This window comes from Pseudomonas sp. GW822-FHT03F08 (assembly GCF_058801265.1).
On the sequence record NZ_JBXANC010000015.1, the window covers coordinates 1 to 55,705 of the forward strand.

The following is a 55,705-nucleotide window of genomic DNA, read 5'->3' on the forward strand; positions in this document are numbered from 1 at the left end:
TAGGTCATCGTCAAGATTAAATTCCGAAACCCCAATTGCGAAAGCAGTTGGGGTTTTGTTTTGCCCGCAGGAAAGTTTTTGCTCGCGTCAGCGAACAAATTTGCACAGTTATTTTCGAATCAGAACACTAGAATAGATCCCAACTTTTTCGGAGTCAGAGCCCTTATGTCAGATTCGGTTGACGCCCCCGGGCTGTCAGAATTACCGCTGGATGACTTGGTGGCCTGTCATGAGTGCGATCTGCTGATGCGCAAGCCCAAGCTTGCTCACGGCGAAAAAGCCCTCTGCCCACGCTGCGGTTATGAACTGTATGCCCACCGTCATAACGTGGTGCAGCGCAGTCTTGCCCTGGTCATTGCCGCACTGCTGCTCTACGTGCCGGCGAACTTTTTACCCATCATGCAGCTCAATGTTCTGGGGCAATCGTCGCAGGACACTGTCTGGAGCGGTGTAATCGGCCTGTTCAATACCGATATGCGCGGCGTTTCAGTCGTCGTATTCCTGTGCAGCATGGCAATTCCACTGCTGAAACTGCTGTGCCAACTGATGGTATTGCTGACGATCCGTTTCAACATCGGGCGCAGTTATGGGCTGCTGCTCTACCGTATTTATCACCACCTCAAAGACTGGGGCATGCTCGAGGTCTACCTCATGGGCGTCCTGGTCGCGATCGTCAAACTGGCGGACATGGCGGCTATCACCGTGGGCCTCGGTCTGGCGTGTTTCATCGGCTTGTTACTGGTTCAGGTCTGGCTCGAAGTGGTGATGTCACCGCACCAGATCTGGCAGGCGTTATCAGGAGAAGATGCCCATGCGGGCGATTGATGCAGGCATTCTGATCTGTACCGAATGCCACGAACTGAACAGGCAGGATACCGAAAGCGATGTTCAGACCTGCACCCGATGTGGTGCGCTGGTTCATGCGCGGCGCCCGAACAGTCTCGCGCGTACTTGGGCGTTGCTGATCACTGCGGCGATTATCTACATCCCCGCCAACGTACTGCCGATCATGACAGTCAGCTCGCTGGGCCAGGGTGATCCGAGCACGATCATGTCCGGTGTGATCCAGTTGGTGCAGCACGGCATGATTCCGATCGCTGCCGTGGTGTTCATCGCCAGTATTTTGGTGCCGACATTCAAACTGGTGGGTATCGCGCTGTTGCTGTTTTCGGTGCAGCGCCGCCAGCCCTTGTCTGCACGTCAGCGGATCTGGATGTACCGCTTCATCGAGTTCATCGGCCGCTGGTCCATGCTCGATATTTTCGTGATCGCCATTCTGGTGGCGGTCGTCAACTTCGGCCGGCTTGCCAGCGTCGAAGCCAATCTTGGCGCCATCGCCTTCGCCAGTGTGGTGATTCTGACGATGCTCGCCGCTGTCACTTTCGATCCCCGACTGATTTGGGATAACACGGAGTCGGACGCCGACCATGACTGATTTGCCTGTAGCGAAAACCCGACCGGCTTCGAACTGGTCTGCCATTTGGGTACTGCCCCTGATTGCCCTGATCATCGGCGGCTGGCTGGGATGGCGTGCCTACAACGAAACCGGCATCGAGATTCAGGTGCGCTTCGAAAGCGGTGAAGGTATCCAGGCCAACAAGACCGAAGTGGTCTACAAAGGCATGCCCGTCGGCAAGGTCAAAGCTCTCAAGCTCGATGACGAAGGCGGCACCAAAGGCGTGATCGCCACCATCGAAATGAACAAGGATGTCGATCAATACCTGAAGACCAGTACCCGCTTCTGGCTGGTCAAACCGAGTGTGACACTGGCTGGTATCACCGGTCTGGAAACCCTGGTATCGGGTAACTATGTCGCGATCAGCCCGGGTGAAGGCGAGCCGACCCGCAAGTTCAAGGCCCTGGCCGAAGAGCCGCCGCTGTCGGACTCCAAACCCGGCCTGCACCTGACGATCAAGGCGGATCGCCTGGGTTCGCTGAACCGTGGCAGCCCCGTGTTCTACAAGCAGATCAAGGTTGGCCAGATCAAGAGTTACGTGCTGTCGGAAGACCAGAGCACTGTCGAACTCAAAGTGTTCATCGAGCCGACCTACGCCAAACTGGTGCGCAAACATACGCGCTTCTGGAACGCCAGCGGCATCAGCATCGACGCCAACCTGTCCGGAGTGAAAGTGCGCAGCGAGTCCCTGGCCAGCATCGTCGCCGGCGGTATTGCCTTCGCTACGCCGGAGAACCGCAAGGACAGTCCGCCGACCGATCCGAGCCTGCCGTTCCGCCTCTACGAAGACTTCGATGCGGCCGCCGCCGGCATCCGCGTGAAGGTCAAACTCAGTGATTTCGAAGGTCTGCAGGCCGGGCGTACCCCGGTGATGTACAAGGGCATTCAGGTCGGTAACCTGAAAGCGCTGAAGATCGATCCGGATCTGTCCAGCGCCACCGCTGAATTGACCCTCGATCCTCTGGCTGAAGAATATCTGGTCACCGGCACCCAGTTCTGGGTGGTCAAGCCGTCGATTTCCCTGGCCGGCATCACCGGTCTGGAAGCGTTGGTCAAAGGTAACTACATCGCCGTGCGCCCAGGCGACAAGGGCGGCGCTCCGCAGCGTGAGTTCGAAGCCCGGCCGAAAGCGCCGCCGCTGGACCTCCGTTCACCGGGTCTGCACCTGGTGCTGTTCACCGACACGCTCGGCTCGATCGATGTCGGCAGCCCGATCCTCTACAAGCAGGTCAAGGTCGGTTCGGTGCAGAGCTATCAATTCTCCAAGACCCGGAAGCAACTGGTGATCGGTGTCCACATCGAGAAGGAATACGAAAACCTGGTCAACGCCTCGACCCGGTTCTGGAACGTCAGCGGTGTCACGTTGACCGGCGGCTTGACCGGCGGCATTCAGGTCAAGAGCGAGTCGTTGCAGACCCTGATGGCCGGCGGCATCGCCTTCGAAACGCCGCAAGCCAAGGCTCCGCTGCAGAAGCGCATTCCGCGCTTCCGTCTGTTCGCCAATCATGATGACGCGAATCAGAAGGGCGCGGTGGTCACCATCAAGGTCGACCGTGCCGACGGTTTGCGCAGCGGCACGCCGATTCGCTTCAAAGGCCTGGATGTGGGCAAGATCGAAAGCGTCGACCTGACCGATGACCTGCAATCGGTGATCCTCACCGCGCGCATCACAGAAGTGCCGGAGAAAATTGCCCGGGTCGGCAGTCAGTTCTGGGTGGTCAAACCGGAGTTGGGGCTGATCAAAACCTCGAACCTGGAAACCCTGGTGACCGGCCAATATCTCGAAGTGCAACCGGCAGCCAAGAACCTCGGCCCGCAGAAGAACTTCGTGGCGTTGGCCAATCCGCCAGAATTGGCCAAGCAGGAAGCAGGCTTGAGCCTGGTCTTGAGCGCCGCTCGTCGCGGTTCGCTCAAACCGGGTGTGCCAGTGACTTACCGCGAAATCACCGTGGGTAAAGTCACCGGTTATGAACTGGGCCAGACTGCGGATCGCGTACTGGTGCACATCCTGATCGAGCCGAAGTACGCGCCACTGGTACGTAGCGGTAGCCGCTTCTGGAACACCAGCGGTGTCGGTTTCGATATCGGCTTGTTCAAAGGCGTGACCGTACGCACTGAGTCTCTGGAGACGGCGATACAGGGCGGCATCGCCTTCGCCACGCCGGACGGTGAGCGGATGGGCAACCCGGCTCGGGCTGAACAGACCTTCGCGCTGTTCGACAAGTTCGAAGACGAATGGCTGACCTGGGCGCCGAAAATCCCCCTCGGCAAATAATCCCGAGCCCATGAAAAAGGGCCGCGATCCATTGGATCGCGGCCCTTTTTTGTGCCCGTCAGTTACGCATCAAACCGCATCCAGCTCCGGCTCGTCCGCTTCGACATTGATGGTGGCTTTCACCACATCGTGACGGCGGATGTATTTCCAGTCCGCCTCGTCGATGTAGATGCCGGCCGGGCCGCTGCCGCCTTCCAGGTCGATGGCGACACTGGCGCAGACCTGCGGCTTCACGCTCGCCAGAATCGGCACGAAGCCCAGTTGCAGGCTGGTTTCCAGCAATGCTGCCTGGTTCTTCTCGTCGATGTCCGCCGCCTCGTCGAGGTAGTACGGCAGGCGCACGCGACCGGCCAGGTCGCGGTCCATCAAGTGCAGCAACAAGTACATGTTGGTCAGCGCCTTGATGGTCATCGTGGTGCCGTTGGACGCCGCGCCATCGATGTCGGTGTGGATCACCGGCTGGCCGTTGACCTTGGTGATCTCGAACGCCAGCTCGAACAAGTCCTTGAGGCCGAGCTGGTTGTGGTTCGCCGCCACCAGACGCGCCAGGTATTCCTTGGCCTCTTCGTTCTTGTTGTCCTGTTCCGCGCTTTGGCTCAGGTCGAACACCGACAGAGTTTCGCCTTCTTCGTACTGACCGGCGCTGTGGATGATCTGGTCGATGTGCTTGAGCGCTTCCTTGTTCGGCGCGAGCACGATGCGGAAGCTCTGCAGGTTGGAGACCTGACGCTTGTTGATCTCGCGGTTGAACAGCGCCAGTTGGTGCTCGAGGCTGTCGTAGTCGCTGCGGATATTGCGCAGGGTCCGCGCGATATCGGTCACGGCTGCGCGACGCGCCTTGCCGAGGGTCAGGGCTTCGTCGGTACGGTGCGCGTAAGCGTTGATCAGCAACGACAGACGGCGCTCCATGTCGTCTTCGCTGTCGAACTTGGCCACGCCTTTGAGGCGCACTTGCGCGTACAGCGCTTCGATCTGGCCATCGGCACGCAGCAAGCCTTGCCAGCTGTCCTGATAGTCATTGAGCAGCGGCAGCAGGTTGTCCATGGAGTCGTCGACCGGATCCATGAACGGCGTGCCGAATGGCAGATCCGCCGGTAGCAACTGACGGCGACGCAAGGCATCGTCGAGGGTGCGTTGCTTGGCTTCCATGTCGGCGATCTGCCGGCCGACCAGTTGCAGCTTGGCCGACAGTTGCTGGACGCGCTCGGTGAACGCATCGCTGGAACGCTTGAGTTCGTCCTGCGCGGCTTCCATCTGCGCCAGTTGCTCCAGCTTGTCACCTTCTTCGGCGCTCAGGGTCTGGGTGCGGCGGAAGTCTTCCAAAGCTTTCTGCGCATCCAGCACCTGCTGGTACAGCGCTTCGGTCTGGGTCTTGCTCGCGGCGCGGTCGGCGGCCACGGCTTGCTGGGTTTTCAGTTGCTTGAGTTCTTTTTCCAGACGCTCTTTCTGATCACGCAGCGCGGCACGGTCGGCCAGCGCTTGCAGGGCCGGCGGCTCGATGTGCGAGATGTCGATCGACAGGCCCGGCACTTCGAAACGCTCGCCCTTGAAGCCGTCGAGGATCAGCTCGACCGATTTGACCCACTCGCCGTCCTCGTCGAGGGTGATGCCGTGTTCGCCCAGCGGCAGGCTGAACAGTGCGCTGTTGAACAGACGCATCAGGCGTTCGACGTCCTGTTGCGAGAACTCTTCACGCAGGCGGGCGTAGCTGTTGTTGTCGGCGTGATCGAGTTGCTGTTTCACCGACTTCAGGCGTTTTTCCAGATCCCGCAGACGCTCCTCGAGATCCTCGGCGCTGAATTGACGGGACTGCGCCAGCGCACCGGCCAGTTCATCGTGAGCGTCCTTGGCGGCCAGCAGTTGCTGCTCCAGTACCTTGACGTCATCGACCAGCGCAAAGCGGTTTTTCAGCACCGACAACTCACCGAGCCAGCGCTGGATACCGGAGATTTCCCGCTCCAGACGCATCAGCTCCTGGGTGCCACCGCGCTGATCGTTTTGCAGATCGTCCTGCTCGCGACGGTAATGTTCTGCCTGGATCGCCAGTTCTTCTTTGCGCGCACCGGCGTAATCCGACCAGGTGCCGAGCAACGAATCGAGCAGCGGCGACAGGCGATGCAGCTTGCCGCGCAGCACGTCGCGCTGTTTCACGCCGTTGGCCAAGGCTTCGACCAGTGGACCGGCAGCCACCAGCGAGTTGTAGTCCTGTTCCATGCGACGCACGTCGCGGAAAGCTTCTTCGCACGCGGCGATGTAATCGACGCTGCCGGAACGCAGGCTGTGTTCGAAGGCATCGAGGAACAATTGCTTGAGCTTGGCTGCGGTGATTTCGCGCATGTGCAGCAGGTTGATGAACAGCGCGCGGAAAGTCTTCAGGCTCTGCTCGCTGGTGGAGCGCAGCGGGATCAGAGTCAGATCCAGCGGGATCGACGTATGACCGCCAACCAGCAAGCGGCGCAGTTCATCCGGTTTGAGTTCGTAGGCTTTCAGGCCTTCCTTCTCAAGGTTGCTGAACAGTTCTTTCTGACGCAGGCAGGTGTCGTTTTTCTGGTAGTGCGCCAGATCGAGCTTGCCGGCGTAGGCAAAGAACTGGTGACCGAAACCACCACCCGGGCCGCGACCGACTACGCCGATCACGTGCGGGCCGTGGGGCAGGTTCACTTCGACGAGGATGTAGCTGGTGTCGGAGGCAAAGTAGAAACGCCGGGATTGTTCCAGGCTGTACTTGCCGAAACTCATGTCCGACATGCGCGCCAGGATCGGGAACTGCAAGGCGTTGATCGAGGCGGATTTACCGAGGTTGTTCGCGCCGTAGACCGACAGCGGTTCTTCCAGCGGGAACAGGCCGAGGCTGTAACCGGCGGTGTTCAAAAGGGCAAAGCGGCGGATGCCGTAGCGTTCCTGGCTCATGCGTCGGACTCCTGTTCTTCGGCAATGGCGCGGGCCAGTGCGTCTTCTTCGCTCTCTTCCTCAAATTCGGAGAGATCGAGTGGATCTTCGGTCTCAAGGAATTTGGCCTCGGCCTCTTCGTCGATCAGCACCGGTGCCGGCAGCGGCAGCACGCTGTGCACGCTGGCCGCCAGATCGCGGTCCTGCTGAACCGACAGGCAGACGTCGAGGAAACGGTGCATCGGCGGCAGGAAGCGGTACACGCCGTTTTCTTCACCGGCGAAGCCAAGCTGAGTCATGCGGCGCATGATCTTTTCTTCGAGCTCTTCAACGGTCTGTACTTCGGCCTGGATGAACAGGTCGCGGTACTTTTCCAGCAGCGACGGCAATTCTTCGCGGCCGAGGCTGCCGCCGTCGAGCACAGCGATCGGATCGCGGCCCTGATCGGCCAGATGCTCGACGAGGATGAAGGTGAACAGCGCCAGGCGCTGAGCGGTCTTGTTCACCGCCGCTGCCGCCATGTCCGGCACGAAATAGTAGAAGCCACGGGTGTCGCAGACCAGTTCGAACCCCAGTGCCTTGAACAGCGTGCGGTACTGGTCCTGGAAGTTCGACAGTTGCGCGTACAGCTCCGGATCGCGGCGGCTGACGTGGTAACCCTTGAACAGCTCGCGGAAGATCGGCGCGAGTTGCGACAGTTCGGAAAGATCAAGATGCATTGGGAATGCTCGCAGAATCCTCGGCGGCGGTGTCGCCGGCCGAGAGCAGGGCGAAGGAGCGCAGGCTGACCTGGTGCTCGTGAGTGTGGTATTCGCGGCGTTCCAGACGCTCGCGCTTGAAGCGTTTTTCCCGCGACAGGCGCGAGAACCAGTAAAGCAATTCGTCGGTCGCGCCGTCCGGTTCCTGCTCCAGCAGCCAGGTCATCAGATCCGGCATTGGCAGGGATTCTTCGCAACGGTCGACCATTTCGCGCACGGTGCGTGGCGCGCGCGGTGCTTCGCCTTTCTGGGTCTTGTGCGCCTTGGGGAAGCGCGCCGGTTTCGGCTCGAAACGGGCCAGGGCATACACGTAGGCTTCAACCTGACTGGCGCTGCCAAGGAAGGTGCTTTGCGGCCGGGTGAACAGCGGCATCGCGGCTTGCGGTACGGCGTCGATGCCTTTGCGGCGGATCGCGGCAAGGGCGAGGGCGGCGCCACGGGTTACGGCGTTGTGTCGACGCGCTTCTTCACGCAACGGCAGCAGCAGTTCGCGGGCGTGACGCAGGGTCAGCTGGGCGCTGGTCTGCATCTCGAGGATGCGCGCGTGGGTGCGCAGCAGCATGTCGTCATCGACCAGATGGCCGAGGCGCTGCTGTTCACTGAGCATCTTCAGCAGCACGGTTTCGACCTTGCGTACGCCTTGTTCGAAGGCGCCGTCGGCGTTCACCAGATCAATCATCGGCTCGACGTATTCGTCCCAGGTCGCCAGTACTTCGGCGTAACGCTGACGCAGCGGAATCTGCCGGTCGCTGGTCTTGGCCCGCTCGGCCACGGCCACCAGCGCCTGTTCGTCGTTGTCGAGTTTCTTCAGAACGTCGCGCACGCGCATGTCGAGCAGGCGCAACTGACGCGCCAGATCATTGCCATCGCGAATGTCGAACGCATCCTGGATGTAACCGGCCAGACGCTCGAGGTGACGCAAATAAGCTTCGATCTCCAGGCACAGGCCCAGTCGGTGTTCCCGACGCAGGTAGGCGAGGAAGTCGTGAATCTGCGCGTTCAGCTCGAAACGGTTCGGGCTTTTGGCCACGGGCACCAGAATGTCGAGGCGAATCCACACGTCGAGCAGACTGGTGATGTCCTGCGGCGTGCTGTCCAGTTGTTGGGCGGCCAGTTGCGTGCGCAGTTCGTTGAGGCTCAGGGTGCCTTGGTCGAAGTGCTCGCACAGTGGCTCCAGAAGTGCCCAGTGTTCAGCGAGGGCGCGCAAGACGCGCTTGGGTTCGATCATCGGAATGGCCGGCTGGTTGGCGATTAAAAGCCGCGATTGTACTGCATCACGCGGGATGCGATTCACTCTCGGGACGGGCTGTCGCTTTTCTTTGCGTCAAGGTATCGGTCAAGACTATCGATCAACAGCGGGCGATCTTGAGCGAAGGGCGGTAGAATCAGCGCACTTCAGTTATCCACAAGTGGCCGACCCTTGCTAATCGAGTCCCGCCGCCGCGCCTATTTGAACGCCATGCAGGTGGTCAACTGGCTGCCGCGCACCGAATTGCCCTTTGCCGCGCCGTCACGGCCCGAGCTGCTGGACGTTGCCGAGCCCGAGCCTGACGTCCCGGTGTTCGTGGCACCTGCGCCGCAGGCCGATGCGCTGGTGCAGCCTGCCGCGCGTCCGGTCGAACGGCCGAAGATCGAGGTCCCGCGACCTTCGCTGGCCAGCACCCGCACGGGCGCCAAGCCGGTGGAAGAAGTCGACGAAACGCCTGTGGTGGTCAAACCGGCGCCGGTCCCGCCACCGCGTTTTACTCTGCAATTGCTGCGGGCCGGTCGTTGCCTGTTGCTGGTGGAGTTACCCACAGGCGATTCTTTCCAGTCCCGCGATCCGGCGTATCTGTTGCTCAAGGACATGCTGCGCGCCGCCGGTCTGCCGGATGCGCCGCAGATCGTCGGTGATCCGGTGCGCTGGCCATTGCTGGTGCGCGGCACGATGGATCAGGGGCCCGAAGCGGCCCGGGATTTCGTCCAGGGTTTCCTGTCGGTTCAAATGGAGGCGGCGCCGTGCGCCTGCCTGTGGCTGATCGGCCTGCCGGCGGTGCGATTTGCCGGCGAAGCGGATGCCGAAGCGTTCAATCGCGAATTGCAAATCGAGGGTCTTGGCCTGGCGTGGGCCGTGCCGGGGCTTGAACTGTTGATGGAAGAGCCACAGCGCAAGGCCGCCGTGTGGCAAGCCATGCGTCGGCTGATGGCGCGCTGGAAAGAATCGAATGAGTGACGCTGTAACGTTCCGCCCGATGGTCGAAGCCGATCTGGATGCCGTACTGAAGATTGAATTTGCGGCCTACAGCCATCCATGGACTCGCGGGATCTTTCTCGACGGGCTGGGCAAATACCAGATCTGGCTGATGTTCGAAGGCGAGCAACAAGTCGGACATGGCGTGGTGCAGATCATTCTGGATGAGGCGCACCTGCTCAACATCACGGTCAAACCGGAAAATCAGGGCCGGGGCCTTGGGCTGACATTGCTCGAACACCTGATGTCTCGCGCCTATGCCGCAGATGCCCGGGAATGTTTCCTCGAAGTGCGCGACAGCAACACCTCGGCCTTTCGCTTGTATGAGCGCTATGGCTTCAACGAAATCGGCCGGCGCCGGGATTACTACCCGGCGGTGGGCGGGCGTGAAGACGCTGTGGTCATGGCCTGCACCCTGGTGGATTAAGCGTTGATCGCCATCGCGGGTCACCCCGCGATGGCGATCTTTCAGGTCATCCGCGCTTGCCATCCATCGGATCGCGTCGTGCCATTTCCGCTTCATCCAGCCCGTCCCCGCCGCCAATGTCGTCCTCATCGACAATGCTCAAGTCCCAATCCGCCTGATTGCCTGATCCTGGCTCGTCCGCATCCCGCGCGCCGTCCTCGTGGATCAGGGTTTCCGGGCTCAGATCATCGTCGGTCGGCTCGTGGTCAGATACCGAAGCACCGGTCAGGCCCGCCTCACGCACCCGCTCGCGGGGCATCAGCTGTTCACGCTCGGTTTCCGTCAGTTCGTCGCCGATCCTTGCGCTGGGCTGTTCGTCGTCGAAGTCCAGCTCATGCACCGATCCCATGCGGTCTTCGTTATCATCGATGGGCTCCGGCTGCACCGCATCGAAGGGACGTCGTGAATCAGTCATGGCAAATCCTCATACTGTGGGCCTTACTGAGGTGGACTCACCGGGCACACGAGAATTCCAACGAAATCACTTGCGATCCTTTCGTGACCCCGACGGACGGTTGTCTGTCAAAGCAGCGCATCTTTCTTGAGGCCTTACAGCATGCATGACTTACAAGACCTGATTGATAACAACGAGCGTTGGGCTGACGCGATTACCAAGGAAGACCCGGATTTCTTCGCCAAACTGGCCCGCCAGCAGACACCGGAATATCTGTGGATCGGTTGCTCCGATGCGCGGGTGCCGGCCAACGAGATCGTCGGCATGCTGCCGGGTGATCTGTTCGTTCACCGTAACGTTGCCAACGTGGTACTGCACACCGACCTCAATTGCCTGTCGGTGATCCAGTACGCGGTGGACGTGCTCAAGGTCAAACACATTCTGGTCACCGGTCACTACGGTTGCGGTGGTGTGCGGGCGTCGATGCAGGATCGCCAGTTCGGTCTGATCGATGGCTGGCTGCGGTCGATCCGCGATCTGTATTACGAAAAACGTGAAGAACTGGCCAAGTTGCCGACCGAAGAAGAGCAGGTCGATCGCCTGTGCGAGCTCAACGTGATCCAGCAAGTGGCCAACGTCGCTCACACCAGCATCATCCAGAACGCCTGGCATCGCGGGCAGAGCCTGTCGATCCACGGTTGCATCTACGGCATCAAGGATGGCCGCTGGAAGAGCCTGAACACGACCATCAGCGGTTTCGAGCAACTGCCGCCGCAATACCGTTTGCGTCCGGTAGAAGCGCAGTAACTCTCCGGTCAGCGCAAACCTTGCCGACGCCAGCTCTGCAAATAGCGCTGGCCTTCAAGATTGGGGGATTCGTCGTAGCCGACAATCCACCCGCGACAGTGTGAAGACCCGCAACCGCAGACGAACTGCCTCAGCAGTTTGTCCTCGGTGGCGGTGTAATCCATGGTCAGCCGGTCGCCGGGTTTGATGTCCCGCAGTGCCCACAGCCACAATTCGCTCATGTCGAGAAACACGTTCGGGTCGCACGAGTGTTCGAACAGTCCGAAGAAACGCGGATCGTAGATATGAATACCGGGCTGCAGTTGTCGGGTCTGCCGGCAGCGGTAAGGCAGCAGTTGACCCGAGACCCGGCACATTCGGGTGATACGCAGGAATTCCCGGCGCGCCACGACGGCGATGGACATGGCATGGCTGCCTTGAACAATTTCGAAATCAGCTCTGGAGGGGAATCCGAGGCGAACCGGGAGTCCGGCGAAGGGATAAATGCCCTCGGTGTCGCGAGGGGAGCCACTTTGCAGTGCGTAAGTGTTCATAACGTTCCTTGTCGGCCAGGTGTCGCGATTGCCGAGACTGACATCCTGTCAGTCCTTGAGCCCAAGCTTTGAATCCAAGAATCCCGTAAATGACACTAGCGGTCTACTGTCAGATCTGACAGGCGAAATAGACGCTTTCCCGAGTCAGCCAAGGCTGACACGGGAACTTCATGCGTTCGATCAGAAGTGGGGAGCCGGTGCTGCCATGGCCGGCAACGGACCGTTCAGCTGTTGCAGCTGAGTCTTGATCGTCGGGGTCGAGCAGGTGGTCGCTGCCTGCGCTGCGGTTTCGTTACGGATCGAGGTGTAGAACAGTTCGCAGGTCTTGGTTTTCTGCGTCACTTGCCAGGTCTGGGTGCAACTGTTCAGCAAGGTTTTCGGATCGGTGCCCGGTTTGCTGCCCATCCCGGCCTGCCAGCAGGCTGCGCTCAAGTCTTGCCCCATCACTTTCAAACCTGCCGCATCGGCCTTGGCCTGTGCGTCGTCGCCGGTGTAGTTGGCCGGGTCGGCGGCGTACCAGATGTAACTCGGGTGGTTGGAACCCAGCACCGGCACGTTCACGCCTGCGCTTGGGCTGATGGTGGCCAGGCCCAGTACATTCACGGTCGCGCCGTATTGCTGTTTGATCCAGTTACGCACTGGCGCGCCGAAAGCGACCATCGGCAGGGTGGCGCCTTTGGCGTTCTGACTGACTTCCTTGACCATGGTGGTCTGGTAGTCCTTGAAGTAGTCGTAGACCCCTTCCAGATCCTTGCCGGCGCTGGCGGGCGCGGCAATCGGCGCGATGTCGATGATGGTCTGATAGCCCGGCGTCTGGTCGGCGGGGATGCCGTTGTCGGTCAGCAGCGCAGCCCAGCGGTCGGTGGTGTTGGAGCGCAGGTAATCCTGGGCCTGGGTCAGCGAGTAATCCGGCGGGAAGTGCAGCAATTCGACGCTTTTACGGTTTTCCAGAGCCATGCCCAGTGGCAGGAACAGATACCAGCTGTACGCCCATTTGCCATCGGCGTTGAGCTTGCTGGCGCCGGTGTAGGCCAGGTCGCCGGCATCCAGCAGCGCGGCCAGCGGCTTGTCATAGCCTTTCGGTACGCCGCTGATCTCGGCGTAAAGCTGATGGTTGTCGGTTTTCACCAGCACCTTGGCGTTGGCATAACCATCGCGCTGCACACTTTGAGTCAGGTAATGGGCGACAGTCTGCTCAAGCGTCCAGTTGCGAAAGCAGATCACGCTGCAATTGTTGGGATAGGCGAAGAGGCGGGTGACGCGCTCGGTGCTGCCCAGTTTCAGGTCGACATCGGCGTGGGCGGCTGCGCTCAGCGTGAGCGCAGCGAGGGTAAGTCCTGCGAGTTTGAACATGCTCAGATCCTTTTCAGCGTGGGTTCCCCGTTGGTCGGGTGCGCCACATATTGGATCAGCCGGGTGATGGCGAGAAGCCGTCAGTCACAGTTTTTTGAGCTGTACCGCAGGACCTGTCCTCAGACCTTGAAATGCAGGGCGTTGGTCAAGTCGCCCATCGGCTTCTGACCCCGGCCGGTCATTGCATCGTCACGCTGCTTGATACCCGCCAGAGTCTCCAACTGAAACACCCGGGTGATCAGGCGCAGGATCGAAGCGGTGTCATAGACCGTGTGATCCACCGTGCCTTTGCGGGCAAACGGTGAAACCACCAGCGCCGGTACTCGCGAACCCGGCCCCCAGCGATCGCCCTTGGGCGGCGCGACGTGGTCCCACCAGCCGCCGTTTTCATCGACGGTCACGATCACCACCATGTTTTTCCACTGTGGACTTTCCCGCAGCACTTTCAGGGCCCGGACGATGTGGCGGTCGCCGGAGGCCACGTCGGCGTAACCTGCGTGCATGTTCAGGTTGCCCTGGGGTTTGTAGAAGCTCACGGCCGGCAACTTGCCCGCTTCGGCATCGGCGAAGAACTTGTTGGTGCTCGATTCATCGCCCAGACCGGCGTCGCGCAGGCGTTTGCTGCGCTCTTCGGGATGCTCCGGACCTTGCTGCTGGAAGTAGTTGAACGGCTGGTGGTGGTACTGGAAGTTGGGGATTTTCGGGATACCGCCGGAATCCTTGTACTGATCCAGCGTCGCTTGCCAGGCACCTGCGTACCACGCCCAGTCGACGTTCTTCTTCGACAGCTTGTCGCCAATGTGTTCGTGGGTCTGGGGCACCAGGACGTTTGGCAGATCGGCTTTGGAATACGCCGGACGCTCCGGGTCGCGAATCCACGTCGGCCAGTAGGGCGGGGCGAGGGTATTGACCCCGTAACCGTCCGGAGTCAGCGCGCTTGGGCCGAACTGCGGCGGGCCGGTCATGGCGCTGGCCGGTGATTGCTCCAGCGGCTTGAGGCGTGGATCGGCCGGGTCGTCGCTTTGCAGCGCAGCGATCTGGCTCTTGGCGACCGAACTGGCGACGTTCGGGTAGAACGGCGCGGTGGCACTGATCAGATATTGGTGATTGAGGAACGAGCCGCCGAATGCACCCTGAAAGAAGTTGTCGCACAGCACGAATTCCTGGGCCACGTCCCACAGGCGCAGGGAGTAGCGACTCTGGGCGTAGTGACCCATGGTCAGGCCTCCGGAGTCGGCCCAGGCAACGAAGCCGTCGTTCTTGCCTCCGTTGATTTGCATCTGGTTCTGATAGAACACGTGCCACAAGTCGCGAGTCACCAGGCCGAGCGGCAAGTCCTCGGCGTTCGGGCCTTTGAGGGCGAAAGGCGCGTTGGGCAGGTTTTCCTGGAACTGGACCGCGCTGGGATAGGTCACGCCATCGAGAGTCTGCGGGCCGATCTGCAACACACCACCCCAGGCTGGCGGCAGGGTCTGCAGCAGGCTGCCGTCGCGGTCACGCTGTTGATAGTCGGCAGGCTTGAGCGCCGACAACGGCTTTTCGACACCGGGGAAATCACCGAACAGGTTATTGAAACTGCGGTTCTCGGCGTAGATCACCACAACGGTCTTCACCTGATCGCGCAGGGCCTTGTCCAGCTCGGCAGGCGAGAGCGGGCGCTCCTCGGGTTTGCCCGGCTGATCACCGGCATTTCCGCACCCTGCCAGCGTGGCGCCCACACCCAGGACGGCGACACCGCCGAGAAAGCGGCGACGGCTGGTGTCGGTGGGATTGTCGGATTCTGGCGAGGAGGGATCTTTGCCGTCTGTGTCGTCGTTCATGTCGAAGTCCGTTTTGCTTAATTGTTTCAGTATGTTTCGGGCGGACGCTAGCAAGGGAATGTGACGGTTGGGTGACATTTCCAAGGCGCAGAAACAAATGAGGGAGCCAGTACGCTAGCTCCCTCATGAGAATTACGCCTGAAGATGACTCCGCGTCATGGCATCACCGGCGGCGTATACGCCAATGTCGTCCCCAGCGCCCACAGCAACAGCAGCACCAGCGGCGTGTGCACCAGCAGTTGCACGAACGAGAAGCCGATCAGGTCCCGCGCCTTCAACCCCAGCACACCCAGCAGCGGCAGCATGTAGAACGGGTTGATCAGGTTCGGCAGGGCTTCGGCGGCGTTGTAGATCTGCACCGCCCAGCCCAGGTGATAGTTGAGGTCGTTGGCCACCTGCATCACGTACGGCGCCTCGATGATCCACTTGCCGCCTCCGGACGGAATGAAGAAACCGAGAATCGCCGAGTACACGCCCATCAGCAGCGCATAGGTGTCGTGGGAAGCGATGCTGACGAAGAAGGTCGAGATGTGGTGGGCCAGGGTCTGGGCGTCGGTGCCCTTGACCGTGGTCATCAGCGCGGCAATCGAGCCGTACAGCGGGAACTGGATCAGCACGCCGGTGGTGGTCGGCACCGCTCGCGCCACCGCATCGAGGAAGCTGCGCGGGCGCCAGTGCAGCAACGCGCCAAGCATGATGAACAGGAAGTTGTAGGTGTTGAGCCCGGAAATCGCGGTGATCGCAGGTTTGGTCGAGAACTCGTGGAACAGCCATCCGGCCGCCAGCAGCACCAGCACGATGATCAGCAGCGGACTGTGCTCCAGCCATTCGCCGGGCCGGGTGCGCGGTTGCAGGGGCGGCAGGTTGAAGGCTGGGTCGATGCCGCAAGCCTTGGCATCGCGCGCCGAGTTCGGACCCGGTGCGGTGGCGTAGGCGATGATGATCGAGATCACCACCAGCGCCAGCAGCATCACTCCCGACTGCCAGAGAAAAATCGTCTGGGTGAACGGAATCACCCCGGTGATCGACAGAATCGACGGCGGCAGGCTGGCGGGGTTGGCTTGCAACTGTGCGGCAGACGACGACAAGCCCAACGCCCACACGGCGCCAAGGCCCAGATAGGCAGCGGCACCGGCGGCGCGGTAATCCATTTTCAGATCGGTGCGACGGGCGAGGGCGCGCACCAGCAGACCGCCGAATACCAGCGACAGGCCCCAGTTGAGCAATGACGCGACCATTGAGATCAGCGCGACCCAGGCCACGGCGGAGCGGCCGTTCTTCGGGATCTTTGCCAGACGGTCGATCAGCTTCACGGCCGGCGGCGAGCTGGCCACCACGTAACCGCCGATGACCACGAAAGCCATTTGCATGGTGAAAGGGATCAGGCTCCAGAAACCGTCACCGAACGCCATGGCGGCGTCGGTGGGTTTGGCACCCATGGCCAGGGTGGCCAGCGCCACGATGATCACCGCCAGTGCGGCGAACACCCAGGAGTCGGGAAACCAGCGTTCGGCAAAGCTTGAGCAGCGCAAGGCAAAGCGCGCAGAGCGGCTATCTTCGATATCAACGGCCACGGGAGTACCTCGGATTTTTATGTTTATTGTGGTCTTCGGGGCTTGGCCGGCCCGTCTGGACAGGTGCCAACAGTAAATCAACCGGCGGATTTTTGTGACCGTGTTTTGCCGAATCAGACTATGGTCTAACGGGTTGTCCATCGGCCCGTTTGCGTAGACCATGGGCGCCTTGTTTTTTGCCTGTGTCAGAGTTCTTTGCCATGACTGCCAACTCCGAAGCCCGACCGGCGCCATTCAGCCGTTCCGACTACAAGACCCTCGGCCTTGCAGCCTTGGGCGGGGCGCTGGAGATCTACGATTTCATCATTTTCGTGTTCTTCGCCCTGACCCTCAGCCAGTTGTTCTTCCCGCCGGAAATGCCTGAGTGGCTGCGTCTGCTGCAAAGCTTCGGGATTTTTGTCACCGGTTATCTGGCGCGCCCGCTGGGCGGGATCCTGATGGCGCATTTCGCCGACCGGCTGGGACGCAAGAAGGTCTTCAGTCTGAGCATCCTGATGATGGCGCTGCCGTGCCTGCTGATCGGGATCATGCCGACTTATGCACAGATCGGTTATTTCGCACCGTTGCTGTTGCTGGCGCTGCGCATCCTGCAAGGCGCGGCGGTGGGCGGTGAAGTGCCGAGCGCCTGGGTGTTCGTGGCCGAGCACGCGCCGGCCGGGCATCGCGGTTACGCCTTGGGCTTTCTGCAAGCCGGGCTGACGTTTGGTTACCTGATCGGCGCACTGACCGCGACCTTCCTGGCACAAGTCTTCACCCCCGCCGAAGTGCTTGATTACGCGTGGCGTTATCCGTTTCTGCTCGGCGGCGTGTTCGGTGTGATCGGCGTCTGGCTGCGTCGCTGGCTGAGCGAAACCCCGGTGTTCATGGCCATGGAAGCGCAACGTGAGGCTCGGGTCGAACTGCCGTTGCGCACGGTATTGCGTGAGCATCGTCTGGCGATGCTGCCGGCCATGCTCCTGACGTGTGTACTGACTTCGGCAGTGGTGGTGTTCGTCGTCATCACCCCGACCATGATGCAAAAGACTTTCGGCATGACTGCCGGCCATACCTTTGCATTGAGTGCCCTGGGCATCGTCTTCCTGAACATCGGCTGCGTGATTGCCGGCGGGCTGGTCGATCGCATCGGCGCCTGGCGCACCGTCATGCTGTACAGCCTGTTGTTGCCTCTGGGCATCGGCGTGCTCTACACCTGCCTGATTGTCGGCGGTGACTGGGTCGGTCTGGCCTACGCCATCGCAGGGCTTTGCTGTGGCGTGGTCGGCGCCGTGCCGTCGGTAATGGTCAGTCTGTTTCCGGCCCGTATCCGCGTGTCGGGTATTTCCTTTACCTACAACATTGCCTACGCCGCGTGGGCCAGTGTCACACCGTTGCTGCTGATCGGTCTGATGCCGTGGAGCCCATGGATCTGTGTGATGTTCTGTGCGGTGATGGGCGCGGTGGGCGTCGCCAGTGCGGCGTATTTCGGCTCGCGGATGCCGCGCGCAGGACATTGTCAGGTGGCTGGAACAGCCTGATTTCCCGAGGCGTAACTATTTTTGTAGGACAAGGCTCAAACGCACTTCAGAAAAGATTTCCAAGGCCGATGGTTAGGCTGTAACCCCGCTTTCCATCTAGTCCATCGGTGCTTTCCCATGTTCAACAAACGCCTCAAGCAAGAGCTGGCGGCTCTTCGTGAAGAACTCTCCAGCCTTCTGCAAGTGAAGGAGAGCCTGGAAAGCGAGATGCTGGTGCTGACCCTTGAGCCCGACGGACGGATTCAATCGGTCAACCAGAACTTCCTCAATGAAATGCTCTACAAGAGCCAGGACCTGGTCGGCCGCGCGATCGAAGACATCGTGCCGGCCCATGTGAAGTCCGACGAATTTCATCACCGTTTCAAGTCTGCACTGACCCGGGGCGAGCATTTCGCCGGTGCCGTGCGTCTGTCGCGCGGCAATGGCGAAGAGGCGTGGCTGCGTTCGATCGCTCAGCCGATCCGCTCATCAGACGGACGGATCAAGCATTTCTCGATTTTCTCCAGCGACCTGACCCGCACCATCGAAGCCTCCCGCGAGCACGAGAACCTGATTGGCGCGCTGGTGCGTTCGACGGCGGTGATCGAGTTCGACCTCAACGGTAACGTGCTGAGTGCCAACGACCGGTTTCTCCAGGGGATGGGCTACAGCCTGGCGCAGATCAAGGGCAAACATCACCGTATGTTCTGCGAACCGGATGAGTACAACAGTGCCGAGTACCAGAACTTCTGGCGCCGCTTGAACAACGGTGAGTACGTTGCCGGACGATTCAAGCGCGTCGATCAGCATGGCCGGATCGTCTGGCTGGAAGCGTCCTACAACCCGGTACTCGACGCCAACGAAAAACTCTACAAAGTGGTGAAGTTCGCCACCGTGATCACCGATCAGGTCAATCAGGAGCAAGCCGTCGCCGAGGCCGCCAACATCGCCTACAGCACGTCCTTGCAGACCGACAGCACCGCCCAGCGCGGAACCCGTGTGGTCACCGAAGCGGTCAACGTGATGCGCGACCTGTCGCGGCACATGCAGACCGCCGGCGAAGGCATCGAGGCGCTGAACGAGCAATCGCAGGTGATCGGCACCATCGTCAAGACCATCAGCGGCATTGCCGAGCAGACCAACCTGCTGGCGCTCAACGCCGCCATTGAAGCCGCCCGTGCAGGCGAACAGGGCCGTGGTTTTGCGGTGGTGGCCGACGAAGTACGGCAACTGGCCTCGCGCACCAGCCAGGCAACCGAGGAAATCGTTGGTGTGGTGCGTCAGAACCAGGACATGGCGCGCAACGCCGTGGCGCTGATGACCGATGGCAAGCTTCAGGCCGAGCAAGGGCTGGCGCTGGCGGCAGAGGCCGGTACGGTGATCGTCGAGATCCAGGATGGCGCGCAGAAAGTGGTGAACGCGGTCGGCCAGTTCGCCAACCAGTTATCCAGCTGATGCCTGCCAGGCGAAGGGATTGTCCAAGGCAATCCCTTCGCTGTTTTTATCCCGCTACAATCGGCTCTTTTTCCCGGAGCAGATCCCATGAGCGAATCCTTCCTTCGCCCGGTTCCCCTGAACAAAGCCTACCGTTTGCTCAATCACGGGCCGACCGTGCTGGTCAGCGCCGCCCATGACGGGCAGCGCAACATCATGGCTGCCGCCTGGGCCATGCCGCTGGATTTCGAACCGCCGAAAGTCGCGGTGGTGCTGGACAAGTCGACCTGGACCCGGCAATTGCTCGAAGCGTCCGGCACCTTCGTTCTCAACGTTCCTTGCGTGAATCAGGCCGACATTGTGCAGACCGTCGGTTCGACTTCGGGCCTCGAAATCAATCGTGATCAGGGCCGGGACAAGTTTCAGGCCCATGGCTTGCAGACTTTCGCTGGCGAGCAGATCGAGGCGCCGCTGCTCGAAGGCTGCGTGGCGTGGCTCGAGTGTCGGTTGCTGCCGGAGCCGCGCAATCATGAACAATACGATCTGTTCCTGGCAGAGGTGATCGCGGCGCAGGCGGATTCACGGGTGTTCAGCGATGGACGTTGGCACTTCGATGGGCATGACGGCTTGCGCACTCTGCACCACGTGGCCGGCGGGCATTTCCTGATGATTGGCAATCCGGTGGATGGCAAGACGCTCGGGGGTTGAGCGCCGCTTGATGACAAGTCATTGTCGGATGTTGCAAGGTAAGGGTCTTGTCTAATCCGTCAGGCGCGTGCCCATGGACCTTTCCTTTTCCAGTTACCTTGCTCCGTTACTGTCGCTGGCGTTGTTGTGGACGGTTGCGGTCGTCACGCCCGGGCCAAATTTTTTCAATATCGCGCAACTGGCCGTTGGCCGTTCCCGGCGCCATGGTGTGGTTGCGGCGCTCGGGGTGGCCAGCGGGACAGTGTTGTGGGGGCTGGCCGGGGGGCTGGGCATCCAGTCGCTGTTCAGTGCCGCACCGGCGCTCTATCTGAGTTTCAAGATTGCCGGCGGCTGTTACCTGATTTATCTGGGGCTCAAGCAGTTCAAGCGCAGAGCCCCTGTCATGCAAGGAGCCCCGGACGCCCCGGAGCAAACGTTGCTGGGTGCCTATTGGCGAGGCTTTCTGGGCAACATGACCAACCCCAAATCGGCGCTGTTCGTGGCGACGATCTTCGCCACCGCCATGCCGGTCCATGTACCACCGATGTTGCTGGCGCTGGCGGTACTGACCATGGCAACGCTGTCCTTCAGTTGGTATTGCAGTGTGGCGCTGTTTTTCGCCAGTCGACGGATTGCTGGCGTTTACGAGCGCTCACGCACATGGCTGGATCGGTTGGCGGGTGGCTGTTATTTGCTGTTCGGTGCGCATCTGGTGGCTAATCGTTGACTGGAAACCAGGCGGCGCCTGAAGCCTCTTTCGTTGTCATCAACTCCTCAGCGGAATGTAGATTTCAACCACGCTGCGCGGGTCCATCGGGCCGAAGAAACGTTCTCCGCAGTATTCGAACTCGATGCCTTCGGCCGGTGCCATGCCGGCAGCGGGCAGCCATTCGCTGTAGGCGGCGCGGAAGGTTTCCGGCAACGTGGTGACAGTGCCGTGGTGTTCAACGCGGGCATAGTCACGCGCCGGTATCCGCAGCTCTACCATGCCTGCGACCAGAGGCGCATCGGCACCCACCGGCAGTCCGGCGATATAGCGCCACTGGCCGTCCTCCAGCGGTTGGCATACACCGAAGGTGCCGATCGGGTCGTGCAGCCGATCGATCTCACTTTCTCGTGGTACGAAGCGTTGCCACATCTGGGCGATGGTGCCTTCATCTTCCTGCTGCCAGGACATCCCCATGATGCGCAACTCGGGGCAGGCAATGCGCTGAGGTGTCTGCATGGCGGGTAATTCACGATCCGGTTGCGCGAGGTAGCGGGTCAGTTGTCCCAGGATGTTTTCGCTACGCTGGATATCGGCCTTCAACTGCCGAGCGTGGTTTTCAAGGGACTCGCGCAGGTTGATGACGCTGTCCAGGCCCCCACTTGAGGCAAGGGAACGAATGTCTTCCAGCGCCATGCCCAATTGTTTGAGCCAGATGATCCGCCCAAGCGTGACAATCTGCTCCGGGCGGTAATAGCGATAGCCGTTGTCACGCCCGGTGACTGCCGGGCTGAACAAACCAATGCTGTCGTAATGACGCAAGGTCTTGGTGGTGAGCCCGTGGCTGCGGGCCATTTGTCCGATGGTAAGCATGAACCTCTCCTGTTGGCTGCTCGGACTCGAGGTTAAAGCTTGCCCCAAGGGCAAGCTCAATCCCCCAACGCTTCCCCTTCACGCCGAGGATCCGCCCCACCGGCCAGCGTTGCCTTCCCCTGCGCATCCTTGACCCGCACGATGGCCTGGGTGCCGCTGGTCATGTCGATTTCGCTGACGGTATGACCCTTGTCCTTGAGCGCCTGGATCAGTGCCGGGGTGAACTGGCCCTGTTCCAGTTCTGTCGGACCGTTGCGGCTGCCGAAGTTGGGCAGGCTGATGGCGCTTTGCGGGTCGAGGTTCCAGTCGAGCAGGCCGACGGTGGTTTTGGCCACGTATTCGATGATCTGCGAGCCGCCCGGAGAGCCGACGGTGGCGACGAACTCGCCGCTGCTGCGATCAAAGATCAGGGTCGGTGCCATTGACGAGCGAGGGCGTTTGCCGGGTTCCACACGGTTGGCGACTTTCTGTCCGTTCTCTTCGGGGATGAACGAGAAGTCGGTCATCTGGTTGTTGAGCAAAAAGCCCTGAACCATCAGGTGCGAGCCGAATGCCGCTTCGATGGTGGTGGTCATCGACACCGCGCCACCGAAGTCATCCACCGCCACCACTTGCGAGGTTGAGATGCGTAGCGGCGAGCGATCCGGTGCGTAGGCAACCTGCACGCCCGGTGGGGTACCGGGCTTGGCGGTACCCATGCTGCGTTCGCCGATCAGGCTCGCGCGGCTGGCCAGATAACCCGGATCGACCAGACCTTTGACCGGCACCGGTACGAAGTCGGTATCGGCTACATATTGCGCGCGGTCGGCGTAGGCCAGTCGTTCGGCTTCGGCGATCAGGTGGACGGCTTGCGGCGCAGGTTCGAGGCCGGCCGGTTTATCGGTTTGCGCCGGTTTGAGCGGTGTCAGGGACAGACGCGGGTCGCGGGTTTCCAGCGCCTGCAAGGTGCCGAGAATCTGCGCCACCGCAATCCCGCCTGATGACGGTGGCGGCATCCCGCAAACCTGCCAGCGCTTGTAGTCGGTGCACAGTGGCGCGCGCTCCTTGGCCTGATAGTGCTGAAGGTCGTTCAGTGACAGGCTGCCGGGGTTGGCGTGGCCCTGAACCTTGGCCACGATTTCTTCGGCGATCGGGCCTTTGTACAGAGCGTCCGCACCTTCGTTGGCGATGCGTTTGAGCACGGCGGCCAACGCCGGGTTTTGCAGTCGGGTGCCAACGGCTTTGACGCTGCCGTCGTTGTTCAAGAAATACCTGGCCATGTCCGGCGAACGACGCACCACCGGGTCGGACTCCAGCAGCGAATGCAGGCGAGGGGAGATCGCAAAGCCCTGTTCGGCCAGTTTGATTGCCGGTGCAAACAATGTCGCCCACGGCAAGCGGCCCTGTTGTTTGTGCGCCAGTTCCAGCGCACGCATCACACCCGGTGTGCCGACAGAGCGTCCGCCGATCTGCGCCTGCGGGAACGGCATCGGTTTTCCATCGGCCTGCAGGAACAGCTTCTCGGTCGCGCCGGACGGTGCGGTTTCGCGACCGTCGTAGGTGCGCACCTGCTTGCCATCCCACAGCACGATCATCGCGCCACCGCCGATCCCGGAGGACTGCGGTTCGACCAGGGTCAACACGGCTTGCATCGCGATGGCGGCATCGATGGCCGAGCCACCCTGACGCAACATCTCGCGACCGGCTTCGGCAGCCAGCGGATTGGCAGCGGCGGCCATGTGTTTTTCGGCATGGCTGGCTTGCAGGTCAGTGCGATAACCGGAGGCGGCTTCCGGCGCCAGCGGCAAGGTCGAGGAGGGCGGTGCATTGCAGGCGGTGAGGGTGATGGCGCTGACGATCAGCGTCAGGGCCGGCAGGCGAAAGCGTTTCAGGGGCAGGGCTGGAAACACGCGGGGCTCTCCGTCCGTGGGATAAAAGTCTGACGGACTGTATCGGCCGACCGTACAGGACGCAAACCGTCGGTATGTTTGTCCTTCATGCCTTGGCGAATTTTCTGTAGGGTCAGGGCCAAGCGTGAAGCCAGAACAATCAACAAGAGGCCACTATGCACAGCGAGTTTCCGACCCAGTCCAGCTACCGCCATCAGCGCGAACAGTTTCTTGCCGCGGCCACCGCGGCCGGTGCGACGCTCACCTCCTACGCACATCCGCGCTGCGGGCCGTTTGGCGAGCCGCTGAGCACCGATGTGGCGGTGCTGGGAGATCCGCAGGCTAAACGGCGTCTGGTGGCGCTCAGCGGCACCCACGGGGTGGAGGGCTACTACGGTTCGGAATGTCAGATCGACTGGTTGAAGCATTTCACCCCTGGTTCGCTGCCGAAGGATGTGGCGGTGGTGATGATTCACCTGATCAATCCGTGGGGCACCGCATGGTTGCGGCGGGTCAACGAAGACAACATCGACCTCAATCGTAATCATCTGGATTTCAATCAACCGCTTCCGGACAACCAGGCCTACGCCGCGCTGCATGAGATCTACGCCTGCACCGATTTGAACGGCCCCGAGCGGCAGTGCGCCGATGCCTTGCTCGATGGGCAAATCGCCGAGCACGGCTGGCCGGCGGTGATGTCGATTGTCGAGGGCGGCCAGCACAGTCATCCCGATGGGCTGTTTTTCGGAGGCTTTGCCCCGAGCTGGTCGAATCGCACGCTGCATCAGATCATCGAGAACCACCTGGCCGGTGCTGAAACCGTGATGTGTTTCGACCTGCACACCGGCGCCGGCGAGTACGGTCATCCGATGCTGCTGACGATCACTCAGGCGCCTTATCCGGCACTGGCCCGGGCGCAATCGATCTACGGCCCGTGGCTCTACACGCTGCATACCGGTGCCGAGACTTTGAGCGAAACCGGTGTCGCGGCAACCGCTACCGGTTACACCTCGCAGGCGTTGCTTAACGCGCTGCCGGACGTGCAACTGATGCCGTTCGTGATCGAGTGCGGGACTTATCCGGGGCCGGACGTGCATCGCTACTTGCGCGACGATCACTGGCTGCATCTGCATGGCGATCCGCTGGATGCGACGGGGCGTGAGATCAAACTGAATCTGCTGGAGCAGTTCTATCCGGCCGATCCGGACTGGCGGGCGATGGTCGGTTTGCGCACGCGGCAGATCTGGGCGAAGGGGCTGGCGGCGTTAGTGGGCGAGGGATAAACAAACGGCTTACCTTTTGGTAAGCCGTTTTGACTGCTTAGTGATACGCAGCCGTCTGGAGTATCGATGCCAGATGTTTACTGCTTGAACCCTGGCAAACCCTGCGTCGCTCGCCAGTCCTTCACAATTTGCGTTACCCCCCAAGGGGAGCTATCCGCACCCGGTTCTGGGTAATAGATCAGATCCGACCCGGCTGGGTGTTCGCTGATTTTCTCGAAGTGCAACAGTAGCAAGTCAGCGCGATCATCGTTTTCGGCTTCTTTATCTTCTCTAGCGAGCTCTTCCAGCAACGCGACGAACTCGACCTCGGTATATTCCGAAATGCTGCCTTTCAGTAGATTGTCTGTCATGGGTGACCTATTCGTTCCGATGGATATCGATATGGTTTCGCGGCGTATTCACTCGCAGATTATCGACGTCGTAGACGCCGCCGCCCTCGGGTACTTTTTCGAGGTGATGAAGCTCGTAAGATCTTCTGCCTCCGACGCTATCGGCTTTTCGCACGCGTGGCGCTTTACCTTTACGCATACGGCCGGCGCTCTGGTTGATGAATTGATCTGCCGCGGCTGACTCCGAAACGGCTTTCCAAAAGGCCGCTCTGAACGAGTCGAAGCTTTGGAATTCGAGTCCCCGCAGTGAGTCTGCCACGTCTGTTGGAATGGGAACTCCCACCCCTGAGTTTGCTCCGACGAGCCATATTCCGGAAACATCCTCCCCAACCCCTGTCACCGTCCCCGGCATCAATCTCGCCGGTTTCGAAAACACCACATACAACGACTTCAGCCCGGTCTCCGCCGGAAACACCAGAATGCAATCCTCGGCGGTGATGTCTTCGCCGGGCAGGATTTCTATCTGGCTGTCGGTGTTCGCGGCGATCGGGTGGACGAGGATCGTGCTCAGTGGCTCGCCATGTTCCGGATAAACCAGCGGCGGCATCGATCCCAGCGGCCCGCGTTGCGGTGTCCACAAAATCGTGATGCCGTTGAGCTTGGCCTCCATGGCGGTCTTGTCGTTGTTCCACTCGACTTTTACGGTACGCACGGAGTCGTCGCCAAAGGCGCCGGTGTGGATGCCGTAGACCTGCATCACCCCTTCGGCATCACGCCGGAACTGGAAGCGCACGCGAGTGGTGGCGCGGGGTAGGGTGCGTAATTGTTCGTCGGTATAAAGGGTGCCGTCGCCCATTCTGGCCGGCAGCATCCCGAGGATGAACACACTGGCCGGCCCGCCTGCGCCCCGTATGGCCCAGTTGAGACGTTGCTGCAGAATTCCACCGCCCGCCATGCGCCCCAAGGCCAGATCGGCGCCGATTGCCTTCGCTACGGCGTTACTGGCAGCGGGAAAACGCATGGCGCCCGCCACCATGACCTTGCCGAAACTGGAGGCGGGCTCAGGTGTTGTGCCGGCATCCGTTCGACACCAGTTGTCCGGTGTGCAGGACTTGGCAAATACCAGATCGTCGCGGGGCTTTGGGGTTGGCCATTCATCTGTTGGAACGTAGACGGGTTCCGGCTCTCGGGGCGGAAACCAGGCGGCCCATGAGGCACCGCCGTTCGGGCGTTTTCGATGCCATTCATCGTCGAAAAGGTACTTGTCCAGGTCCATGACAACTCCCTGTCTGTCTTTGGAACGAGACGGGGGAGCTTGTCGGTCAATCGGGAGAGCGATCAAACCGACTTGCCGAGATACAGGGACCTGATCGAACGAATAATCCTCTTCGTACGTCTTTCGCGCTCTGTTCCTACGGAATCAGGCCGGCCCACTGAGGTAGGCCACTTTTCTCCGGGCATAAAAAAACGGCCTACCTTTCGGTAAGCCGTTTTTAGTACTTGGTGGCTACACAGGGACTTGAACCCCGGACCCCAGCATTATGAATGCTATGCTCTAACCAACTGAGCTATGTAGCCAAGTGGCGCGCATTATTCCCCTGAAATGGAAAAGCGTCAAGCGTAAATTTAAAATATTTCTTCTTATTTTCAACCGCTTATCCTCCCGCACCGAAAAACGGGGCGGGAAGAGCTTTCATCGCAGCTGAAATCTCCCGGTATTCGCACTCAAGGCGTGGCTGCCCTGACTCAAGGTGTCCGCCGCGAGGTTCACGGCCCGGGCGCCTTCGAGCAGACGAACCGCCGCTTGATCGACCTGCTGGATATTGCCGCTGACTTCATCGGCGGTGCTCGCCTGTTCCTCGACCGCCGTGGCGATTTGCGCGAGGGTGTCGGTGACGCTCTGCACGGCGCTGGCGATTTCTCCCAGGCGTTCGCCCAGCCCGGTGACGGCTTCGGCATCCGATTGCGCCTGGCCGCACGCGGCTTCCATCAGGCTTACCGCTTCATTCACCGTCGCACGCAAGCTGTCGACGGTGCCGGCGATCTGCGCGGTGGACGATTGCGTGCGTTGCGAGAGGCTGCGCACCTCGTCGGCCACCACAGCAAAACCGCGACCCTGTTCACCGGCACGAGCGGCCTCGATGGCGGCGTTGAGCGCCAGCAGGTTGGTTTGCTCGGCGACGCCACGAATGGTATCGACCACCAATTGAATCTGTTGGCCTTGCTCGCTGACGCGGCCTAGCGCGGCAGCAGTCTCATTCAGGCGCTGGTTGAGCTGTTGAATGCTCGCCGTGGTGCGCTGGCTGTCGCGGCTGCTGTCGGCGGCGATGCGGCGGGTGTGCTGGGCGCTGCCGGAGGCTTGTTCACAACTCTGCGCGACGCCCTGGGAGGTCGCCGCCAATTGCGTGGCGGCGGCGGCGATCTGGCTGATCTGCAATTGCTGCGCTTCGACTTCGCTGAGAGCGCCACTGGAGTGATCGTTGAGGCTGCGCACTGCGTTGCTCAGTTGCGAGGTCTCGTGATCGACGCCCAGCAGGCTGTTGCGTAGTTGCACCACGGCCACGTTGAGCGCGGTGCTGATCGACGCCAGTTCATCTCGGCCCACGACCGGCACTTGCAGGCTCAGATTGCCGTCGCGCAAGGCTTCGGCGAGCACCGTAATGCCGCTGGCGCTGCGACGGATCGAGGCTTGCAGGCAGACGAACAGATAGAGCGCTGCCAGCAGCAGACAACCGAAGACCGTCGCCACAACGATGAACTGACGAATCGCCGAGCCGTGGTAGTCGTCCAGGCGCTGATCCAGCGACACCAGCGATTGCTGGCGCAGCGTGGCGAGGTTGCCGAGCAGGGCATCGAGGCTGCGCTCGAAGTCTTCAGGTTTGAGATTGATACTGCCGCCGAAGACGCCGTCATCCAGCACTTTCAACCCGGCATCCAGCTGCTTGAGGCTGTCGTGGTATTGCCCGGCCCAGCCTTGCAGGGCCGGCGGGAGACGCGCTTCGAGCAGGCCTGCAGTTTTTACAAGCTGCTCGCGGGCATCGCCGATGCGGCTGCGCAGATCACGCAGTTGCAGGCGGCTTTGCAGGGTGAACTGCCCGGACACCACAGACGCCTGGCCCACGGCTGCCAGTCGGCCGACCCGTTCGATCAGGTCCGGTGCATGTTGAGTGGAAATCTGTGTCAGCAGATAGGTTTCCAGCCATGGCGCGAGGATCAGGCGATTGTCCATCGCGATTTGTTCGCGCAACGCTTGCAGGGCACTGAGGGCGTTGGTGAAGCGATCGTAACCGTCCGGCCACCAGCCGACGCCGGCCAGACTCTTGGAGTCCAGACCACCGAGGGCGGTTTGCAGGGCCTGATAGCGAGCCAGTGTTTCACCTTCCGCGCCTTCGGCTTTCAACGCATTACCCAGATCCTGTGTGGCTTGGGCGACGGCAGGTTGCACGCCATCGAATGCGGCCATGGCGGCGAGAGTCGCGGGCGTCGGTTGGCGGTTGGTTTCCGTGGCACGCCAGCGGGCAGCGCGGTCGCGCTGAGCGGCGAGCAGGTTGTCGAGCGCATCGAGGGCGAGCAACTGACGCACACCGGCACGTTCGCCGGAAATCAGGTTGAGCTTGTCGCGATAGTCCTGGCCGATCATCAACAGGCTACCGGCCAACGGCAGAATGAACAGCAGAAACAACAACTGGAATTTACGCGCGAAGCCAAACCGCCCCAGCAATTTGATCCCCGGTGATAAGAAAGCCTGCATGCCCCATGACTCCTCTGGACACCACGCACCATTGGCGTGCATCGCGTTCGTTGCGAGCGCGATCAGTGCCCTGCTAAAAGGCTTCGAAAGTCCACTCTCGTCCGCTCTGTAGGCAGACTCTGTAGCAAAACTTCCCATTCTCGATCCCCTTTGTAAGGGGGCCGCGTTCAAGCGGAGAAGCAAGGCAAGAATCAGACCATGGCTTTGCGCTATCACTTGCGTTGCGATGAATGAATAGTTCGTTAGCTGGCTAAGGGGATGGCGCTGGCGCACCGAAAAATGGCACATTGACGCACCTGCCCGTGTGCACCCATCTGCTGTACGGAAACTCCCATGGCTATCAGCAACGTTCAGACCGCCGCTGCGTCGGCGTCCGCTCCTCCACAAAGCAGTCCTCTGGTGATGCGCATCATCGGCGCGGTGGCGCTGGCGCATTTGATCAACGACCTGATCCAGTCAGTGCTGCCATCGATCTATCCGATGCTCAAGGCCAACTACGGCTTGACCTTCACCCAGGTCGGCCTGATCACCCTGACGTTCCAATTGACCGCTTCGCTGTTGCAACCGTGGGTCGGTTACCACACTGACCGGCACCCGAAACCGTGGCTGTTGCCGGCCGGTTCCGTGTGTACGTTGATCGGTATAGTGATGATGTCGATGGTCGGCAGTTTCCCGCTGATTCTGCTGGCGGCAGCGCTGATCGGCATCGGCTCCTCGACCTTCCACCCCGAAGCGTCTCGTATCGCGCGGTTGGCGTCGGGCGGGCGCTTCGGTCTGGCGCAATCGACTTTCCAGGTCGGTGGTAACGCCGGTTCGGCATTCGGGCCGTTGCTGGCGGCGGCAATCATCATTCCTTTTGGCCAGGGCAATGTGGCGTGGTTCGGGCTGTTCGCCGTGTTTGCGCTGTTCGTGCTGTACCGCATCAGCCGTTGGTACGCCCATCACCTGAACCTGTTCAAGCTCAAGGCTGGCCAGGCGGCGACTCACGGGTTGTCGAAGGGCAGGGTGACCAGCGCGCTGGTGGTGCTTGGATTGCTGGTGTTCTCCAAGTATTTCTACATGGCCAGCCTGACCAGTTACTTCACCTTTTACCTGATCGAGAAGTTCGACCTGTCGGTGGCCAGTTCGCAGTTGCACCTGTTTCTGTTTCTTGGCGCGGTGGCGGCAGGCACGTTCTTCGGCGGGCCGATTGGCGACAAGATCGGGCGCAAGGCGGTGATCTGGTTCTCGATCCTTGGCGTTGCGCCATTCACGCTGCTCATGCCGCATGTCGACCTGTTTTGGACCACTGTTCTGAGCGTGGTGATCGGCTTCATCCTCGCTTCGGCGTTCTCGGCGATTGTGGTGTACGCGCAGGAACTGGTGCCGGGCAACGTCGGAATGATTGCCGGCGTGTTCTTCGGGTTGATGTTCGGCTTTGGCGGGATTGGTGCGGCGTTGCTCGGGCATCTCGCGGACATTCACGGCATCGAGTACGTGTACTTCCTGTGCTCGTTCCTGCCGTTGTTCGGGGTGCTGGCGATCTTTCTGCCAAGAACCAAAAAAGTCTGACGGGCTGAATTTCAGGCACAAAAAAGCCGCGTATCAAACGCGGCTTTTTCTTGGGTGCAGCTTTTACACGTTGAAGCGGAAGTGCATCACGTCGCCGTCTTTGACGATGTAATCCTTGCCTTCCAGGCGCCATTTACCGGCTTCCTTGGTGCCCGCTTCGCCCTTGTACTGGATGAAGTCGTTGTAGGCGATCACTTCGGCGCGGATGAAGCCTTTCTCGAAGTCGGTGTGGATCACGCCAGCAGCTTGTGGTGCGGTGGCACCGACGCGGACGGTCCAGGCGCGGACTTCTTCGACACCGGCGGTGAAGTAGGTCTGCAGGTGCAGCATTTCGTAGCCGGCGCGGATCACACGGTTCAGACCAGGCTCTTCCAGGCCCAGGGCCTCGAGGAACATGTCTTTCTCTTCACCGTCGTCCAGCTCGGCGATTTCCGCTTCGATCTTGTTGCAGACCGGAACGACCATGGCGCCTTCTTCTTCGGCGATGGCCTTGACCACGTCCAGGTGCGGGTTGTTCTCGAAACCGTCTTCAGCGACGTTGGCGATGTACATGACCGGCTTGGTGGTCAGCAGGTGGAAGCCTTTGATCACCGCTTTCTCATCGGCGCTCATGTTCTTCATCAGGCTGCGCGCAGGCTTGGCTTCTGTGAAGTGAGCGATCAGTTGCTCCAGCAGGGCTTTCTGAACGACTGCGTCCTTGTCACCGCCCTTGGCATTGCGCGCGACTTTCTGCAGTTGCTTCTCGCAGCTGTCGAGGTCGGCGAAGATCAGTTCCAGGTCGATGATTTCGATGTCGCGCTTCGGGTCGACGCTGTTGGAAACGTGGATCACGTTTTCGTCTTCGAAGCAGCGCACGACGTGAGCGATCGCGTCGGTTTCACGGATGTTGGCCAGGAACTTGTTACCCAGGCCTTCACCTTTCGAGGCGCCGGCTACCAGGCCTGCGATGTCGACGAATTCCATGGTGGTCGGCAGGATGCGCTTCGGGTTGACGATGGCCGCCAGGGCGTCCAGACGCGGATCCGGCATCGGCACGATGCCGCTGTTCGGCTCGATGGTGCAGAAGGGGAAGTTCTCGGCCGCGATCCCGGATTTGGTCAGGGCGTTGAACAGGGTGGACTTGCCGACGTTAGGCAGGCCGACGATGCCGCAATTGAATCCCATGGTGTTTCCCCTCGGATAAGAGTCAGGCCTTCTGGCTGTGCAGGTTTTTCATCGCACGGTTCCATTCACCGGCGAGGATATCCGGCAGCACGCCGAGGGCAAAGTCGATGCTGGCATCGAGTTTTTCCTGTTCGGCGCGTGGCGCACGACCCAGGACGAAATTTGAAACCATACTGGCGACGCCCGGGTGGCCGATGCCAAGCCGCAGGCGGTGGAACGTATTCTGATTGCCCAATTGCGCAATGATGTCGCGCAATCCGTTGTGACCGCCATGACCGCCGCCAACCTTGAGTTTGGCGACGCCCGGAGGCAGATCGAGTTCGTCGTGCGCCACCAGGATTTCTTCAGGCTTGATGCGGAAGAAACCGGCGAGTGCCGCCACGGCCTGGCCGCTGCGGTTCATGTAGGTGGTGGGAATCAGCAGGCGAACATCCTGACCCTGATGCGAAAACCGCCCGGTCAGGCCGAAATACTTGCGATCGGCCACGAGATTCACATTCTGTGCGTGGGCGATGCGCTCAACAAAAAGGGCCCCTGCGTTATGCCGGGTCTGTTCGTATTCAGCGCCTGGATTTCCCAGGCCAACGATCAGTTTGATGGCAGTCACGATAGGGGCCCTTCCTTGGAGTGGTGGATAACATCGCCGCGATCAGGGAAGGCGGCGAAAGTGGACGAAAAATGCTCATTTACCATGGATGTAAACTCCGCGTTCTCGCCCGCTTTCTCGCTACGTTCCAGTCCGCGATGTTACCTGCTCACTCCGGCTTCACAGAGTGAATTACTCTGCTGCGCCTTCGGCAGCTTCTGGAGCAACACGTGGAGCGTGGACGTTGGCAACAGCCAGGTCGTTACCGTGAGCCAGAGCAACGAACTCAACGCCTTTAGGGGCTTTGATGTTCGACAGGTGAATGATCGAACCGATTTCAGCGTCAGCCAGGTCGACTTCGATGAACTCAGGCAGATCTTTCGGCAGGCAGGAAACTTCGATCTCGGCAACAACGTGCGAGATTTCGCCGCCTTTCTTCACTGGAGCAGCTTCGTTGATGAAGTGCACAGGAACGATAGCGGTCAGTTTCTGGCCAGCTACAACGCGTACGAAGTCAGCGTGCATCACGTGGCCTTTGGCCGGGTGACGTTGCAGAGCTTTGATGATCACGTTTTGCTTGGTGCCACCAACGTTCAGCTCGATGATGTGGCTGTAAGCCGCTTCGTTTTCGAGCAGTTTGGCAACTTCTTTGGCCAGCATGCTGATGGATTCAGGGGCTTTGTCGCCACCGTAAACAACAGCTGGAACCAGGGCGGCGAGACGACGCAGGCGGCGGCTCGCACCTTTCCCCAGGTCGGAACGCGCTTCAGCATTCAGAGTAAAATCGTTCATTTTGTATCTCCAAAATAGCCATGACCGAGTGGCGTTTGCGACCAGCGCCGAACACGGTATGGGCAAAAAAGCCCCGCCCCGGCAGGAATGCCGGGGCGGGGCGCTTTTCGTCAACGAGACATTTCGAGAAGGGCAGGGCCCTTAACGGAACATCGCGCTGATCGATTCTTCATTGCTGATGCGGCGAACCGCTTCGGCAACAACCGGTGCGATATCCAGTTGACGGATACGTGCACAGGCTTGTGCTGCAGCGGACAGCGGGATGGTGTTAGTGACCACCAGCTCGTCCAGCACGGAATTTTCGATATTCTCGATGGCCCGACCCGACAGCACAGGGTGTGTGCAGTAGGCAAAGACCTTGGCTGCGCCATGCTCTTTCAGGGCCTTGGCCGCGTGGCACAGAGTGCCGGCGGTATCGACCATGTCATCGACCAGAATGCAGGTACGCCCTTCGACATCACCGATGATATGCATCACTTCAGAGTGATTGGCTTTCTCACGGCGTTTGTCGATGATCCCGAGATCCACGCCCAGGGACTTGGCAACGGCACGTGCACGCACGACGCCACCAATGTCCGGGGACACGATCATCAGGTTCTCGAAGCGCTGATCTTCGATGTCATCCACCAGAACCGGGGAGCCGTAGATGTTATCTACCGGAATATCGAAGAAACCCTGAATCTGGTCAGCATGCAGATCAACCGTGAGAACACGGTCGATGCCGACTACGGTAAGCATGTCAGCGACGACTTTCGCGCTGATAGCCACACGTGCGGAACGCGGACGGCGATCCTGACGGGCATAACCAAAATAAGGAATAACAGCAGTGATACGAGTAGCCGAGGAGCGGCGGAAGGCGTCAGCCATCACTACCAGTTCCATCAGGTTATCGTTGGTCGGAGCGCAAGTCGGCTGAATAATGAAAACGTCTTTACCGCGAACGTTTTCATTGATCTCGGCTGTAATTTCGCCGTCGGAGAATTTACCGACAGAGATGTCACCGAGAGGGATATGCAGCTGACGTACAACACGCCGAGCCAGATCGGGGTTAGCGTTCCCCGTAAAGACCATCATCTTGGACACGCGCAGTACCTGAAGGCTGAGGGTATACCTGGATGAGTATAGGAAAATGGCAGGGGCGGCTGGATTCGAACCAACGCATGGCAGGATCAAAACCTGCTGCCTTACCGCTTGGCGACGCCCCTGTATCTGTTGCTTGCAAGTGCCGGGCACTTGGTTCCTTTAGAGCAGACTTTGCAGCTTGCGATGCAACATCGAAACGTTGCTTCCTTTCGCTACAAACCCTGTAAGGGTCTCTGTCAGAAGGGCCGAGACTTTATCAGCTTCAGCTTTGCTTGGGAAGCCCCCAAACACACAACTTCCAGTTCCGGTGAGTTTTGCTTCGGTAAAATTACCTAACAAATTCAATGCGTTACGTACTTCTGGATAACGCCTTGCTACCACCGGCAAGCAGTCATTTCGACTGTTTCCCTCGGGAACGGGGCGCACTTTAATGGGCGGCGTGTTACGTGTCAACAACGGATCTGAAAAAATTTCTGCCGTACTAACAGAGACTTGCGGAACGAGCACGACATACCACGGTTCGACAGGCTCGACAGGGGTCAGTTTCTCGCCGACACCTTCGGCGAAAGCCGCGTGCCCGCGCACGAAAACCGGGACGTCGGCACCCAGGCTCAGGCCCAGTGTTGCCAGCCGATCTTCATCCCAGCCCAACTGCCATAGATGATTGAGGCCGAGCAGCGTGGTCGCCGCATTCGAGCTGCCGCCACCGATGCCACCGCCCATCGGCAGGATCTTGTCGATCCAGATATCGATGCCGAGGGCGCAACCGGATTGTTCCTGAAGTTTTTTCGCCGCCCGTACGATCAGGTTGCTGTCGTGGGGCACGCCGTCGAATTCGGTGTGCAGGCGAATCACGCCATCGTCGCGCACTGCGAAGGTGATTTCGTCGCCGTAGTCGAGGAACTGAAAAATCGTCTGCAACTCGTGATAGCCGTCTTCACGGCGACCGAGAATGTGCAGCATCAGGTTGAGTTTGGCCGGAGAAGGCAGCGTCAGGCGTGGAGCGGTCATGCTTATTGCCCCAATTTACGCGGTTGCCAGGTCTTGATGACCAGCGTCACGTCCAGGTCGGTGCCGTGCAGTTTGATCCGCTCGGGCAACCAGTAACCATTTTGTTCGGCATAACCCAGGTATTCGACCTGCCAGCCGTCCTGCTCCAGATTGGCCAGGCGACTGTCGCCATCGAGGGTCAGGCGGCTCTTGCTGGCCGGAGCCGGCAGGCCGCGAACCCACCAGGCCAGGTTCGATACCGGCAATTTCCAGCCGAGCTGTTCTTCCAGCAGGACTTCCGGGGACTGCGCGTCATAGCGGCCCTGGTTGGCGACTTCCAGCGAGACTTTGCCCGGGCGACCGGTCAACCGCGCAGCGCCGCGACCCAGCGGGCCGGACAGGCGGATGTCGTAATAATCCTGGCGCTGCAGCCAGAACAGCGTGCCGCTGCCCGAGTCTTTCGGGGCGCGGATACCGATCTTGCCGTCGATCTGCCAGCCATCGAGGCCGGTCAGTTGCTGTTTGTTAGCGGCCCATTGTGCCGGGCTGCCATGGCCCTCGACCGATTCGCGAGCGCCAAAACCCGCGCAACCGGCGAGCAGGGCGATGAAGCTGAAAACTATGACGTGGCGCAAAAACATGAGTTAAAGAGTCTCGGATCCGGTCAGGCGCTTGATGGTGCTGCGCAGAATGGTGCTGTCGGGCTGATCCTTGAGGAACTTGCCCCAGATTTGTTTCGCTTCGCGCTGATTGCCCTTGGTCCACAGGACTTCGCCCAGGTGAGCGGCGACTTCGTGATCGGGGAAGCGCTCGAGGGCCTGGCGCAGGTACTTCTCGGCGTCATCCAGGTTGCCCATGCGGAAATTCACCCAGCCGAGGCTGTCGAGTACCGCCGGGTCTTCCGGATTGATCTGATGGGCCTGCTCGATCAGCGCCTTGGCTTCGGCGTAGCGGGTGGTGCGGTCGGACAGGGTGTAGCCGAGGGCGTTGAGGGCCATGGCATTGTCCGGATCGCGCTTGATGATCAGGCGCAGGTCTTTTTCCATCTGTGCCAGGTCGTTGCGTTTTTCCGCCTGCATTGCCCGGGTGTAGAGCAGATTCAGATCATCCGGGTATTGCAGCAACGCCTGTTGCAGGGTTTTCCAGGCCTTGTCGCCCTGATTGTTGGCGGACAGGGTCTCGGCCTCGATCAGGTACAACTGGATCGCGTAATCCGGCTGCGCATCACGTTCGGCGGCCAGCTTGCTCTGGGCTTCGGCGGTCTTGCCGTTGTTCATCAGAATATCGGCCTGACGCAGTTGCGCCGGCAGATAGTCGTTTCCCGGTCCGACCTGGGCGTACTCGATCAGCGCGCCTTGCGGGTCGTTGCGTTCTTCGGCGATGCGGCCCAGGTTCAGGTGCGCGGAATCGACATGGCTTTCGCGGGCGATCAGGTCTTCCAGGTAACCCTTGGCCTCATCCCAGGCCTTGGCTTCCAGGCAGACCAGTGCCAGCGAGTAACGCAGTTCGTCGTCTTCCGGGTATTGCTGGACCAGGGTCGAGAATTCGACCTTGGCGTCATCCATCCGGTCCTGTTCCACCAGCATCCGCGCGTAAGTCAGGCGCAGGCGCTTGTCGTCCGGGTACTTCTTGATGTTTTTCTGCAGCAGCGGCAGGGCCTCGTCGCCACGGTTCAGCCCTTGCAACAGGCGGGCGCGCAGCAGGATCGGGGCGATTTCGCCGTCATCTGGCGGATTGTCTTCGAGCAGGGCCAGCGCACCTTTGGTGTCGCCATCCTGCTGCATCAGCAGGGCCTTGCCGAAAATCAGCTGATTGTTGTGCGGGTGACGCTGCAACAGACGGTCGAAACTTTTCATCAGACCGTTGCGGGTTTCCTGATCGGTGTCGGCGGCCGACAGCGCGAGGAAGTCGAAATGGGTGTCGCCCTTGCCCTGCAGGACTTTCTCCATATAGACCATCGAGTCGTCATAGCGCCCGGCGCGAGCCAGTTGCACGGCGGCGGCGCGTTGCGCTTCGAGGTCATCCGGGGCGTTTTTTGCCCAGATCAATGCGGTATCCAGCGCCGGTTGATCCGCGCCCAGGTACTCGGCAATGCGGAACGCCCGCTCGGAAACACCCGGATCCTGGGTGTTGATGGCCTGGGTCACGTAGTTGTCCAGGGCAATGTCGAAACGATTGCGCTGGCCGGCGAGTTCGGCACTCAGCAGGCTGAACACCGTTTCCTCGCTGAACGAGCTGTAAACCTTGGGCTTTTCAGGGGCTGGCGTGGTGTCTTCGACCGATGAGGTGCCATCGTGCGAAACGGGGGCCAAGGCCTGGCAGCCGCTGAGGAAGACAAAAGCAAGGAGCAACGCGGAAGATCTATTCATATAGGAAGAGGACGACTAACCTGCGGTCGGATCATCATGACACAAGCCTTCGGCCAAACATAACCGAGTCTCGATTGTGGCCATTATAGGGGCGGACAATTGGGACAATAGTCAGCGGTAGTTGTTCTGAATCTGACGAAGTAGGACAATTGCCGGCTTCACGTCACCATCAGCGACCTTGAATGGCCTTCCTTGCACTCGGTATCAACCACAAGACTGCTTCAGTAGACGTCCGCGAGCGCGTGGCCTTTACCCCTGAGCAGCTGGTGGAGGCCTTGCAGCAGCTCTGCCGACTCACCGACAGCCGCGAAGCTGCGATCCTTTCCACCTGCAATCGCAGTGAACTGTATATAGAACAGGATCAGCTTTCGGCCGATATCGTGCTGCGCTGGCTGGCCGACTATCACCATTTAAGCCTCGATGAGCTGCGCGCGAGTGCTTATGTGCACGAAGATGATGCGGCAGTTCGTCACATGATGCGGGTCGCCTCCGGGCTCGATTCGCTGGTGTTGGGCGAACCGCAGATCCTCGGCCAGATGAAATCGGCCTACGCCGTGGCCCGCGAGGCCGGCACCATCGGGCCGTTGCTGGGCCGGTTGTTTCAGGCAACGTTCAACGCTGCCAAGCAAGTGCGCACCGACACTGCCATTGGTGAAAACCCGGTGTCCGTGGCGTTTGCCGCCGTCAGCCTGGCCAAACAGATTTTCAGCGACCTGCAACGCAGTCAGGCCCTGCTGATCGGCGCCGGCGAGACCATCACCCTGGTCGCCCGCCATCTGCATGAGCTGGGGGTCAAGCGTATCGTGGTGGCCAACCGCACACTGGAGCGTGCCAGCCTGCTGGCCGAACAGTTCGGTGCGCACGCGGTGCTGCTCTCGGACATCCCGGCCGAACTGGTGCGCAGCGACATCGTCATCAGCTCCACCGCCAGTCAGTTGCCGATCCTTGGCAAGGGCGCGGTGGAAAGCGCCCTGAAGCTGCGCAAGCACAAGCCGATCTTCATGGTCGACATCGCCGTTCCCCGTGACATCGAGCCAGAAGTCGGCGAACTCGACGACGTTTACCTCTATAGCGTCGACGATCTGCACGAAGTGGTCGCCGAAAACCTCAAGAGCCGCCAGGGCGCAGCGCAAGCGGCCGAAGAGATGGTTTCGGTCGGTGCCGACGATTTCATGGTGCGCCTGCGTGAACTGGCGGCGGTCGATGTGCTCAAGGCCTATCGTCAACAGAGCGAACGCCTGCGCGACGAAGAGCTGCAAAAGGCCTTGCGCCTGCTGGCCAACGGTGGCAACGCCGAAGACGTGCTGGGCCAGTTGGCCCGTGGCCTGACCAATAAACTCCTGCACGCCCCGAGCGTACAGTTGAAAAAGCTTTCTGCCGAAGGCCGCCTCGATGCGCTGGCCATGGCCCAGGAACTCTTTGCCCTCGAGGGCTCACCGGATAGCTTTTCGGATAAAAAACCGCAATGAAAGCGTCACTGCTCAATAAGCTGGATATCCTCCAGGACCGTTTCGAGGAACTGACGGCGCTGCTTGGCGACGCCGAAGTCATTTCCGACCAGACCAAATTCCGCGCCTATTCCAAGGAATACGCCGAAGTCGAGCCGGTCGTCGAAGCCTATAAACAGCTGCTCAAAGCCCAGGCCGACCTGGAAGGCGCCCAGGCGCTGCTCAAGGACGGCGACCCGGACATGCGTGAAATGGCCGTGGAAGAAGTCCGCGAAACCAAAGAGCAACTCATCGAACTGGAAGCCACCTTGCAGCGCATGCTGCTGCCTAAGGACCCGAACGACGGGCGCAACGTGTTCCTCGAAATCCGCGCCGGCACCGGTGGTGACGAGGCGGCGATCTTCTCTGGCGACCTGTTCCGCATGTATTCGCGTTACGCCGAGCGGCGTGGCTGGCGGGTGGAAATCCTCTCGGAGAACGAGGGGGAGCACGGCGGCTATAAAGAAGTCATCGCCCGGGTTGAAGGCGACAACGTCTACGGCAAGTTGAAGTTCGAGTCCGGTGCCCACCGCGTGCAGCGTGTGCCGGCCACCGAATCCCAGGGCCGGATCCACACCTCGGCCTGCACCGTGGCCGTGTTGCCGGAGCCGGACGAGCAGGAAGCGATCGAGATCAACCCGGCGGACTTGCGCGTCGACACCTACCGATCCTCCGGGGCCGGTGGTCAGCACGTCAACAAGACCGACTCGGCGATCCGTATCACCCACTTGCCGACCGGCATCGTGGTCGAGTGCCAGGAAGAACGTTCCCAGCACAAGAACCGTGCACGGGCGATGGCCTGGCTGTCGGCCAAACTCAACGACCAGCAGACCGCAGCGGCGGCCAACGCCATCGCCAGTGAGCGTAAATTGCTGGTGGGTTCCGGTGACCGCTCCGAACGCATCCGCACCTACAACTTTGCCCAGGGCCGGGTCACTGACCATCGCGTCAACCTGACCCTGTATTCCCTCGACGAAATCCTCGCCGGTGGCGTCGAAGCGGTGATCGAGCCGTTGCTGGCCGAATACCAGGCCGACCAACTTGCAGCGATAGGTGAATAAATGACCATCATCGCCAGCCTGTTGCGCGCCGCCGAACTGCCGGACTCACCCACCGCGCGCCTGGACGCCGAACTGCTCCTTGCCGCGGCGCTGGGCAAGTCGCGCAGTTTTCTTCACACCTGGCCCGAGCGCATCGTGCCGAGCGAAGCCGTGATGGTCTTCGCCGAATATCTGCAGCGTCGTCGCAGCGGTGAACCGGTGGCCTATATTCTCGGCCAGCAGGGTTTCTGGAAGCTCGATCTGGAAGTCGCGCCACACACGTTGATCCCGCGTCCGGACACCGAACTGCTGGTGGAGGCCGCACTGGAATTGCTCCCGGCGACCCCGGCCAAAGTGCTCGACCTCGGCACCGGCAGCGGCGCAATTGCGCTCGCTCTGGCCAGCGAGCGCCCGGCGTGGAACGTCACCGCCGTGGATCGTGTGCTGGAAGCCGTGGCCCTGGCCGAACGCAACCGTCAGCGCCTGCACCTGAACAACGCCACGGTGCTGAGCAGTCACTGGTTCAGTGCCCTCGAAGGCAAGCGTTTCGAGCTGATCATCAGCAACCCGCCGTATATCCGCGCCGCCGATCCGCATCTGGTCGAAGGCGATGTGCGTTTCGAACCGGAAAGCGCGCTGGTGGCCGGCGTCGACGGGCTCGACGATATACGCCTGATCATTGCCCAGGCGCCTGCACATCTGGAGGCCGGGGGCTGGCTGATGCTCGAACACGGCTATGATCAAGCCGAAGCCGTGCGCGATCTGCTGCTGACGCAAGGTTTCGAAGAAGTCCACAGCCGCACCGATCTGGGCGGCCATCAACGGATCAGCCTGGGGCGCCTGCCGTGCTGAATGATCAGGAATTGTTGCGCTACAGTCGGCAGATCCTGCTGCAACACATCGACATCGATGGCCAGTTGAAGCTCAAGGACAGCCGTGTCCTGATCGTCGGCCTCGGCGGTCTCGGCGCACCGGTGGCCTTGTACCTGGCGGCGGCGGGTGTCGGTGAATTGCATCTGGCGGATTTCGACACGGTCGACCTGACCAACCTGCAACGCCAGATCATCCACGACACCGACAGCGTCGGCATGACCAAGGTCGACTCGGCGCTCAAGCGCCTGAGCGCGATCAATCCTGAAATTCAACTGGTGCCCCATCGCCAGGCGCTGGACGAGGACTCCCTCGCTGCTGCCGTGCTTGCGGTGGATCTGGTGCTCGACTGTTCGGACAATTTCTCCACTCGCGAAGCAGTCAACGCTGCGTGTGTGGCTGCGCGCAAACCGCTGGTCAGCGGCGCGGCGATCCGCCTCGAAGGGCAGCTCTCGGTGTTCGACCCGCGTCGTGCCGAAAGTCCGTGCTACCACTGCCTGTACGGTCACGGCAGCGAAGCCGAACTGACCTGCAGCGAGGCCGGCGTGGTCGGTCCTCTGGTTGGCCTGGTCGGCAGCCTGCAAGCGTTGGAAGCGTTGAAGTTGCTGGCAGGATTCGGCGAGCCACTGGTGGGTCGTCTGCTGTTGATCGATGCACTGGGCTCGCGCTTCCGTGAACTGCGGGTCAAGCGTGATCCGGGGTGCAGCGTCTGTGGTTCGCACCATGCGTGAGGCGCCGATCGCCGTATTCGACTCCGGCGTCGGCGGCCTGTCGGTGCTGGCGGAAATCCAGCAGTTGCTGCCCAATGAATCGCTGCTCTACCTCGGCGATTGCGGCCACATTCCTTATGGCGAGAAAACCCCGGAGTTCATTCGCGAGCGTTGCAGCGTGATGGCCGGTTTTTTCCGCGAGCAGGGCGCCAAGGCGCTGGTGATCGCTTGCAACACCGCGACCGTGGCCGGCGTCGCTGACCTGCGGCGTGACTTCCCCGACTGGCCGATTGTCGGCATGGAGCCGGCAGTCAAACCGGCTGCTGCCGCCACTCGCAGCGGAGTAGTCGGCGTACTCGCCACCACCGGCACCTTGCAGAGCGCGAAATTCGCGGCCTTGCTCGATCGTTTTGCCACCGATATTCGGGTCATTACCCAACCTTGCCCGGGACTGGTCGAGCGGATCGAAAACGGCGACCTGCACAGCGAAGCGCTGCGTCAGTTGCTTCAGCACTACGTCGAACCGCTGCTGGGCGCAGGCTGCGACACGATCATTCTCGGTTGCACCCACTATCCGTTTCTCAAGCCGATGCTCAAGACGATGCTCCCCGACGACATCAGCCTGATCGACACCGGCGCCGCTGTGGCCCGGCAACTTCAGCGTCTGCTGGCCGAGCGCGAATTGCTCGCCGAGGGCCCGAACCGCCCCGCGAAATTCTGGACCAGTGCCGATCCGCAATCCCTGAAAAACATCCTGCCATTGCTGGGACAATTGCCCGGCGATGTGCAAAGCTTCGGTTTGTAAAAAAGTTGCGTCATAACTGAAAAATCAGCTGAACTTCTGTTCAAACGCCGATTTCTATAGCGTCAAGCAAACTAAAAACCATACGACCGTTCGGAAAAGGATGTTTCAAGTGAAGCGACTATTCTGCTTGGCCGCGATTGCGGCCGCACTGATGGGGCAAAGTTTTACCGCGCAAGCCGCGGGTGTGGAATTCGGGGTTGGGGCCACCAGCGATTCAACGATGACGTATCGCCTGGGGATGAATTTCGACTGGGACAAGAGCTGGCTGCAAAGCGATGTCGGTCGCCTGACCGGTTACTGGAGTGGCGCCTACACCTACTGGGAAGGCGACAAGGGCTCCAGCAACAACAGCCTGTCGTTCTCGCCGGTGTTTGTTTACGAGTTTTCCGGCGAGTCGATCAAGCCGTACGTCGAGGCCGGCATCGGCGCTGCGGTGTTTTCCAACACCGAATACGAAGGCAACAAGATCGGCCAAGCCTTCCAGTTCGAAGACCGTTTCGGTTTCGGTTTGCGCTTCCATGGCGGGCACGAGGTGGGGATTCGCGCGACTCACTATTCCAACGCCGGCATGTCGAGCAACAACGACGGGGTAGAAAGCTACTCGTTGCATTATTCGATGCCGCTGTAACACCCATGAAAAAGGAGCGCCCGGCGCTCCTTTTTTTGTATTCAGCGATACGCCGTGGCAATCCCCTGGCGTTCGTCGATGCATTCCGGGGCGCCCATTTCGAATTCGCGGCAGATCAGCGGGCGTTTTTCGTAGATCGTGCACATCATCGTGTCGCGATCCAGTGCCGCGCACCAGCCGTCGTCCAGGCGCAACATCACTTCACCACCCCAATCATCGGTATCGATATAGCGCTCGGGCACGCCGGTGTCGGTGATCAGCATGACTTCGAGCTGACAGCAGCAGGCCGCGCAGGTCGAACAGGTGACTGCGGGCTCGTCGATTGGCTGGAGGGGAATGGTTTTCATGGGCGCCAGTGTACGGCAGTGCCCGGTATGCGTGTGAAAGCTCTGACAGACGATCAGTCTTCCAGATGCCCGGACAGTTGGTGCAACAACGGAAACAGCAGCGCCCACAACAGACCGATGCCGATCAAGGTCGGTAACTCGCCGTAGGGAAATTGCACTCCGGCCAGTCGTCCACCGGCGCAATACGACAACGCACCACCGACGGCTCCGAGCAGAGCCGCCAGCCACCAGGGCCGGGCGCTCCATTGCAGGCAATGGCGTAACGTCGTGGCGAGCAGTGCCCACAACAACATCAGCCACAGCGGAATCAGCGGCGACAAATCCTTGAACTCGAACACCCCGAGGCCGCGCAAGCCACTGTCCACGGCCGTACCCAGAATCACCACGCTGAGAATCAGTCGACCCTCCGCCGCCCAACTGCTGATCCAGCGCAGATGAATCACCAGCACCGCCAGCGCCACCAGCAACCACAGGCTGTTGCCGCCGAGCACGCAGGCCAGCCAGCCAATCTGGAACAGAACGGCGTTGGCGATCCGCTCAAGCATCGAAGCGCCCGAGCAGCGGTGCCGGCATGGCCGCCGGTTTGGCCAACAGCAATTGCGCGGTGCCGATGGTGCGTTCGAGGAAGCCGCCCTCGCAGTAGCACAGATAAAACTCCCACAGCCGCAGGAAATAATCGTCGTAGCCCAATTCGCTCAGACGGCCGTGGGCATGGCGAAAGTTCTCATGCCACAGGCGCAGGGTCCGGGCGTAGTGCAGGCCGAAATCTTCCATGTGCAGCAGGTTCATGTCGGTGTCGCGGCTGACGATTTCGAGCATCTTCTGCACACAGGGCAGGGCGCCGCCGGGGAAGATGTAACGCTGGATGAAATCCACGCCGCGTTTCGCCTGCTCGTAACGCTGGTCCCGAATGGTGATTGCTTGCAGCAGCATCAGGCCGTTGCTCTTGAGCAGGTGCGCGCATTGCTTGAAGTAGGTCGGCAGGAAGCGATGGCCGACCGCTTCGATCATCTCGATCGATACCAGTTTGTCGTACTGGCCGGTGAGGTCGCGGTAGTCCTTGAGCAGCAGCGTCACTCGATCCTGCAAGCCGAGACTTTCGATGCGCCGGGCCGTGAACGCGTATTGCTCTTTGGACAGCGTGGTCGTGGTGACTTTGCAGCCATAGTGCTGCGCGGCGTACAGCGCCATGCTGCCCCAGCCGGTGCCGATTTCCAGCAGGTGATCGCCGGGCTTGAGCGCGAGTTTCTGGCAGATCCGCTCCAGTTTGTTCAGCTGCGCCTGTTCCAGGCTGTCGTCGGGGTGCAGGAACTGCGCCGCCGAGTACATCATGGTCGGGTCGAGAAACTGCTCGAACAGATCGTTGCCGAGGTCGTAGTGCGCGGCGATGTTTTTCTGCGAGCCCTTGCGCGTGTTGCGGTTAAGCCAGTGCAGACCACGCACCAGCGGCCGGCCGATTTTCGCCAGTCCGCCCTCCATGCCATCGAGCACCTCAAGGTTGCTGACGAAGACCCGCACTACCGCCGTAAGGTCCGGCGAACTCCAGTAACCGTGAATGAAGGCTTCACCCGCACCGATCGAGCCGTTGCCCGCGACCATGCCCCACGCCGCCGCATCAAGGACATGAATCTCGCCCAGCAACGCACTGCCCGGGGTGCCGTAGACCTGGCGTTCGCCGTCCTCGATCACCACCAGTTGTCCATGCTTGAGCTGTGCGAGCTGACGCAGAACACCGCGGCGCAGCAGCGAACCGGTGATGCCGTGCGTACTGAACGGGATGGCGGCTCTGGCCGAAACACTAGAGGATTTCATGGCGGTGCTCCTCGGGAGACGCAGTGGCGGTTCGAAAGCTGTCGTCGGCCGTCCGATGGGGAAACAGCGGGGTGCGCTTGAGCAGCAATCGCAGGGCCTGCCAATAGATCGCGAGGGCGGTCTTGGCGGTCATCCAGGGAAAGCGCCACAGATGCCGGTGCAGGTTGCGTCGATCAAGAGGTTCGCGTTTCAGGTTGAGCGTGGCGTCGAACAGTTTTTGCTCGCCTTGCCAGTCGGCCATGTGCACGCCCAGGGTTTGCGCGGCGGGGCTGAAGCTCATGCGGTATTCCAGATCCGGCGGCAGGAAAGGCGAAACGTGAAACGCCTTGGCCACGGCGAAATGCTGGTGGAAGTCGCGTACGTTGGTCGGCGACCGCGCCGGCAGCACATAGTGATAGCGCTCGCGCCACGGCGTGTTGCTGACTTCGCAGAGAATCGCCGCCAGTTGCCCGTCGGCCTCGTGGCAATAAAAGAAACTCACCGGGTTGAATGCCAGGCCCCAACTGCGAGGCTGGGTCAGCAGGCAGATCGAGCCCTGCGGCTCGTGACCGAGGGCCTCACCGACCAGCAGGCGCACGGCATCGATCAGCCGCACACCACGACCGGTGAAGGTCTTGAGGTAGTCGGTCTCGCGAAATGAGAACGGGGCAAACCGGCTCGCGCCTGCCAAGGGCGAAAGGCTCAGCACGGCGTCCTGTTCGGCCAGGTCGAGATAGATCAGGCCGATCCGGTAGCGGAATTCATGACGGCGCGGAGCGAATCGCCGATGGGCGATCCAGCCGCTGTAGAGCGCGCTGTTCACAGGCTTTCTCCGAACGCGGCGGCCACGCGTAAAGCGCTGACCACGCCGTCTTCATGAAAACCATTGGCCCAGTACGCGCCGCAATAATGGGTGTGTTGTGCTCCGTCGAGTTCGGCCCAGCGCTGTTGTGCCGCCACCGCTGCGAGGCTGAATTGCGGATGGGCATAGGTGAAACGGGCAAGCACTTTGGACGGGCTGATGCCGGCGCTCTGGTTGAGGCTGACGCAGAACGTGGTGTCGCTCTGGATGCCTTGCAGGATATTCATGTCGTAAGTGACGGCCGCCTGGGTATGGCCGGCCCCGCCGAGGCGATAGTTCCAGCTGGCCCAGGCCCGTTTGCGCGTCGGCAGCAGGCGGGTGTCGGTGTGCAGCACCACTTCGTTGTCGGCGTAGGGCAGGGCACCGAGAATCTCCCGCTCGGCACTGCCGGGATTGGCCAGCAGACGCAATGCCTGATCGCTGTGGCAGGCCAGCACGACTTTGTCGAAGTGTTCGATGTCGGCGGGGCTGTGGATAACCACGCCGTGTTCGTTGCGATCGATCCGGTTTACCGGACAGTTCACGCGGATCCGTTCTTTGAAAGACTCGGTCAGCGGCGCGATGTAAGCACTCGAACCGCCCTCGATCACTCGCCATTGCGGACGATTGCTGACCGACAACAAACCGTGGTTCTCGAAGAACCGCACGAAGAACTGCAACGGAAAGTTCAGCATCTGGGCCATCGGCATCGACCAGATCGCCGCGCCCATCGGCAGGATGTAATGCAGGATGAAGCGCTCGCCGTAACCGCCGGCCTTGAGGTAATCGTCCAGCGTGGTGTCGCTGGCGATCCGCTGTTCGGCGAGGTCGCGCCGGGCTTCCTTGTTGAAGCGCAGGATGTCGCGCAGCATGCCCCAGAACCCCGGTGACAACAGATTGCTGCGTTGGGCGAACAGGCTGTCGAGGTTGTTGCCGTTGTATTCCAGGCCGGTGTCGGGGTCGGTCACCGAAAAGCTCATCTCGGTGGCCTTGGCGGTTACGCCCAACTGGCCGAGCAAGCGAATGAAGTTCGGGTACGTCCAGTCGTTGAACACGATGAACCCGGTGTCCACTGCGTAATCTCGCCCATCCACCGTCACTTTTACTGTGTGCGTATGGCCGCCGACCCGGTCGCCGGCCTCGAACACCGTCACGTCATGTCGGCGATTGAGCAGGTAGGCGCAGGTCAGGCCTGCGATCCCGCTGCCGACAATGGCGATGTTCACGTCAGATCCCTGAGCGGCGGGCTGCGCCGCACCATGCGTTTGCCAATCGCCAGTTGTACCCGCGCCGGCATTTTCGACAATGGCCAGAGCGCAGCCATGAACAGCGCCGGAAAGGCTATCTCCAGAGGCCGCTCCTTGAGTCTGCCGAAGATGTGACTCGCCGCTTTTTCCGCAGGCCAGCTCAATGGCATCGGGAAATCGTTTTTGGCGGTCAATGGTGTTTCGACAAAGCCCGGGCTGATGACCGTGACTTCAATGCCTTCGTCCGCCAGATCGATGCGCAACGACTCGAACAGATACCGCAACCCGGCCTTCGATGCGCCATAAGCTTCGGCCCGAGGCAATGGCACATAAGTGACGGAGCTGGCCATGCCCACAAGATGCGGCGCGGTCCCTTTGCGCAGCAAGGGCAGGGCGGCTTCGATGCAGTAGCTGCTGGCGAGCAGGTTGGTGCGCACCACGTGCTCGATGATCGAGGCGTCGAACTGCTGGGCATCGACGTACTCGCAGGTGCCGGCGTTGAGAATCACGCTGTCCAACGCCCCCCAGTCCATCGCGATCTGTTCACCGATTTCCCGCACGGTCTGGCTGTTGGTCAAATCCCCCGGCAGCACCAGCACTTGGCCCGGATAGCGTTGCGACAGCGCTTTGAGTGGTGTGACCTGACGGGAACTGACCGCCAGGTGTGCACCGGTTTTCAGAATTTCTTCCGCCAGTGCTGCGCCGATGCCACTGCTGGCGCCGGTCAGCCAATAACGGCGTGGCGTTGAACGACTCATCCCAGTCTCCTTTTCAGCCAGGCAATCACCCGGCCCAATACAGGTAGATGTTCATAAAGCAGCGCCCCGGCATCGAAGTAATCCCGGTGGCGATAAACCTTGTCGCGCCAGAGCAGGTGCGAGCAGCCCGTGACGCGAATCAATCGCCCGCCCGCCAGACGCGGGTGGCGGTAACTCATGACCCAGCGCAGGTAACCTTCGCAGTCGCCGATCTGGTCGAAACCGTGGAAGTCGAACCGCAGCTCGCTGACATTGGCGTAGAGCTCGCTGAAGTAGCTGCGCAATTGCGTCAGCCCCTGCACCTCGTGCAAGGGGTCGGTGAAATGAATGTCCTCGCTGTAGAGCGCGCCCAGGCTGTGCAGGTTGTCTTTGTTCAACTGCGCAAACTGGCGGGCGAAACGGCGCAGAAATTCACTCATGCCCGCCTCCGGCCGCCTGGCGTGACGGCAGGTTCTTGAACGCGCTCAGTGCCCGCTCCCGCGAGGTGCTCAGGTTGACGATCGGCGGTGGATAGTCCGCCACCCCGAACAGCCCGCCAGCGCTCGCCGGGTTGTGCACTTCCTTCTTGTTCAGTCCGGCCAGTTCAGGCAGCCAGTGTTTGATGAACAGGCCTTCGCTGTCGAATTTTTCCGACTGGCTGACCGGGTTGAAAATCCGGAAGTACGGCGCTGCATCGGTGCCAGTTGAAGCGCTCCACTGCCAGCCGCCGTTGTTCGCCGCCAGATCGCCGTCGATCAGGTGGCGCATGAAAAAACGCTCGCCTTCACGCCAGTCGATCAGCAGGTTCTTGGTCAGGAACATCGCCACCACCATCCGCAGGCGATTGTGCATCCAGCCGGTTTCGAGCAATTGGCGCATGGCCGCGTCGATGATCGGCAGGCCGGTGCGCGCCTCCTGCCAGGCCGCCAGTTCCTGCGGCGCATCGCGCCAGGCCAGGGCTTCGGTTTCTGGGCGGAACGCGCGATGCCGGGACACCCGCGGGTAACCCACCAGAATGTGTTTGTAGAACTCGCGCCACAGCAGCTCGTTGATCCAGGTGACGGCGCCGACCTTGCCGCTTTCGAATTCGCCCTGATTGGTTTGCAGCGCGGCATGCAGGCACTGGCGCGGCGAGATCACACCCGCCGCGAGATAGGCCGAGAGCTGGCTGGTGCCAGGCTTGGCCGGGAAGTCGCGTTCGCTCTTGTAATAGTCGATCTGCACGTCGGCGAAGGTGTCGAGGCGTCGTTGGGCCTCGGTTTCGCCGGCGGGCCACAGGTTGCGCAGGGCCTGGCCGGGTGTCGGGAAACCCTCGATGGATTCGGGCACCGGGTCGCTGTCGATATTCAGCGGGACCTGCGCCGACGGCGCCTTTATCAGCGCCGGCATCGAGCGATGCAAACGTTCGTAGCAGACTTTGCGGAACTGGCTGAACACCTGAAAGTAGGTGCCGGTCTTGGTCAACACGCTACCGGGTTTGAACAGCAATTGATCTAGGTGGCTGTGGAACGTGATGCCTTCGGCTTGCAAGGCTCGCGCAACCGCTGCATCGCGGCGGCTTTCGTGAATGCCATATTCCTCGTTGACGTGAACGGCCTCGACCTTCCATTGCCGGCACAGCTCAAGCAGCACCGCTGGCGCCTGATCCCAGCGCGGGGCGCTGCGGATCAACAACGGGATGTTCAGTGCTGCGAGGCTTTTGCTCAGCTCCCGCAGGTTGCGCAGCCAGAAATCGATCTTGCACGGGGCGTCGTCATGTTTCTGCCATTGCTCGGGGCTCAACAGGTACACGGCCACGGTCGGGCCACGCTCGGCGGCGGCCGTCAGGGCGGTGTTGTCATGTTGGCGCAGGTCGCTGCGCAGCCAGATCAATTGCATGGTGTTCTCGACAGTCTTCATCAAATCAACTCTCGCTCTATCAGCACCTGATGCGCCGCCAGAGGATCTTCGGCCAGGTACAGATCAGCGATCTCGGAGGTTCTTACGGACAACTCGGCGTGGTGGATGCACACCGTTGGTCCGGCAATCATTTTCAGGCAGCTGACGCCATTCAACAGCTTCGGCAACTGCGCAAGGTTCATGGCTTTGCTGGAATACAGCAGTACGCCACGGGCTTGCAGATGATCGACTGCCAACGCCAGTTCCCCGGCCGGCAGCGGCCAGTCAAACACCTGCACCGGGCAATCGGCGCTGCTGATCAGCCAGGCGCAGAGCCACAGGTGCGGCTCCAGCAGTAAGTCCGAATGATTGACCAGCAGCAGTGGCGCACCGCGCAACTGACGGTTGTTATGGTAGATGCGTGCGCCAAATTTGCTACGCAGCCAGGCGTGAAAGAACACCCGCTCCATCTGCGCACCGAACTGGCCCTGCCAGCGCTGTTCGAGTTCCGCCAGCAACGGCATCAGCAATTGCTCGCACAGGGTTCGCGGCGGGTACAACGCCATGGCCTGGTTGACGCTGTCGTCGAGGCTGCGTTCGTTCAATTGGATGACCGCCTGCAGTGCGGCTTGATGCAACGGCTGCCATTCGTTTTCCAGCGGCTCGTTGAAGGCTTGCGGTGTGTCGAGCAGCGGTTTGACCTGACTGACCGCAACACCCCGGTTGAGCCAGGTGAGGATGGTCTGGATGCGCTGCACGTGTTCGGCCGAATACAAACGATGACCTTTAGGCGTGCGCTGGGGCACGATCAATCCGTAACGGCGTTCCCAGGCGCGCAGGGTGATCGCGTTGACGCCGGTCTGGCGCGCGACCTCGCGGATCGGCAGCCAGCCGTCGTCGAGGGCTTTCTTGAAGTCGGCGCCGAGGTCTTCGCGGGCGCTGCTGTCGGGTGAGTCGTTCATCAAATGGCGTTTCGCAGGCTGAGGTTTTCCGGGTGCGGTTGCAGGTAAACCTGTTGCGCGATGTACGGATCGGGGTGTTGACGAAAGTGATGCTTGAGCAGCGTCAGCGGCACCACCAGCGGCACGATGCCGTGGCGGTACTGGCCAATGACGTGCTGCATTTCCTGTTTGTCTTCGGCGCTGATGGCCCGTTTCAGGTAACCGCAGATGTGCTGCAACACGTTGCTGTGGGTGCGGCGTGTGGCGCAGGTGGTCAGCGCTGCCATCAACTGGCTGAAGTAGCGCGGGCCGAGCTCCACCGGATCGATCCGGCCCATGTTGCCCAGCAGATTGCCCAGCGCCTTGTATTGCACCGGGTTATGGGCCATCAGCAGGTACTTGTAGCGGGAATGGAAGTCGGTCAGGGCGCGGCGGCTCAAGCCGTGTTCGAGCACCTGCTGCCAGTCGCTGTAGGCGAACACTCGGGTAATGAAATTTTCCCGCAGGACCGGATCGTTCAATCGTCCGGCTTCCTCCACCGGTAGATCTGGGTGCCGGGCACAGAAGGCCTGGGCGTAGATCCCGCGCCCGCTGCCGATCGGCGCGCCGTTGTGGTGATAGACCTTGACCCGCTCCAGCCCGCAGGACGGCGATTGCTGCATGAAGATGTAGCCGCAGATGTCATCGAGTTCGGTGGCCATTTTCTGGCCATAAGCGGACAGCGCATCGGTGACGTCTGTCTCGCGATGAACAGTGCCGAGGGCTTGTGGATGATCCGGGTCGCCGACCAGACGAATCGGCTCGCGGGGAATTCCCAGGCCAATCGCGACTTCCGGGCAGACCGGGACGAACTGGAAATACTCAGTGAGGGTGCGGGTGCACAGCCGCGATTCCTTGTGCCCGCCGTTGTAGCGCACTTCGGCTCCCATCAGGCAGGCGCTGATGGCGATCTTGGGTGGGGACGGTTCGGACATGGAGGCACCTCGAATCTGAATTTGTACAAAATAATTATTCTGTACAACATTCCTTCAGCATAGATTCAAGGGTGTACAAGTCAATTTATTTGTACAGGATTTTGGCGAGAACTAGAGCCAGCCCATTTTCCAGTGCGCATCGTCCTGCAATGCGTGCCAGTCCAACTGCGTGCTGTGTCGGGTCAACACAGCGTGTAATTCAATCTCCAGCACCGTGCCATCCTCGTCGCAGAATAGTCTGGTTATCAGAAAATGCTTTTCACGGTTTTGCGGGAGGGCTGCTGTCCATTTCGACAGCAGCAGTTTGCGCGGATTGAAGCGGTTCACTGCAGGTGTTCGTGCAGGCGACGTGCAGCTTCCTGACCGCTGAGCCACGCGCCTTCGACCCGGCCCGACAGGCACCAGTCGCCGCATGCATACAGCCCCAGATCGGCATCCGCCAGCGTGCCCCATTCATGGCTGGTGGATGGGCGGGCATAGAGCCAGCGGTGGGCGAGACTGAAGGTGGGCGCGGGCATGGCGCTGTGCAGCAATTCGGCGAAGGCACCGTGCAATTGCTCGATCACGGCTTCCTTGGGCAGATCGATATGCTGCCGGCTCCAGGCACTGGTGGCGTGCAGGACCCAAGTGTCGAGGGTGTTGTCGCGCCCCGGTTTACTGCGGTTGCGGGCCAGCCAGTCCAGGGCGCTGTCCTGTACGAAGCAGCCTTCGATGGGTGTATCCAGTGGCGTGTCGAAGGCGAGGGCGACGGCCCAGGTCGGGTCCATCTTCACGCCTGCAGCAGCCCCGGCGAGTTTCGGCGCAGCGGCCAGCAACGCGGTGGCCTGTGGGGCCGGGGTGGCGATCACCACATGGCTGAACGGCCCGTGGGTGAAGCCTTCGGCATCTTGCAGGTGCCAGTGTTCTTCGCCGCGATAGACCTCGGTGATCCGGCAGGCGAAGTGCACTTCCAGGCCGTCGAGCAAGCCACGGGTGATGGCGCTCATGCGCGGTGTGCCGACCCAGCGGGTCTGCTCGTCCGGCGACAGGTTCAGTTGCCCGCCATGATAGGTGTAGAGCTGCGGCGTCCACTCGGCGACCCAGCCCTGGCTTTGCCAGCGCTGGACCTCGGTGACGAAGCGTCGGTCGCGGGCGGTGAAATACTGCGCGCCCATGTCCAGCGAGCCGGCGTCACTGCGCTTGCTCGACATGCGCCCGCCGCTGCCACGGCTTTTATCGAACAACTGAACGCTGTGCCCGGCCTCTGTCAGGGCCTGGGCGGCGGAGAGTCCGGCGATGCCGGTGCCAATGATTGCGATAGGTACAGTCATAGGGGCCTCGTTTACCTTTCTGTACAGACTACGCCGTGGATGAAACCTGTACAATTTTGTTTTTTGGTATAACTTCCAGCGTTTTCGCTCTGACAGCTTGGCCTATTGTTAAACAATAGAGCCTGCCCGATAGAAAAGATCCCTGCTTATAAAAATAGACTAGGGATCGGGGTAAAACGCCACGCGAGGAAGATGTCATGCACATATTGCTGACCGGCGGTACTGGATTGATCGGACGTCAGCTCTGCCGGCACTGGTTGGGGCAGGGACATCGCTTGACCGTGCTGAGTCGTCGCGCGGAAAAAGTCGCGAAAATCTGTGGAGCGCCAGTGCGTGGCATTGCGCGTCTGGAGGACTTTGGCGACGAGCCGGTCGACGTGATCGTCAACCTCGCCGGCGCGCCGATTGCCGACCGGCCGTGGACCCATCGGCGTAAAGCCGTGTTGTGGAGCAGTCGCATCACGCTCACCGAAACGTTGCTGACGTGGCTGGAAAATCGCGGGCAGAAACCGTCACTGCTGATCTCCGGCTCGGCGGTGGGTTGGTACGGTGACGGCGGCGAGCGCGAGTTGACCGAAGATTCGCCACCGGTGATCGACGATTTCGCCAGTCAGTTGTGCATTGCCTGGGAAGAAACCGCGCAGCGTGCCGAAGCGATGGACATTCGTGTGGTGCTGGTGCGGACCGGGCTGGTGCTGTCGGCCGAGGGCGGTTTTTTGTCGCGCCTGTTGCTGCCGTTCAAACTCGGACTGGGCGGGCCTTTGGGCAATGGTCGGCAGTGGATGTCGTGGATTCATATCGACGATCAAATCGCCCTGATTGATTTTCTTCTGCACCGCAATCAGGCCAGCGGTCCTTATAATGCGTGCGCACCGAAACCTGTGCGCAATCGCGAATTCGCCAAGACGCTGGGCAGCGTGCTGCATCGCCCGGCGTTCATGCCGATGCCGGCCCTCGCCTTGAAGGTCGGGCTCGGCGAGATGTCATTGCTGTTGCTGGGTGGCCAACGGGCCACGCCGGCACGCTTGCTGGAAGCCGGATTCAGTTTCCGCTTCACGGATTTACGCGCGGCCCTGGACGATCTCTCCAGCCGCCTCTGAAATAGGACGTTGCATGACCGATCACGCCTTGCTTCTGGTCAACCTGGGTTCGCCGGCCTCCACTTCGGTGGCCGACGTGCGCAGCTACCTCAATCAATTTCTGATGGACCCGTACGTGATCGACCTGCCGTGGCCGGTGCGGCGTCTGTTGGTGTCGCTGATCCTGATCAAGCGCCCCGAGCAGTCGGCCCATGCCTACGCCTCGATCTGGTGGGATGAAGGCTCGCCGCTGGTGGTGCTCAGCCGTCGCCTGCAACAGCAGATGAAGGCGCAGTGGACCCACGGCCCGGTGGAACTGGCCATGCGTTACGGCGAGCCATCGATTGAGACAAGCCTGTTGAAGCTGGTCGCGGCGGGGCACAAGCGCATCACCCTCGCGCCGCTTTATCCACAGTTCGCCGACAGCACCACGACCACCGTGATCGAAGAAGCCAAGCGGGTTGTGCGCGAGAAGAAACTCGATGTGCAACTGTCGGTATTGCAGCCGTTCTACGATCAGCCGGAATACCTTGATGCGCTGGCGGAGAGTGCCCGACCGCACTTGCAGCAGGATTACGATCACCTGCTGCTGAGCTTCCATGGCTTGCCGGAACGGCACCTGAAAAAACTCAATCCGGGGCACAGTTTCGAGGGCGGCGGCGATTGCTGTGCCGGTGCACCACCGGAGGTGGTTGCCACCTGCTATCGCGGCCAGTGCCTGCGCACGGCGGCCGAGTTTGCCAAGCGCATGGGCATCCCGGACGGTAAATGGTCGGTGTCGTTTCAGTCGCGGCTGGGCCGGGCGAAATGGATCGAACCCTACACCGAAGCGCGGCTGGATGAGTTGGCCAAGAGCGGCGTGAAGAAGATTCTGGTGATGTGCCCGGCGTTTGTCGCCGATTGCATCGAGACCCTGGAAGAGATCGGCGATCGCGGCAAGGAACAGTTCCGCGAGGCGGGAGGGGAGGAGTTGGTGCTGGTGCCGTGCCTGAACGATGACCCGCAATGGGCAAAGGCATTGGCGACGCTTTGTGAGCGGGCGCCACTGGCTCTCTGAAAACATGGTCGTTCCCACGCAACGTGGGAACGACCAACGCTCAAGGCTTAGAGCAGCGGCTCATCCGCCTTCTTGTGTTTCCAGCTGTCGTTGCCCGGCAGGATCAGGTTCAGCGCAATCGCCACCACCGCGCACAGCGCGATGCCTTTGAGGCCGAAGTCATCCGGACCGGTGCCGGTGCCGACCAGCACACCGCCAATCCCGAACACCAGCGTGACGGAAACGATCACCAGATTGCGCGCCTCGCCCAGATCGATCTTGTGACGGATCAGGGTGTTCATCCCCACCGCCGCGATCGAACCGAACAACAGGCACAGAATCCCGCCCATCACCGGCACCGGAATGCTTTGCAACAGGGCACCGAACTTGCCGATGAACGCCAGGCTGATGGCGAAGATCGCCGCCCAGGTCATGATTTTCGGGTTGTAGTTCTTGGTCAGCATCACCGC

The 55,705-nt window shown here is 60.9% G+C and carries 52 protein-coding genes, 2 tRNA genes and 2 pseudogenes (1 of these 56 cut by a window edge); 21 read left to right on the forward strand and 35 right to left on the reverse strand.

Annotated elements, in window-relative coordinates:
* Positions 1 to 165 precede the first annotated feature (165 nt).
* The 3 genes from AC1RME_RS28090 to AC1RME_RS28100 are packed head-to-tail and all read left to right on the forward strand — an operon-like array spanning position 166 to position 3,731.
* Positions 166 to 825 (forward strand): paraquat-inducible protein A, encoded by a 660-nt coding sequence (locus AC1RME_RS28090; RefSeq protein WP_096822658.1) that lies wholly within the window; start codon positions 166 to 168, stop codon positions 823 to 825.
* Positions 812 to 1,435, forward strand: a complete 624-nt coding sequence (locus AC1RME_RS28095; RefSeq protein WP_096822659.1) for a paraquat-inducible protein A — start codon at positions 812 to 814, stop codon at positions 1,433 to 1,435. The genes AC1RME_RS28090 and AC1RME_RS28095 overlap by 14 nt, the downstream gene beginning before the upstream one ends.
* On the forward strand, positions 1,428 to 3,731 hold the full coding sequence (locus AC1RME_RS28100) for a PqiB family protein (protein ID WP_493073488.1): 2,304 nt from the start codon (positions 1,428 to 1,430) through the stop codon (positions 3,729 to 3,731). Before AC1RME_RS28095 ends, AC1RME_RS28100 begins: the two co-directional genes overlap by 8 nt.
* 69 nt (positions 3,732 to 3,800) lie before the next feature.
* Here AC1RME_RS28100 and mksF read toward each other — a convergent pair whose 3' ends face one another.
* Genes mksF through mksB form a run of 3 tightly spaced genes read right to left on the reverse strand, consistent with a single transcriptional unit; the run spans position 3,801 to position 8,606 of the window.
* Entirely contained in the window at positions 3,801 to 6,641 is a 2,841-nt protein-coding gene (gene mksF / locus AC1RME_RS28105) for an Mks condensin complex protein MksF (RefSeq protein ID WP_096822661.1), read from the reverse strand.
* Positions 6,638 to 7,339 carry an Mks condensin complex protein MksE gene (gene mksE / locus AC1RME_RS28110; RefSeq protein ID WP_493092020.1) on the reverse strand — a complete coding sequence of 234 codons (702 nt, stop codon included), beginning with the start codon at positions 7,337 to 7,339 and terminating at the stop codon, positions 6,638 to 6,640. Before mksE ends, mksF begins: the two co-directional genes overlap by 4 nt.
* A complete protein-coding gene (gene mksB, locus AC1RME_RS28115; RefSeq protein ID WP_192558996.1) occupies positions 7,329 to 8,606 on the reverse strand; it encodes an Mks condensin complex protein MksB in 1,278 nt (425 codons plus the stop codon). Before mksB ends, mksE begins: the two co-directional genes overlap by 11 nt.
* A gap of 231 nt (positions 8,607 to 8,837) precedes the next feature.
* Here mksB and AC1RME_RS28120 point away from each other — a divergent pair, with 231 nt between their 5' ends.
* Positions 8,838 to 9,590: an energy transducer TonB gene (locus AC1RME_RS28120; RefSeq protein ID WP_096822665.1), complete on the forward strand. Its 753-nt coding sequence runs from the start codon at positions 8,838 to 8,840 to the stop codon at positions 9,588 to 9,590.
* Positions 9,583 to 10,035 (forward strand): ribosomal protein S18-alanine N-acetyltransferase, encoded by a 453-nt coding sequence (gene rimI, locus AC1RME_RS28125; RefSeq protein ID WP_096822667.1) that lies wholly within the window; start codon positions 9,583 to 9,585, stop codon positions 10,033 to 10,035. Before AC1RME_RS28120 ends, rimI begins: the two co-directional genes overlap by 8 nt.
* A gap of 46 nt (positions 10,036 to 10,081) precedes the next feature.
* On the opposite strand, the gene AC1RME_RS28130 is transcribed toward rimI, so the two are convergent.
* Positions 10,082 to 10,489, reverse strand: a complete 408-nt coding sequence (locus AC1RME_RS28130; protein WP_096822670.1) for a serine kinase/phosphatase — start codon at positions 10,487 to 10,489, stop codon at positions 10,082 to 10,084.
* 141 nt (positions 10,490 to 10,630) lie between these two features.
* On the opposite strand from AC1RME_RS28130, the gene can reads away from it, so the two are divergent.
* Complete coding sequence (can, locus tag AC1RME_RS28135; protein WP_096822671.1) at positions 10,631 to 11,275, forward strand: carbonate dehydratase; 645 nt, start codon at positions 10,631 to 10,633, stop codon at positions 11,273 to 11,275.
* Between the two features lie 8 nt (positions 11,276 to 11,283).
* Here the strand turns inward: can and AC1RME_RS28140 are convergent, their stop codons facing one another.
* From AC1RME_RS28140 to AC1RME_RS28155, 4 genes are all read right to left on the reverse strand, one after another.
* Positions 11,284 to 11,808, reverse strand: coding sequence for an SET domain-containing protein-lysine N-methyltransferase (locus AC1RME_RS28140; RefSeq protein WP_096822673.1), 525 nt, complete (start codon positions 11,806 to 11,808; stop codon positions 11,284 to 11,286).
* 180 nt (positions 11,809 to 11,988) lie between these two features.
* Entirely contained in the window at positions 11,989 to 13,161 is a 1,173-nt protein-coding gene (locus AC1RME_RS28145) for a hypothetical protein (protein WP_096822675.1), read from the reverse strand.
* 119 nt (positions 13,162 to 13,280) lie between these two features.
* Positions 13,281 to 14,981 carry an acid phosphatase gene (locus AC1RME_RS28150; RefSeq protein ID WP_096822676.1) on the reverse strand — a complete coding sequence of 567 codons (1,701 nt, stop codon included), beginning with the start codon at positions 14,979 to 14,981 and terminating at the stop codon, positions 13,281 to 13,283.
* 155 nt (positions 14,982 to 15,136) lie between these two features.
* Positions 15,137 to 16,555: a short-chain fatty acid transporter gene (locus tag AC1RME_RS28155; protein WP_096822678.1), complete on the reverse strand. Its 1,419-nt coding sequence runs from the start codon at positions 16,553 to 16,555 to the stop codon at positions 15,137 to 15,139.
* Between the two features lie 200 nt (positions 16,556 to 16,755).
* Here AC1RME_RS28155 and AC1RME_RS28160 point away from each other — a divergent pair, with 200 nt between their 5' ends.
* The 5 genes and pseudogenes from AC1RME_RS28160 to AC1RME_RS28180 all read left to right on the forward strand — a co-directional run bounded on the left by AC1RME_RS28160 (position 16,756) and on the right by AC1RME_RS28180 (position 20,896).
* On the forward strand, positions 16,756 to 18,069 hold the full coding sequence (locus AC1RME_RS28160; RefSeq protein WP_493066638.1) for an MFS transporter: 1,314 nt from the start codon (positions 16,756 to 16,758) through the stop codon (positions 18,067 to 18,069).
* A gap of 207 nt (positions 18,070 to 18,276) precedes the next feature.
* Positions 18,277 to 18,963: pseudogene (locus AC1RME_RS28165) on the forward strand (PAS domain-containing protein); the annotation flags it as partial.
* A gap of 108 nt (positions 18,964 to 19,071) precedes the next feature.
* A pseudogene (locus tag AC1RME_RS28170) lies at positions 19,072 to 19,503 on the forward strand (methyl-accepting chemotaxis protein); the annotation flags it as partial.
* An 87-nt stretch (positions 19,504 to 19,590) separates the two neighbouring features.
* A complete protein-coding gene (locus AC1RME_RS28175; RefSeq protein WP_493092022.1) occupies positions 19,591 to 20,190 on the forward strand; it encodes a flavin reductase family protein in 600 nt (199 codons plus the stop codon).
* A gap of 73 nt (positions 20,191 to 20,263) precedes the next feature.
* Positions 20,264 to 20,896: a LysE family translocator gene (locus tag AC1RME_RS28180; protein ID WP_096822684.1), complete on the forward strand. Its 633-nt coding sequence runs from the start codon at positions 20,264 to 20,266 to the stop codon at positions 20,894 to 20,896.
* Between the two features lie 39 nt (positions 20,897 to 20,935).
* Here AC1RME_RS28180 and AC1RME_RS28185 read toward each other — a convergent pair whose 3' ends face one another.
* Entirely contained in the window at positions 20,936 to 21,748 is an 813-nt protein-coding gene (locus AC1RME_RS28185; protein ID WP_493092025.1) for a MerR family transcriptional regulator, read from the reverse strand.
* 56 nt (positions 21,749 to 21,804) lie between these two features.
* Positions 21,805 to 23,637 (reverse strand): gamma-glutamyltransferase, encoded by a 1,833-nt coding sequence (gene ggt / locus AC1RME_RS28190; RefSeq protein ID WP_493092026.1) that lies wholly within the window; start codon positions 23,635 to 23,637, stop codon positions 21,805 to 21,807.
* A gap of 155 nt (positions 23,638 to 23,792) precedes the next feature.
* On the opposite strand from ggt, the gene AC1RME_RS28195 reads away from it, so the two are divergent.
* Positions 23,793 to 24,899 carry a DUF2817 domain-containing protein gene (locus tag AC1RME_RS28195; RefSeq protein WP_493092027.1) on the forward strand — a complete coding sequence of 369 codons (1,107 nt, stop codon included), beginning with the start codon at positions 23,793 to 23,795 and terminating at the stop codon, positions 24,897 to 24,899.
* A 77-nt stretch (positions 24,900 to 24,976) separates the two neighbouring features.
* Here AC1RME_RS28195 and AC1RME_RS28200 read toward each other — a convergent pair whose 3' ends face one another.
* From AC1RME_RS28200 to AC1RME_RS28215, 4 genes are all read right to left on the reverse strand, one after another.
* Positions 24,977 to 25,249, reverse strand: coding sequence for a bacteriocin immunity protein (locus AC1RME_RS28200; RefSeq protein WP_096822689.1), 273 nt, complete (start codon positions 25,247 to 25,249; stop codon positions 24,977 to 24,979).
* Positions 25,250 to 25,256: 7 nt separating this feature from the next.
* On the reverse strand, positions 25,257 to 26,504 hold the full coding sequence (locus AC1RME_RS28205; RefSeq protein WP_493092029.1) for an S-type pyocin domain-containing protein: 1,248 nt from the start codon (positions 26,502 to 26,504) through the stop codon (positions 25,257 to 25,259).
* Positions 26,505 to 26,729: 225 nt separating this feature from the next.
* Positions 26,730 to 26,806 (reverse strand) — tRNA-Met (locus AC1RME_RS28210).
* Between the two features lie 115 nt (positions 26,807 to 26,921).
* Positions 26,922 to 28,979, reverse strand: a complete 2,058-nt coding sequence (locus tag AC1RME_RS28215) for a methyl-accepting chemotaxis protein (RefSeq protein ID WP_493092030.1) — start codon at positions 28,977 to 28,979, stop codon at positions 26,922 to 26,924.
* Positions 28,980 to 29,312: 333 nt separating this feature from the next.
* Here AC1RME_RS28215 and AC1RME_RS28220 point away from each other — a divergent pair, with 333 nt between their 5' ends.
* Positions 29,313 to 30,530, forward strand: a complete 1,218-nt coding sequence (locus tag AC1RME_RS28220) for an MFS transporter (protein ID WP_096822726.1) — start codon at positions 29,313 to 29,315, stop codon at positions 30,528 to 30,530.
* 63 nt (positions 30,531 to 30,593) lie between these two features.
* Here AC1RME_RS28220 and ychF read toward each other — a convergent pair whose 3' ends face one another.
* From ychF to AC1RME_RS28260, 8 genes are all read right to left on the reverse strand, one after another.
* Positions 30,594 to 31,694, reverse strand: coding sequence for a redox-regulated ATPase YchF (gene ychF, locus AC1RME_RS28225; protein ID WP_096822727.1), 1,101 nt, complete (start codon positions 31,692 to 31,694; stop codon positions 30,594 to 30,596).
* Positions 31,695 to 31,716: 22 nt separating this feature from the next.
* Entirely contained in the window at positions 31,717 to 32,301 is a 585-nt protein-coding gene (pth, locus tag AC1RME_RS28230) for an aminoacyl-tRNA hydrolase (RefSeq protein ID WP_007951726.1), read from the reverse strand.
* 171 nt (positions 32,302 to 32,472) lie between these two features.
* Complete coding sequence (locus tag AC1RME_RS28235; RefSeq protein WP_096822729.1) at positions 32,473 to 33,072, reverse strand: 50S ribosomal protein L25/general stress protein Ctc; 600 nt, start codon at positions 33,070 to 33,072, stop codon at positions 32,473 to 32,475.
* Between the two features lie 141 nt (positions 33,073 to 33,213).
* Positions 33,214 to 34,155, reverse strand: coding sequence for a ribose-phosphate pyrophosphokinase (locus AC1RME_RS28240; RefSeq protein ID WP_003171603.1), 942 nt, complete (start codon positions 34,153 to 34,155; stop codon positions 33,214 to 33,216).
* Positions 34,156 to 34,202: 47 nt separating this feature from the next.
* A tRNA-Gln gene (locus tag AC1RME_RS28245) sits at positions 34,203 to 34,277 on the reverse strand.
* A 37-nt stretch (positions 34,278 to 34,314) separates the two neighbouring features.
* On the reverse strand, positions 34,315 to 35,166 hold the full coding sequence (ispE, locus tag AC1RME_RS28250) for a 4-(cytidine 5'-diphospho)-2-C-methyl-D-erythritol kinase (RefSeq protein WP_096822731.1): 852 nt from the start codon (positions 35,164 to 35,166) through the stop codon (positions 34,315 to 34,317).
* 2 nt (positions 35,167 to 35,168) lie between these two features.
* Entirely contained in the window at positions 35,169 to 35,786 is a 618-nt protein-coding gene (lolB, locus tag AC1RME_RS28255) for a lipoprotein insertase outer membrane protein LolB (RefSeq protein ID WP_096822732.1), read from the reverse strand.
* Positions 35,787 to 35,789: 3 nt separating this feature from the next.
* Positions 35,790 to 37,514, reverse strand: coding sequence for a tetratricopeptide repeat protein (locus tag AC1RME_RS28260; protein WP_096822734.1), 1,725 nt, complete (start codon positions 37,512 to 37,514; stop codon positions 35,790 to 35,792).
* Between the two features lie 182 nt (positions 37,515 to 37,696).
* Between AC1RME_RS28260 and hemA the strand changes: the two genes are divergently transcribed.
* The 6 genes from hemA (at position 37,697) to AC1RME_RS28290 (ending at position 43,054) form a co-directional block, all read left to right on the forward strand.
* A complete protein-coding gene (gene hemA / locus AC1RME_RS28265) occupies positions 37,697 to 38,983 on the forward strand; it encodes a glutamyl-tRNA reductase (RefSeq protein ID WP_007951716.1) in 1,287 nt (428 codons plus the stop codon).
* A complete protein-coding gene (gene prfA / locus AC1RME_RS28270) occupies positions 38,980 to 40,062 on the forward strand; it encodes a peptide chain release factor 1 (protein WP_096822736.1) in 1,083 nt (360 codons plus the stop codon). Before hemA ends, prfA begins: the two co-directional genes overlap by 4 nt.
* Complete coding sequence (gene prmC, locus AC1RME_RS28275; RefSeq protein WP_096822738.1) at positions 40,063 to 40,893, forward strand: peptide chain release factor N(5)-glutamine methyltransferase; 831 nt, start codon at positions 40,063 to 40,065, stop codon at positions 40,891 to 40,893.
* Entirely contained in the window at positions 40,887 to 41,642 is a 756-nt protein-coding gene (locus AC1RME_RS28280) for a molybdopterin-synthase adenylyltransferase MoeB (protein ID WP_096822740.1), read from the forward strand. The genes prmC and AC1RME_RS28280 overlap by 7 nt, the downstream gene beginning before the upstream one ends.
* Positions 41,635 to 42,426: a glutamate racemase gene (gene murI / locus AC1RME_RS28285; RefSeq protein ID WP_096822741.1), complete on the forward strand. Its 792-nt coding sequence runs from the start codon at positions 41,635 to 41,637 to the stop codon at positions 42,424 to 42,426. The genes AC1RME_RS28280 and murI overlap by 8 nt, the downstream gene beginning before the upstream one ends.
* A 109-nt stretch (positions 42,427 to 42,535) precedes the next feature.
* On the forward strand, positions 42,536 to 43,054 hold the full coding sequence (locus AC1RME_RS28290) for an acyloxyacyl hydrolase (RefSeq protein WP_096822791.1): 519 nt from the start codon (positions 42,536 to 42,538) through the stop codon (positions 43,052 to 43,054).
* A gap of 41 nt (positions 43,055 to 43,095) precedes the next feature.
* Here AC1RME_RS28290 and AC1RME_RS28295 read toward each other — a convergent pair whose 3' ends face one another.
* The 12 genes from AC1RME_RS28295 to AC1RME_RS28350 form a co-directional block, all read right to left on the reverse strand.
* Positions 43,096 to 43,401, reverse strand: a complete 306-nt coding sequence (locus tag AC1RME_RS28295; protein ID WP_096822743.1) for a YkgJ family cysteine cluster protein — start codon at positions 43,399 to 43,401, stop codon at positions 43,096 to 43,098.
* A 53-nt stretch (positions 43,402 to 43,454) separates the two neighbouring features.
* Complete coding sequence (locus AC1RME_RS28300) at positions 43,455 to 43,946, reverse strand: DUF2878 domain-containing protein (protein WP_096822745.1); 492 nt, start codon at positions 43,944 to 43,946, stop codon at positions 43,455 to 43,457.
* Complete coding sequence (locus AC1RME_RS28305; RefSeq protein ID WP_493092031.1) at positions 43,939 to 45,213, reverse strand: class I SAM-dependent methyltransferase; 1,275 nt, start codon at positions 45,211 to 45,213, stop codon at positions 43,939 to 43,941. The genes AC1RME_RS28300 and AC1RME_RS28305 overlap by 8 nt, the downstream gene beginning before the upstream one ends.
* Entirely contained in the window at positions 45,200 to 46,015 is an 816-nt protein-coding gene (locus tag AC1RME_RS28310; RefSeq protein ID WP_096822749.1) for a DUF1365 domain-containing protein, read from the reverse strand. The genes AC1RME_RS28305 and AC1RME_RS28310 overlap by 14 nt, the downstream gene beginning before the upstream one ends.
* On the reverse strand, positions 46,012 to 47,259 hold the full coding sequence (locus tag AC1RME_RS28315; RefSeq protein WP_493092032.1) for an NAD(P)/FAD-dependent oxidoreductase: 1,248 nt from the start codon (positions 47,257 to 47,259) through the stop codon (positions 46,012 to 46,014). The genes AC1RME_RS28310 and AC1RME_RS28315 overlap by 4 nt, the downstream gene beginning before the upstream one ends.
* Positions 47,256 to 48,038: an SDR family NAD(P)-dependent oxidoreductase gene (locus AC1RME_RS28320; protein ID WP_096822753.1), complete on the reverse strand. Its 783-nt coding sequence runs from the start codon at positions 48,036 to 48,038 to the stop codon at positions 47,256 to 47,258. Before AC1RME_RS28320 ends, AC1RME_RS28315 begins: the two co-directional genes overlap by 4 nt.
* Entirely contained in the window at positions 48,035 to 48,457 is a 423-nt protein-coding gene (locus AC1RME_RS28325) for a nuclear transport factor 2 family protein (protein ID WP_493092033.1), read from the reverse strand. The genes AC1RME_RS28320 and AC1RME_RS28325 overlap by 4 nt, the downstream gene beginning before the upstream one ends.
* Complete coding sequence (gene phrB, locus AC1RME_RS28330; protein WP_493092035.1) at positions 48,450 to 49,895, reverse strand: deoxyribodipyrimidine photo-lyase; 1,446 nt, start codon at positions 49,893 to 49,895, stop codon at positions 48,450 to 48,452. Before phrB ends, AC1RME_RS28325 begins: the two co-directional genes overlap by 8 nt.
* A 20-nt stretch (positions 49,896 to 49,915) precedes the next feature.
* Positions 49,916 to 50,857 (reverse strand): MerR family transcriptional regulator, encoded by a 942-nt coding sequence (locus AC1RME_RS28335; RefSeq protein WP_493073512.1) that lies wholly within the window; start codon positions 50,855 to 50,857, stop codon positions 49,916 to 49,918.
* Positions 50,857 to 51,810 carry a YbgA family protein gene (locus AC1RME_RS28340; protein WP_096822759.1) on the reverse strand — a complete coding sequence of 318 codons (954 nt, stop codon included), beginning with the start codon at positions 51,808 to 51,810 and terminating at the stop codon, positions 50,857 to 50,859. Before AC1RME_RS28340 ends, AC1RME_RS28335 begins: the two co-directional genes overlap by 1 nt.
* 111 nt (positions 51,811 to 51,921) lie before the next feature.
* Positions 51,922 to 52,137 (reverse strand): TIGR02450 family Trp-rich protein, encoded by a 216-nt coding sequence (locus AC1RME_RS28345; RefSeq protein WP_096822761.1) that lies wholly within the window; start codon positions 52,135 to 52,137, stop codon positions 51,922 to 51,924.
* The gene (locus tag AC1RME_RS28350; protein ID WP_096822763.1) at positions 52,134 to 53,120 is read right to left on the reverse strand and encodes an NAD(P)/FAD-dependent oxidoreductase; all 987 of its coding nucleotides are present in this window, start codon (positions 53,118 to 53,120) and stop codon (positions 52,134 to 52,136) included. The genes AC1RME_RS28345 and AC1RME_RS28350 overlap by 4 nt, the downstream gene beginning before the upstream one ends.
* Positions 53,121 to 53,317: 197 nt before the next feature.
* On the opposite strand from AC1RME_RS28350, the gene AC1RME_RS28355 reads away from it, so the two are divergent.
* A complete protein-coding gene (locus AC1RME_RS28355) occupies positions 53,318 to 54,220 on the forward strand; it encodes a TIGR01777 family oxidoreductase (RefSeq protein ID WP_096822765.1) in 903 nt (300 codons plus the stop codon).
* 13 nt (positions 54,221 to 54,233) lie between these two features.
* Positions 54,234 to 55,256: a ferrochelatase gene (gene hemH / locus AC1RME_RS28360; RefSeq protein WP_096822767.1), complete on the forward strand. Its 1,023-nt coding sequence runs from the start codon at positions 54,234 to 54,236 to the stop codon at positions 55,254 to 55,256.
* 47 nt (positions 55,257 to 55,303) lie between these two features.
* Here the strand turns inward: hemH and AC1RME_RS28365 are convergent, their stop codons facing one another.
* Positions 55,304 to 55,705, reverse strand: partial view of a uracil-xanthine permease family protein gene (locus tag AC1RME_RS28365; protein WP_096822768.1) — the 3' end only. Its footprint extends 873 nt past the window's final position; 402 of the gene's 1,275 nt are visible here — the last part of the coding sequence; its start codon lies off the right edge, out of view; its stop codon occupies positions 55,304 to 55,306.

Excerpts from the sequence above, each read along its gene's own strand:
- AC1RME_RS28090 (WP_096822658.1), top strand. The coding sequence starts at position 166 with ATGTCAGATTCGGTTGACGCCCCCGGGCTGTCAGAATTACCGCTGGAT.
- AC1RME_RS28095 (WP_096822659.1), top strand. The coding sequence starts at position 812 with ATGCGGGCGATTGATGCAGGCATTCTGATCTGTACCGAATGCCACGAA.
- AC1RME_RS28100 (WP_493073488.1), top strand. The coding sequence starts at position 1,428 with ATGACTGATTTGCCTGTAGCGAAAACCCGACCGGCTTCGAACTGGTCT.
- mksF (WP_096822661.1), bottom strand. The coding sequence starts at position 6,641 with ATGAGCCAGGAACGCTACGGCATCCGCCGCTTTGCCCTTTTGAACACC.
- mksE (WP_493092020.1), bottom strand. The coding sequence starts at position 7,339 with ATGCATCTTGATCTTTCCGAACTGTCGCAACTCGCGCCGATCTTCCGC.
- mksB (WP_192558996.1), bottom strand. The coding sequence starts at position 8,606 with ATGATCGAACCCAAGCGCGTCTTGCGCGCCCTCGCTGAACACTGGGCA.
- AC1RME_RS28120 (WP_096822665.1), top strand. The coding sequence starts at position 8,838 with ATGCAGGTGGTCAACTGGCTGCCGCGCACCGAATTGCCCTTTGCCGCG.
- rimI (WP_096822667.1), top strand. The coding sequence starts at position 9,583 with ATGAGTGACGCTGTAACGTTCCGCCCGATGGTCGAAGCCGATCTGGAT.
- AC1RME_RS28130 (WP_096822670.1), bottom strand. The coding sequence starts at position 10,489 with ATGACTGATTCACGACGTCCCTTCGATGCGGTGCAGCCGGAGCCCATC.
- can (WP_096822671.1), top strand. The coding sequence starts at position 10,631 with ATGCATGACTTACAAGACCTGATTGATAACAACGAGCGTTGGGCTGAC.
- AC1RME_RS28140 (WP_096822673.1), bottom strand. The coding sequence starts at position 11,808 with ATGAACACTTACGCACTGCAAAGTGGCTCCCCTCGCGACACCGAGGGC.
- AC1RME_RS28145 (WP_096822675.1), bottom strand. The coding sequence starts at position 13,161 with ATGTTCAAACTCGCAGGACTTACCCTCGCTGCGCTCACGCTGAGCGCA.
- AC1RME_RS28150 (WP_096822676.1), bottom strand. The coding sequence starts at position 14,981 with ATGAACGACGACACAGACGGCAAAGATCCCTCCTCGCCAGAATCCGAC.
- AC1RME_RS28160 (WP_493066638.1), top strand. The coding sequence starts at position 16,756 with ATGACTGCCAACTCCGAAGCCCGACCGGCGCCATTCAGCCGTTCCGAC.
- AC1RME_RS28175 (WP_493092022.1), top strand. The coding sequence starts at position 19,591 with ATGAGCGAATCCTTCCTTCGCCCGGTTCCCCTGAACAAAGCCTACCGT.
- AC1RME_RS28180 (WP_096822684.1), top strand. The coding sequence starts at position 20,264 with ATGGACCTTTCCTTTTCCAGTTACCTTGCTCCGTTACTGTCGCTGGCG.
- AC1RME_RS28185 (WP_493092025.1), bottom strand. The coding sequence starts at position 21,748 with ATGCTTACCATCGGACAAATGGCCCGCAGCCACGGGCTCACCACCAAG.
- AC1RME_RS28195 (WP_493092027.1), top strand. The coding sequence starts at position 23,793 with ATGCACAGCGAGTTTCCGACCCAGTCCAGCTACCGCCATCAGCGCGAA.
- AC1RME_RS28200 (WP_096822689.1), bottom strand. The coding sequence starts at position 25,249 with ATGACAGACAATCTACTGAAAGGCAGCATTTCGGAATATACCGAGGTC.
- AC1RME_RS28205 (WP_493092029.1), bottom strand. The coding sequence starts at position 26,504 with ATGGACCTGGACAAGTACCTTTTCGACGATGAATGGCATCGAAAACGC.
- AC1RME_RS28215 (WP_493092030.1), bottom strand. The coding sequence starts at position 28,979 with ATGCAGGCTTTCTTATCACCGGGGATCAAATTGCTGGGGCGGTTTGGC.
- AC1RME_RS28220 (WP_096822726.1), top strand. The coding sequence starts at position 29,313 with ATGGCTATCAGCAACGTTCAGACCGCCGCTGCGTCGGCGTCCGCTCCT.
- ychF (WP_096822727.1), bottom strand. The coding sequence starts at position 31,694 with ATGGGATTCAATTGCGGCATCGTCGGCCTGCCTAACGTCGGCAAGTCC.
- AC1RME_RS28235 (WP_096822729.1), bottom strand. The coding sequence starts at position 33,072 with ATGAACGATTTTACTCTGAATGCTGAAGCGCGTTCCGACCTGGGGAAA.
- ispE (WP_096822731.1), bottom strand. The coding sequence starts at position 35,166 with ATGACCGCTCCACGCCTGACGCTGCCTTCTCCGGCCAAACTCAACCTG.
- lolB (WP_096822732.1), bottom strand. The coding sequence starts at position 35,786 with ATGTTTTTGCGCCACGTCATAGTTTTCAGCTTCATCGCCCTGCTCGCC.
- AC1RME_RS28260 (WP_096822734.1), bottom strand. The coding sequence starts at position 37,514 with ATGAATAGATCTTCCGCGTTGCTCCTTGCTTTTGTCTTCCTCAGCGGC.
- hemA (WP_007951716.1), top strand. The coding sequence starts at position 37,697 with ATGGCCTTCCTTGCACTCGGTATCAACCACAAGACTGCTTCAGTAGAC.
- prfA (WP_096822736.1), top strand. The coding sequence starts at position 38,980 with ATGAAAGCGTCACTGCTCAATAAGCTGGATATCCTCCAGGACCGTTTC.
- prmC (WP_096822738.1), top strand. The coding sequence starts at position 40,063 with ATGACCATCATCGCCAGCCTGTTGCGCGCCGCCGAACTGCCGGACTCA.
- murI (WP_096822741.1), top strand. The coding sequence starts at position 41,635 with ATGCGTGAGGCGCCGATCGCCGTATTCGACTCCGGCGTCGGCGGCCTG.
- AC1RME_RS28295 (WP_096822743.1), bottom strand. The coding sequence starts at position 43,401 with ATGAAAACCATTCCCCTCCAGCCAATCGACGAGCCCGCAGTCACCTGT.
- AC1RME_RS28300 (WP_096822745.1), bottom strand. The coding sequence starts at position 43,946 with ATGCTTGAGCGGATCGCCAACGCCGTTCTGTTCCAGATTGGCTGGCTG.
- AC1RME_RS28305 (WP_493092031.1), bottom strand. The coding sequence starts at position 45,213 with ATGAAATCCTCTAGTGTTTCGGCCAGAGCCGCCATCCCGTTCAGTACG.
- AC1RME_RS28320 (WP_096822753.1), bottom strand. The coding sequence starts at position 48,038 with ATGAGTCGTTCAACGCCACGCCGTTATTGGCTGACCGGCGCCAGCAGT.
- AC1RME_RS28325 (WP_493092033.1), bottom strand. The coding sequence starts at position 48,457 with ATGAGTGAATTTCTGCGCCGTTTCGCCCGCCAGTTTGCGCAGTTGAAC.
- phrB (WP_493092035.1), bottom strand. The coding sequence starts at position 49,895 with ATGCAATTGATCTGGCTGCGCAGCGACCTGCGCCAACATGACAACACC.
- AC1RME_RS28335 (WP_493073512.1), bottom strand. The coding sequence starts at position 50,857 with ATGAACGACTCACCCGACAGCAGCGCCCGCGAAGACCTCGGCGCCGAC.
- AC1RME_RS28340 (WP_096822759.1), bottom strand. The coding sequence starts at position 51,810 with ATGTCCGAACCGTCCCCACCCAAGATCGCCATCAGCGCCTGCCTGATG.
- AC1RME_RS28350 (WP_096822763.1), bottom strand. The coding sequence starts at position 53,120 with ATGACTGTACCTATCGCAATCATTGGCACCGGCATCGCCGGACTCTCC.
- AC1RME_RS28355 (WP_096822765.1), top strand. The coding sequence starts at position 53,318 with ATGCACATATTGCTGACCGGCGGTACTGGATTGATCGGACGTCAGCTC.
- hemH (WP_096822767.1), top strand. The coding sequence starts at position 54,234 with ATGACCGATCACGCCTTGCTTCTGGTCAACCTGGGTTCGCCGGCCTCC.